Annotated in this window: 56 protein-coding genes and 1 tRNA gene (2 of these 57 running past the window's edge); 22 read left to right on the top strand and 35 right to left on the bottom strand. The window is 46.2% G+C overall.

The annotated features are described in order from the left end of the window. Together pafA and HZF10_RS16475 are read right to left on the bottom strand one after the other, a co-directional pair. Positions 1-1,254 carry the 5' portion of an alkaline phosphatase PafA gene (gene pafA / locus HZF10_RS16480; protein WP_176007330.1) on the bottom strand. It extends 399 nt beyond the left edge of the window, so 1,254 of the gene's 1,653 nt are visible here — the first part of the coding sequence; the start codon lies at positions 1,252-1,254; its stop codon lies off the left edge, out of view. A gap of 202 nt (positions 1,255-1,456) precedes the next feature. Beyond that, positions 1,457-1,885, bottom strand: a complete 429-nt coding sequence (locus HZF10_RS16475) for a DUF4268 domain-containing protein (RefSeq protein WP_176007329.1) — start codon at positions 1,883-1,885, stop codon at positions 1,457-1,459. Positions 1,886-2,119: 234 nt separating this feature from the next. Between HZF10_RS16475 and HZF10_RS16470 the strand changes: the two genes are divergently transcribed. The 4 genes from HZF10_RS16470 (at position 2,120) to HZF10_RS16455 (ending at position 5,998) form a co-directional block, all read left to right on the top strand. After that, a complete protein-coding gene (locus tag HZF10_RS16470; RefSeq protein WP_176007328.1) occupies positions 2,120-2,764 on the top strand; it encodes an NUDIX hydrolase in 645 nt (214 codons plus the stop codon). A 35-nt stretch (positions 2,765-2,799) separates the two neighbouring features. Continuing rightward, positions 2,800-3,603, top strand: coding sequence for a lysophospholipid acyltransferase family protein (locus HZF10_RS16465; RefSeq protein ID WP_176007327.1), 804 nt, complete (start codon positions 2,800-2,802; stop codon positions 3,601-3,603). 86 nt (positions 3,604-3,689) lie between these two features. Then, a complete protein-coding gene (locus HZF10_RS16460; RefSeq protein ID WP_176007326.1) occupies positions 3,690-5,126 on the top strand; it encodes an MBOAT family O-acyltransferase in 1,437 nt (478 codons plus the stop codon). Next, positions 5,126-5,998 carry a hypothetical protein gene (locus HZF10_RS16455; protein ID WP_176007325.1) on the top strand — a complete coding sequence of 291 codons (873 nt, stop codon included), beginning with the start codon at positions 5,126-5,128 and terminating at the stop codon, positions 5,996-5,998. Before HZF10_RS16460 ends, HZF10_RS16455 begins: the two co-directional genes overlap by 1 nt. On the opposite strand, the gene HZF10_RS16450 is transcribed toward HZF10_RS16455, so the two are convergent. Genes HZF10_RS16450 through HZF10_RS16440 form a run of 3 tightly spaced genes read right to left on the bottom strand, consistent with a single transcriptional unit; the run spans position 5,999 to position 7,982 of the window. Continuing rightward, positions 5,999-6,853: a TraB/GumN family protein gene (locus HZF10_RS16450; protein ID WP_176007324.1), complete on the bottom strand. Its 855-nt coding sequence runs from the start codon at positions 6,851-6,853 to the stop codon at positions 5,999-6,001. Continuing rightward, complete coding sequence (locus HZF10_RS16445) at positions 6,850-7,482, bottom strand: DUF8845 family protein (RefSeq protein WP_176007323.1); 633 nt, start codon at positions 7,480-7,482, stop codon at positions 6,850-6,852. Before HZF10_RS16445 ends, HZF10_RS16450 begins: the two co-directional genes overlap by 4 nt. A gap of 5 nt (positions 7,483-7,487) precedes the next feature. Continuing rightward, positions 7,488-7,982: an RNA polymerase sigma factor gene (locus HZF10_RS16440; RefSeq protein ID WP_176007322.1), complete on the bottom strand. Its 495-nt coding sequence runs from the start codon at positions 7,980-7,982 to the stop codon at positions 7,488-7,490. A gap of 374 nt (positions 7,983-8,356) precedes the next feature. Here HZF10_RS16440 and HZF10_RS16435 point away from each other — a divergent pair, with 374 nt between their 5' ends. Further along, positions 8,357-9,661, top strand: coding sequence for an NAD(P)/FAD-dependent oxidoreductase (locus HZF10_RS16435; protein WP_176007321.1), 1,305 nt, complete (start codon positions 8,357-8,359; stop codon positions 9,659-9,661). Between the two features lie 12 nt (positions 9,662-9,673). On the opposite strand, the gene HZF10_RS16430 is transcribed toward HZF10_RS16435, so the two are convergent. The 6 genes from HZF10_RS16430 to HZF10_RS16405 form a co-directional block, all read right to left on the bottom strand. Then, positions 9,674-10,204, bottom strand: a complete 531-nt coding sequence (locus HZF10_RS16430; protein WP_176007320.1) for an SRPBCC family protein — start codon at positions 10,202-10,204, stop codon at positions 9,674-9,676. 133 nt (positions 10,205-10,337) lie between these two features. Continuing rightward, complete coding sequence (locus tag HZF10_RS16425; protein ID WP_176007319.1) at positions 10,338-11,726, bottom strand: T9SS type A sorting domain-containing protein; 1,389 nt, start codon at positions 11,724-11,726, stop codon at positions 10,338-10,340. A gap of 141 nt (positions 11,727-11,867) precedes the next feature. Further along, on the bottom strand, positions 11,868-13,418 hold the full coding sequence (locus HZF10_RS16420; protein ID WP_176007318.1) for a helix-turn-helix domain-containing protein: 1,551 nt from the start codon (positions 13,416-13,418) through the stop codon (positions 11,868-11,870). A gap of 164 nt (positions 13,419-13,582) precedes the next feature. Beyond that, complete coding sequence (gene katG, locus HZF10_RS16415; protein ID WP_176007317.1) at positions 13,583-15,847, bottom strand: catalase/peroxidase HPI; 2,265 nt, start codon at positions 15,845-15,847, stop codon at positions 13,583-13,585. Positions 15,848-15,965: 118 nt separating this feature from the next. Continuing rightward, positions 15,966-17,279: a hypothetical protein gene (locus HZF10_RS16410; RefSeq protein ID WP_176007316.1), complete on the bottom strand. Its 1,314-nt coding sequence runs from the start codon at positions 17,277-17,279 to the stop codon at positions 15,966-15,968. 24 nt (positions 17,280-17,303) lie between these two features. Beyond that, the gene (locus tag HZF10_RS16405; RefSeq protein WP_306454602.1) at positions 17,304-18,332 is read right to left on the bottom strand and encodes a DUF3810 domain-containing protein; all 1,029 of its coding nucleotides are present in this window, start codon (positions 18,330-18,332) and stop codon (positions 17,304-17,306) included. A gap of 155 nt (positions 18,333-18,487) precedes the next feature. Between HZF10_RS16405 and HZF10_RS16400 the strand changes: the two genes are divergently transcribed. Continuing rightward, complete coding sequence (locus HZF10_RS16400) at positions 18,488-19,948, top strand: aminoacyl-histidine dipeptidase (protein ID WP_176007314.1); 1,461 nt, start codon at positions 18,488-18,490, stop codon at positions 19,946-19,948. Between the two features lie 40 nt (positions 19,949-19,988). On the opposite strand, the gene HZF10_RS16395 is transcribed toward HZF10_RS16400, so the two are convergent. From HZF10_RS16395 to HZF10_RS16365, 7 genes are all read right to left on the bottom strand, one after another. After that, the gene (locus HZF10_RS16395) at positions 19,989-20,525 is read right to left on the bottom strand and encodes an ExbD/TolR family protein (RefSeq protein WP_176007313.1); all 537 of its coding nucleotides are present in this window, start codon (positions 20,523-20,525) and stop codon (positions 19,989-19,991) included. Between the two features lie 175 nt (positions 20,526-20,700). Beyond that, a complete protein-coding gene (locus tag HZF10_RS16390) occupies positions 20,701-21,204 on the bottom strand; it encodes a DUF6265 family protein (protein WP_176007312.1) in 504 nt (167 codons plus the stop codon). 60 nt (positions 21,205-21,264) lie between these two features. Beyond that, entirely contained in the window at positions 21,265-22,074 is an 810-nt protein-coding gene (locus HZF10_RS16385; protein ID WP_176007311.1) for a helix-turn-helix transcriptional regulator, read from the bottom strand. A gap of 41 nt (positions 22,075-22,115) precedes the next feature. Further along, complete coding sequence (locus HZF10_RS16380; RefSeq protein WP_176007310.1) at positions 22,116-22,574, bottom strand: sll1863 family stress response protein; 459 nt, start codon at positions 22,572-22,574, stop codon at positions 22,116-22,118. A gap of 66 nt (positions 22,575-22,640) precedes the next feature. Continuing rightward, the gene (gene gloA2 / locus HZF10_RS16375; protein ID WP_176007309.1) at positions 22,641-23,027 is read right to left on the bottom strand and encodes an SMU1112c/YaeR family gloxylase I-like metalloprotein; all 387 of its coding nucleotides are present in this window, start codon (positions 23,025-23,027) and stop codon (positions 22,641-22,643) included. Further along, entirely contained in the window at positions 23,014-23,448 is a 435-nt protein-coding gene (locus tag HZF10_RS16370; protein WP_176007308.1) for a GNAT family N-acetyltransferase, read from the bottom strand. Before HZF10_RS16370 ends, gloA2 begins: the two co-directional genes overlap by 14 nt. Continuing rightward, a complete protein-coding gene (locus tag HZF10_RS16365) occupies positions 23,448-23,939 on the bottom strand; it encodes an SRPBCC family protein (protein WP_176007307.1) in 492 nt (163 codons plus the stop codon). Before HZF10_RS16365 ends, HZF10_RS16370 begins: the two co-directional genes overlap by 1 nt. A 209-nt stretch (positions 23,940-24,148) precedes the next feature. Here HZF10_RS16365 and prfA point away from each other — a divergent pair, with 209 nt between their 5' ends. Beyond that, a complete protein-coding gene (gene prfA / locus HZF10_RS16360) occupies positions 24,149-25,225 on the top strand; it encodes a peptide chain release factor 1 (RefSeq protein ID WP_176007306.1) in 1,077 nt (358 codons plus the stop codon). Between the two features lie 387 nt (positions 25,226-25,612). After that, a complete protein-coding gene (gene pyrF, locus HZF10_RS16355) occupies positions 25,613-26,425 on the top strand; it encodes an orotidine-5'-phosphate decarboxylase (protein WP_176007305.1) in 813 nt (270 codons plus the stop codon). On the opposite strand, the gene HZF10_RS16350 is transcribed toward pyrF, so the two are convergent. After that, on the bottom strand, positions 26,422-27,519 hold the full coding sequence (locus tag HZF10_RS16350; protein WP_176007304.1) for a lipase family protein: 1,098 nt from the start codon (positions 27,517-27,519) through the stop codon (positions 26,422-26,424). The two genes, pyrF and HZF10_RS16350, sit on opposite strands and share 4 nt — an antisense overlap. 81 nt (positions 27,520-27,600) lie before the next feature. Between HZF10_RS16350 and HZF10_RS16345 the strand changes: the two genes are divergently transcribed. Next, complete coding sequence (locus HZF10_RS16345; protein ID WP_176007303.1) at positions 27,601-28,398, top strand: helical backbone metal receptor; 798 nt, start codon at positions 27,601-27,603, stop codon at positions 28,396-28,398. A 6-nt stretch (positions 28,399-28,404) separates the two neighbouring features. On the opposite strand, the gene HZF10_RS16340 is transcribed toward HZF10_RS16345, so the two are convergent. The 3 genes from HZF10_RS16340 to HZF10_RS16330 all read right to left on the bottom strand — a co-directional run bounded on the left by HZF10_RS16340 (position 28,405) and on the right by HZF10_RS16330 (position 31,313). Continuing rightward, positions 28,405-29,391 carry an FAD:protein FMN transferase gene (locus HZF10_RS16340; RefSeq protein WP_176007302.1) on the bottom strand — a complete coding sequence of 329 codons (987 nt, stop codon included), beginning with the start codon at positions 29,389-29,391 and terminating at the stop codon, positions 28,405-28,407. A 245-nt stretch (positions 29,392-29,636) separates the two neighbouring features. Further along, entirely contained in the window at positions 29,637-30,350 is a 714-nt protein-coding gene (locus HZF10_RS16335) for a DUF4197 domain-containing protein (protein WP_176007301.1), read from the bottom strand. A 225-nt stretch (positions 30,351-30,575) separates the two neighbouring features. Continuing rightward, positions 30,576-31,313, bottom strand: a complete 738-nt coding sequence (locus HZF10_RS16330; protein ID WP_176007300.1) for a DUF4197 domain-containing protein — start codon at positions 31,311-31,313, stop codon at positions 30,576-30,578. Between the two features lie 217 nt (positions 31,314-31,530). On the opposite strand from HZF10_RS16330, the gene HZF10_RS16325 reads away from it, so the two are divergent. Together HZF10_RS16325 and HZF10_RS16320 are read left to right on the top strand one after the other, a co-directional pair. Next, complete coding sequence (locus HZF10_RS16325) at positions 31,531-32,646, top strand: serine hydrolase domain-containing protein (protein ID WP_176007299.1); 1,116 nt, start codon at positions 31,531-31,533, stop codon at positions 32,644-32,646. Between the two features lie 75 nt (positions 32,647-32,721). Then, a complete protein-coding gene (locus tag HZF10_RS16320; RefSeq protein WP_176007298.1) occupies positions 32,722-33,516 on the top strand; it encodes a DUF3667 domain-containing protein in 795 nt (264 codons plus the stop codon). 58 nt (positions 33,517-33,574) lie between these two features. On the opposite strand, the gene HZF10_RS16315 is transcribed toward HZF10_RS16320, so the two are convergent. Further along, entirely contained in the window at positions 33,575-35,419 is a 1,845-nt protein-coding gene (locus HZF10_RS16315; RefSeq protein WP_176007297.1) for a UvrD-helicase domain-containing protein, read from the bottom strand. A gap of 308 nt (positions 35,420-35,727) precedes the next feature. On the opposite strand from HZF10_RS16315, the gene HZF10_RS16310 reads away from it, so the two are divergent. Continuing rightward, the gene (locus HZF10_RS16310; protein WP_176007296.1) at positions 35,728-36,411 is read left to right on the top strand and encodes a hypothetical protein; all 684 of its coding nucleotides are present in this window, start codon (positions 35,728-35,730) and stop codon (positions 36,409-36,411) included. Next, on the top strand, positions 36,398-36,805 hold the full coding sequence (locus HZF10_RS16305; protein ID WP_176007295.1) for a hypothetical protein: 408 nt from the start codon (positions 36,398-36,400) through the stop codon (positions 36,803-36,805). The genes HZF10_RS16310 and HZF10_RS16305 overlap by 14 nt, the downstream gene beginning before the upstream one ends. A gap of 193 nt (positions 36,806-36,998) precedes the next feature. On the opposite strand, the gene HZF10_RS16300 is transcribed toward HZF10_RS16305, so the two are convergent. Together HZF10_RS16300 and HZF10_RS16295 are read right to left on the bottom strand one after the other, a co-directional pair. Continuing rightward, a complete protein-coding gene (locus HZF10_RS16300; protein WP_176007294.1) occupies positions 36,999-37,841 on the bottom strand; it encodes an AbiJ-NTD4 domain-containing protein in 843 nt (280 codons plus the stop codon). 100 nt (positions 37,842-37,941) lie between these two features. Beyond that, positions 37,942-38,352, bottom strand: coding sequence for a helix-turn-helix domain-containing protein (locus HZF10_RS16295; protein ID WP_176007293.1), 411 nt, complete (start codon positions 38,350-38,352; stop codon positions 37,942-37,944). A 215-nt stretch (positions 38,353-38,567) separates the two neighbouring features. On the opposite strand from HZF10_RS16295, the gene HZF10_RS16290 reads away from it, so the two are divergent. Then, positions 38,568-39,077, top strand: coding sequence for a hypothetical protein (locus HZF10_RS16290; RefSeq protein ID WP_176007292.1), 510 nt, complete (start codon positions 38,568-38,570; stop codon positions 39,075-39,077). 41 nt (positions 39,078-39,118) lie between these two features. Here HZF10_RS16290 and HZF10_RS16285 read toward each other — a convergent pair whose 3' ends face one another. Beyond that, the gene (locus HZF10_RS16285; protein WP_176007291.1) at positions 39,119-39,511 is read right to left on the bottom strand and encodes a hypothetical protein; all 393 of its coding nucleotides are present in this window, start codon (positions 39,509-39,511) and stop codon (positions 39,119-39,121) included. Positions 39,512-39,532: 21 nt separating this feature from the next. Here HZF10_RS16285 and HZF10_RS16280 point away from each other — a divergent pair, with 21 nt between their 5' ends. Beyond that, positions 39,533-42,958 (top strand): methylmalonyl-CoA mutase family protein, encoded by a 3,426-nt coding sequence (locus HZF10_RS16280; RefSeq protein ID WP_176007290.1) that lies wholly within the window; start codon positions 39,533-39,535, stop codon positions 42,956-42,958. A 146-nt stretch (positions 42,959-43,104) separates the two neighbouring features. Here the strand turns inward: HZF10_RS16280 and HZF10_RS16275 are convergent, their stop codons facing one another. Next, positions 43,105-43,431: a tetratricopeptide repeat protein gene (locus HZF10_RS16275; RefSeq protein WP_176007289.1), complete on the bottom strand. Its 327-nt coding sequence runs from the start codon at positions 43,429-43,431 to the stop codon at positions 43,105-43,107. Between the two features lie 297 nt (positions 43,432-43,728). Here HZF10_RS16275 and HZF10_RS16270 point away from each other — a divergent pair, with 297 nt between their 5' ends. After that, positions 43,729-44,289: a hypothetical protein gene (locus HZF10_RS16270; protein WP_176007288.1), complete on the top strand. Its 561-nt coding sequence runs from the start codon at positions 43,729-43,731 to the stop codon at positions 44,287-44,289. 100 nt (positions 44,290-44,389) lie between these two features. Here HZF10_RS16270 and HZF10_RS16265 read toward each other — a convergent pair. Next, positions 44,390-44,464 (bottom strand) — tRNA-Val (locus tag HZF10_RS16265). Between the two features lie 434 nt (positions 44,465-44,898). Here HZF10_RS16265 and HZF10_RS16260 point away from each other — a divergent pair. The 3 genes from HZF10_RS16260 to HZF10_RS16250 all read left to right on the top strand — a co-directional run bounded on the left by HZF10_RS16260 (position 44,899) and on the right by HZF10_RS16250 (position 48,364). After that, positions 44,899-46,458 (top strand): T9SS type A sorting domain-containing protein, encoded by a 1,560-nt coding sequence (locus tag HZF10_RS16260; RefSeq protein WP_176007287.1) that lies wholly within the window; start codon positions 44,899-44,901, stop codon positions 46,456-46,458. A gap of 118 nt (positions 46,459-46,576) precedes the next feature. Next, positions 46,577-47,899, top strand: coding sequence for a PQQ-dependent sugar dehydrogenase (locus HZF10_RS16255; RefSeq protein WP_217703399.1), 1,323 nt, complete (start codon positions 46,577-46,579; stop codon positions 47,897-47,899). A 15-nt stretch (positions 47,900-47,914) separates the two neighbouring features. After that, on the top strand, positions 47,915-48,364 hold the full coding sequence (locus tag HZF10_RS16250; protein ID WP_176007286.1) for an SRPBCC family protein: 450 nt from the start codon (positions 47,915-47,917) through the stop codon (positions 48,362-48,364). Positions 48,365-48,455: 91 nt separating this feature from the next. On the opposite strand, the gene HZF10_RS16245 is transcribed toward HZF10_RS16250, so the two are convergent. Genes HZF10_RS16245 through HZF10_RS16235 form a run of 3 tightly spaced genes read right to left on the bottom strand, consistent with a single transcriptional unit; the run spans position 48,456 to position 50,548 of the window. Further along, positions 48,456-49,727 carry an MFS transporter gene (locus tag HZF10_RS16245; protein WP_176007285.1) on the bottom strand — a complete coding sequence of 424 codons (1,272 nt, stop codon included), beginning with the start codon at positions 49,725-49,727 and terminating at the stop codon, positions 48,456-48,458. A gap of 3 nt (positions 49,728-49,730) precedes the next feature. Continuing rightward, on the bottom strand, positions 49,731-49,955 hold the full coding sequence (locus HZF10_RS16240) for a hypothetical protein (protein WP_176007284.1): 225 nt from the start codon (positions 49,953-49,955) through the stop codon (positions 49,731-49,733). Positions 49,956-49,957: 2 nt separating this feature from the next. Beyond that, positions 49,958-50,548 (bottom strand): TetR/AcrR family transcriptional regulator, encoded by a 591-nt coding sequence (locus HZF10_RS16235; protein WP_176007283.1) that lies wholly within the window; start codon positions 50,546-50,548, stop codon positions 49,958-49,960. A 171-nt stretch (positions 50,549-50,719) separates the two neighbouring features. Here HZF10_RS16235 and HZF10_RS16230 point away from each other — a divergent pair, with 171 nt between their 5' ends. Then, positions 50,720-51,082 carry a hypothetical protein gene (locus HZF10_RS16230; protein ID WP_176007282.1) on the top strand — a complete coding sequence of 121 codons (363 nt, stop codon included), beginning with the start codon at positions 50,720-50,722 and terminating at the stop codon, positions 51,080-51,082. A gap of 36 nt (positions 51,083-51,118) precedes the next feature. Here HZF10_RS16230 and HZF10_RS16225 read toward each other — a convergent pair whose 3' ends face one another. After that, positions 51,119-51,676: a DUF1543 domain-containing protein gene (locus tag HZF10_RS16225; RefSeq protein ID WP_176007281.1), complete on the bottom strand. Its 558-nt coding sequence runs from the start codon at positions 51,674-51,676 to the stop codon at positions 51,119-51,121. Between the two features lie 209 nt (positions 51,677-51,885). Here HZF10_RS16225 and HZF10_RS16220 point away from each other — a divergent pair, with 209 nt between their 5' ends. Next, on the top strand, positions 51,886-52,419 hold the full coding sequence (locus HZF10_RS16220; protein ID WP_176007280.1) for a hypothetical protein: 534 nt from the start codon (positions 51,886-51,888) through the stop codon (positions 52,417-52,419). Positions 52,420-52,471: 52 nt separating this feature from the next. Here the strand turns inward: HZF10_RS16220 and HZF10_RS16215 are convergent, their stop codons facing one another. The 3 genes from HZF10_RS16215 to HZF10_RS16205 all read right to left on the bottom strand — a co-directional run bounded on the left by HZF10_RS16215 (position 52,472) and on the right by HZF10_RS16205 (position 56,312). Continuing rightward, a complete protein-coding gene (locus tag HZF10_RS16215) occupies positions 52,472-54,838 on the bottom strand; it encodes a glycosyltransferase (RefSeq protein WP_246282642.1) in 2,367 nt (788 codons plus the stop codon). 55 nt (positions 54,839-54,893) lie between these two features. Then, the gene (locus tag HZF10_RS16210) at positions 54,894-55,904 is read right to left on the bottom strand and encodes a glycoside hydrolase family 130 protein (RefSeq protein WP_176007279.1); all 1,011 of its coding nucleotides are present in this window, start codon (positions 55,902-55,904) and stop codon (positions 54,894-54,896) included. Positions 55,905-56,042: 138 nt separating this feature from the next. After that, complete coding sequence (locus HZF10_RS16205; RefSeq protein WP_176007278.1) at positions 56,043-56,312, bottom strand: hypothetical protein; 270 nt, start codon at positions 56,310-56,312, stop codon at positions 56,043-56,045. A gap of 442 nt (positions 56,313-56,754) precedes the next feature. Here HZF10_RS16205 and HZF10_RS16200 point away from each other — a divergent pair, with 442 nt between their 5' ends. Next, positions 56,755-57,448: the 5' portion of a glutamine synthetase III family protein gene (locus HZF10_RS16200; protein WP_176007277.1), read on the top strand. Its footprint extends 1,496 nt past the window's final position; 694 of the gene's 2,190 nt are visible here — the first part of the coding sequence; it begins with the start codon at positions 56,755-56,757; its stop codon lies beyond the right edge, outside the window.

Raw genomic sequence — 57,448 nt, 5'->3', positions numbered from 1 at the left:
CGACGCTTCAACTTTGTTTTGTTCCAACGTTTTGTAATTCAGGTAAATCTGCTGGCTGCCGTAATCCTCGATCCAATCGGCTTTTCCGAAAGATTCGCTTATGCAGTCGTTAAGTTTTTTCTGGAAATCCTTCTCGGGTAAAAACCCGCCGGGAATCCCGTTGTCTGTCAAATAATCGGGAGTTTGGGCCGCACCATGGTCGGCACTTAGGAAAATCAACACGTTTTCCATACCGAAATTCTTGTCGATGTAGTTGAAAAGACGTTCCAGGTCGCGATCCAGACGAACATAAGTATCTTGAAGTTCAATCGCGTTGATGCCGAATTGATGTCCGACATAATCGGTAGACGAGAAGCTCAACGCGAGGAAATCGGTGTATTTTCCTTTGCCCAAATTCTCTTTTTGGATGGCTTCGAGCGCAAAATCCAACGTAAATGTATTACCGAACGGCGTTTTACGCAGCAATTCATACCCCTCATTCTTACGGATTTCGGCCAAATCATGCGGGAATTTCCCCGTCGTTTCTCCTTTGAAATTGTTGCGGTAGTTGTCTCCGTCGGCCAATCCGAGCGTGTATTTCTCTATAGGGAAAACCGTTTCCCAAGGCTTCGACAGATACGAATCGGCGAGTTTTTTCGCATTGAAATCCTTGACCCATTGCGGTAAATCGGTCGTATAGAATGAACTCGTGACCCAATTTCCGGTCGTGTTGTCATACCAATACGCGGCCGACGGCATGTGTCCTGCAGGCAAAACCGAGCCTCTGTCCTTAAGGCAAACCCCGATGACTTTCGATTGCTTGTTGTTCGAAAGGCGCAATTCGTCGGTGACTGTTGTCGAAAGTAAGCTCGCAGGCGACATTTTGCCCGTCGAGGCTTCCGTCCCGATCGGTTTTACATTGGGATCGCTGACTACATAACGGCCTTTTCCCCAACCTCGATCGTACCAATCGTTCGAAATGATACCGTTGAAAGCAGGCACGCTTCCCGTATAAATCGCGGCATGACCCGGTCCGGTATACGTCGGGACGTAATTGTAATTCGTGTTGCGGCAATCGAAACCTTGCTTCAAAAAGCGCTTGAAACCGCCTTCGCCATAATATTCGGCAAAACGGTATACATAATCGGCACGCATTTGGTCGACGACGATTCCGATCACGAGTTTCGGTCTTTTGATGTCCGATTTGGTATTTTTTTGGGCGTTGAGCGAAAAAGCGAAGAACAGCAAACAAAAAAGCGACAAGGCTCGATTCATGACACAGGTTTTGGTTGGGTAAAGTTACGGCTTCTGTTGCGGAAATTATGTTAATGTGGGCGTGCCGGCGGCTTGGGAGAATTGTTTTTTGGTAAAGTAACCGTTAAGCCGCCGTCGGGCTTTCGGTAGTCGCTTTTGCTCCATTGCATTGCGCAAAGAGCTTCGACAGATACCTCAATCCCTCACGCAATCCGCTTTCCGATCAAATGTCTTTTATAAAGTCCTCGAACTCATAAAAGAAATACTCGAGCGCGCTCATTTGTTCGTTGAAGAAATCGAAAATATCGTCCCAGGTCGCGCGGTTGTTTACGCTAATGCCGCTTTTTTCGACCCATATTTTGCTGATCGTCTTGTTTTCGAGATACACATCCTTTTCGAAAATCGCATCGGGCAAATGTTCTTCGAGAAGGATCGTCTTTAGCGAAAGCAATTTGTCGAAATAGGCATAACGCTTTTCGTCGTCGCGGTTTTCTATCGAGATCATGACTTCGGCTTTTTTGTTGTCGACGTTGAACTTGAGTGAGAAATCCTTGATTTTGGTATCGTAAAGTAGCCACTTGCGCGGATATTTTTCGGCGAAAGCGATCCAGAATTCGCGTTTGATGCGTTGTGCTTCTTCTTTGCTGAACATAGTGCTTGGGTTGTCGGGCAAAGATAGGGTTTTAGGTGTTTGCCACGAATTCCACGAATTTCGCCAATCCAAATAGTGTCATTTGCGACTAAAACTATGCTGTCTGGATGTTGTGCCACGAATGCCACGAACTTCATAAATTCTGAATTAGTGTCATTCGTGTCATTCGTGGCTAACCCAATTTCCGCAGCTTCTCCAAAATCTTCCTATCTTAGACCGCCTCTTACCTCGTATATGGATTTTCAAGATTTCCTCAAATTACTACCCGAAATACAGAAGGCCGAACTCTTGGGCGAAACGGCACACGCCAAAATGTCGCCACCCGAAAGAGCGCGCCTCATGCAAAATTTCGACTGGAACAATCCCAACGCAAGAACCGCAGCCGTGACGTTGTTGCTTTATCCGCGGAACGACAAAACGTATTTCGTATTGATCCTTCGAAACGCTTACAAAGGCGTCCATTCTTCGCAAGTCGCTTTTCCGGGCGGAAAAAAGGAAAAAGAAGACAAGTCGTATCAGGAAACGGCGTTGCGCGAAACCTGTGAAGAAGTAGGGATTTCGAAAGACAAAGTAACCGTCGTAAGGGAATTGTCGAAAATTTATATTCCTCCGAGCAATTTCATCGTATTCCCGTTTCTGGCGTATTGCAGCGAACCTCCGATTTTCAAGCCAGATCCGCGCGAAGTGGCCGGAATAATCGAGGTGGAATTGGACCTTTTCCTCGACGATGCAACGGTAACCGGAATGGTTATGGAGACGTCTTATGCGAACCGCACCAATGTGCCTGGTTTCCAAATAGGCGAACATATCGTTTGGGGTGCTACGGCCATGATTCTCAGTGAGTTCAAGGAAGTGATAAAGGCGGTTGTCAAGACTTGAGTTTTTCGTAAGTTTGCAGCTTACTTTTTAGGCTAATGGGCTTATTCAAACGCAACCCTTTCGGGCATATACTGTTCTTGAAACGCTGGATGATCCTGATTTTCGGGCTGCTCACCCATAGGCGCTATCACGGATTCAACGCCTTGCAGATAGACGGTTCAGAAATCATCCCGACCTTGCCCGAGCGCAACGTGCTTTTCATTTCGAACCATCAAACGTATTTCGCCGATGTAGTGGCCATGTTCCATGTATTCAACGCAAGTCTTAAAGGTCGTCAGGATACGATAAAAAACGTGGGATATTTGTGGAGTCCTAAGCTCAATATTTATTACGTCGCCGCAAAAGAAACGATTTCCGAAGGACTGTTGCCCAGAATACTCGCTTACGCCGGAGCGATTCCCGTATCGAGGACGTGGCGCGAAAAAGGCAAGGAAGTCAAACGCGAATTCAATCCTGCCGATACCGAAAATATCAAGATCGCGCTCGAAGACGGTTGGGTCATCACGTTCCCGCAAGGCACGACGCGTTCGTTCAAACCCGTGCGGAAAGGAACGGCGCACATCATCAAAATGTACAAGCCCATAGTCGTACCGATTGTCATCGACGGGTTCCGACGTTCGTTCGACCGCAAAGGCTTGCGCATGAAAAAGAAAGGCATTCTGCAATCGTTCATCATAAAACCACCTCTCGACATCGATTACGAGAACGAGACGATAGAGCAGATCGTCGAAAAAATCGAATGGGCGATAGAACAGCATCCTTCGCTGCTCAAGGTGATTCCGGCCGAAGAACGCGCCGCCGAGGAAGAGTTGAACAAAAAACGCGAATGGCGTTATTAGAGCTCAAGTGCTTAAGTTTGATGTCAGGCGAAAATTCCACCATCGGTTTTTATTTCCGATATTGCGGCCTTTAAGCCAAATCCTGCATGCTTTTCAACTCGTTGGCGTTTCTCGTTTTCCTGCCGGTCGTTTTTGGCGTGTATTGGCTTTTGGCTCGAAAAGGACTCAAAATCCAGAATGTTTTCCTGCTTTCGGCCAGTTACTTCTTCTACGCCTGTTGGGATTGGCGCTTTCTTTTCTTACTGCTTTTTTCGACTGGACTCGATTATTTTACGGGGCTCAAAATGGCCGAATCGCATAACCTGAGAACGAAAAAGTTTTGGTTTTGGCTTAGCGTCGGCATCAATCTCGGATTTCTGGGCGTGTTCAAATACTACGATTTTTTCGCGACCTCGTTTGCCGAATTCCTGTCCAATTTCGGGTTTGAAGCCCATTTTTGGACTTTGAAGGTCATTTTGCCCGTCGGTATCTCGTTTTATACGTTTCACGGGCTTTCGTATGTGATCGACATTTATAAAGATCGCATCGAACCCGAACGCAATCCTGTCGATTACGCGCTTTTCGTGAGTTACTTTCCGTTGCTCGTGGCCGGTCCGATAGAACGCGCCACGCATTTGCTTCCGCAAATCAAGAAGCCTCGTATTTTCAAATCCGAAAAGGCGATAGACGGTTTGCACCAAATCATTTGGGGACTTTTCAAGAAAATCGTGATTGCCGACAGTTGCGCCACTTACGCCGATTATATTTTCGACCATTCCGATTCGTCGAATTCATTGACATTAGCACTTGGAGCCGTGTATTTCGCTTTCCAGATTTACGGCGATTTCAGCGGCTATTCCGATATCGCTTTGGGCACGTCGAAACTCTTCGGCATCGATTTGCTGCGCAATTTCAATTATCCGTATTTCTCACGCGACATTGCGGAATTTTGGAGGCGATGGCACATTTCGCTTTCGAGTTGGTTCCGCGATTATTTATATGTGCCTCTTGGCGGCAGCCGTGGCGGTATGTGGATGAAAATCCGCAATACGTTCATCATTTTCCTCGTGAGCGGATTTTGGCATGGCGCGAATTGGACGTTCGTGTTTTGGGGATTTCTCAACGCTTTGTATTTCCTGCCGCTGCTCGTGTCGAACCGCAACCGCAATCATTTGGAAATCGTGGCCAAAGACCGCAACTTTCCTACGGTTTCAGAGTTTTTGAGGATGATGCTGACGTTCGTTTTGGCCGTAATCGCATGGATTTTCTTCCGATCCGAAAGCGTTTCCCAAGCCTTTTCGTATCTCAAGCGGCTGGCATCTTTCGATTTCAATGGCGGCATGCAATACCTCGGGATTGACCGTTATTCGCCCGAACTGTTGCCGTTATTGCTGTTCTTCATTTGGTTCGAATGGCATTCGCGATTGGGCGAGCATCCGTTTTTTGGCAAATCCCGATATTTGAAACTAGTCGTAATAGTGATCGGATTGTTGCTTTGGGGCGTGTATTCCAAAGCCAGCGATTTCATTTATTTCCAATTCTGATGAAGGGCTTTCTCAAATATGTATCGCTTATACTATTGACGGTCGTTACCTTGGCCTATTTGGCCGATTGGCTGTACACGGCTACTTTCGAAAAGGCTCCAGCTCGCAACAAATTCCAGTATATCCTTGCGATGCAACCGCACGAAATCGACAATGTTTTCCTCGGATCGTCAAGGACGGCGAACCATATCGTATCTTCAGAATTCAGTAGGATTACCGGTGAAAGTGCCGTCAACCTTGGCATTGAAGGTGCGGTTTTCGAGGACAATCTTTTGGAATTGAAACTTTTGCTCGACAGAAAAGTCCGTATCAAAACGGTTTACCTTCAGGTCGATTACCTTTTTGAAAAACAAGGCGTTTCGAACATCGCCAATTCGGCTGCATTGCCTTTTATCAGGAACGGAGTGGTGAAATCACATCTCCAGTCAAAACTTCCTGATTTCAAAGCCGCTTATTATTTGCCTTTCTACCGTTATCTTTCGGCCGATTATGCAATCGGGTTTCGCGAGTTTTTCTTTTCGGCAGTTGGGAAAAAGAACAGGATCGATTTTTCCGACGGATTCGAAGCCAAGCCCGGAAACGAAAAATTAAGTCCGCTCGAATTACCCAAAACCATTTCCGATTCGAATGCGACGTTGCTTGAATTCGAAAAAATCTGCAAGGCTCGCGATATCAAACTCGTGCTGTTTTGTGCGCCTTTGTGCAGCCAAACCCAAAATCTGGATTATGTGAAGAAACTCAAGTCGAAATTGCCCGGATTACGCGATTATTCTGCCGCATTGCCCGATTCTTTGTTTTTCAACTGCGGACATCTCAACGAAAAAGGTGCTTACGAGTTCACTGAAAAGTTAGCACTCGATTCTGAAAACTGATCACTTTACAGCTTCGACCTTGAAGCCTTGTTTGCGCAATAATTTTATCACGCCGTTGTCGCCTGCCAAGTGAGCCGCTCCGACACCAAAGAATGTCGGCTTTTCTTTTGCGATTTTCTCGATTTTAGGAATCCAGTTCTTGTTGCGCTTGGTGAGCAGCTCGTTTTCGTATTTTGAAGTCGTCACGTTTTCCGATTCGCGCGCGGCTTTGAGCATGCCTTCAATGTCTTTGGCCTTGTAGAGATCGGCGAGCATTTTGGTTTCTTTCTTGTCGTTTTCCAGATCTGATTTGGCCGACTTCACGAGTTCGGCCATTTGCTCTTTATACGGCACGGCATCGAGCGTGGCCATTTGTTCCTGCACCGTTTCCAGTCCGAACACTTCTTCTTTTTGGGCGGCCGACAGCTTCATCAGGTTTTCTTCCACCGATTGGATCGGGCAATCGAGCAGTTTGGTCAGGAACATCATCGAGACAAAAATCGGCTTGACCGGATTCATCATCTCGAGCGGCATGCCCAGGTTTTTCTGAAGGTAATCGCTTACGATCTTCACGTCTTCGGGTTTGGCGAGTTCGGTCATCTTTTGGCCGCCCGTCATTACCATCGCGCTCATCATCGCCGATTGGATCGAAGGGTCGTCCATATCGAGTTCCAGATACAATTGTTGAGTCTGTTCCATGGCTTTGACGGCCGACGGTTCGAGCGTCGCATCGCATGTCAAATGGATCGTTCCGTATAAATAGGACGGTTGCGTCAATCCGTTGCCCGAAATTTTCCAGAGCAGCGATTTTTCGAGCGCTTGTGCGTTTAGGGATGCAAAAGCCAGCAATGAGGCAAACAACAGGTACTTTTTCATAAGTCGATTTTTTTGAGCTCTTTATAATTGGCCAATAGTTTGCGCAGGAAAATACCGTACACCAATCGGTAAAAAAGCCACGCGAGGAACGCGATCACAGCCACGATAACCACAAGAAACCCGATGAGCAACGCCATAAGCCTGCCGTCTTCCTGTACTTTTTGTCGCAATTGGTCCACGTCGGGATTGCAGATGAACGCGATGATGAATCCGACGATGAAACTCAGTACGATCATCGACAAATTGTACCAAACGTAATAATTCACGGTTTTTCTCGTGCGGATGATGTCGTCCATGAGTTTTTTGGTCGAAGCCGTCGTAGAGATCGCCACATAATTTCGGTAGAACAAATAAATGAACACCAAAATCACGCTGTAATTGAAATAATTGAACCACTGGAAATAGTCGGCATACTCGGCATGACCCATCTTGTCGAGGTATTCGTCGGTATTCGGAAGCATGCCCATGGCCGTCCACAACAAAACTTCGAGAATGCTGATGATCAGAATCCACTTGACTATGCTCGACGACTTTTTGTGGAGCATCGCGTAGATCTCCTTCTCGCTAATCTGGTTGAACGCATTCTCGTTGCGCTTCCAGTCTTTTTTCAGCAAATCCAGTTCGTCCATGATAACTACGGATTTAGTATTTTTTTCAACTTCGTTTTGATACGGTTCATCTTCACCCTCGCATTCACTTCACTTATGCCCAGCGTCTCCGATATTTCGGCGTAATCCTTGTCTTCGAGATACATGAAAACCAATGCCTTCTCGATGTCGTTCAATTGGTACACCGCCTGATACATGAGCTTGATCTGTTCTTCCTCTTCATAATTGTAATCTTCCTGACGGATGAAATGGCGCGAGCTGTCGTATTCAGTCGTCGCGACCGAACGCGTGCTCTTGCGGTACAAAGTGATGGCGGTATTGAGCGCTACGCGGTAAGCCCAGGTAGAGAATTTGGCGTCACCCCTGAATTTTGGGTACGCCTTCCACAACTGTATGGTGATTTCCTGGAACAAATCCTTGTGCGCATCCTCACCCGACGTATACAAACGGCAGATCTTATGGATGATGTTCTGGTTCTCGCGCAACTGGCGGACGAAATCCTGTTCTAGGGCGTCACTCATGTGAGCGTTAGTGGTTGGTTGGTGAAATTTGTTACAAGATAGGGAAAAGTGGCTGAGATTTTTATGCCGCCTGCAAGCACCGCGCTTTCCGCTGCAATCTTTCACCCGAAAATGCTGTTTTGCAACAGTTTGAGGCGAGCTTCCTGCGGTCGCTGCCTCAAACCGGCAAAACAAACATTTTCGGGCAAAAGGATTTTCGCTGCAATCGCTGGCGGAAATCCGTAGCACATTTGCCGCATCGTTCAATAGAATCTCTGGCAAACACTGGATTTTCAACATCTTAACAAATCGTCAAAACCACCCGAAACATCATTTGAAAAACGTAACTTTAAGTCTAACGAAAACAAAAATTCGGGCACTCAGGCACTTTAAAGATGAACATCCCAAAAACCAATCTTCCCCGCATCGTCATCATCGGCGCCGGTTTCGCCGGAATCCATCTCGCGCGCAAGTTGCGAAACAAGAATTGTCAGGTCGTGCTCATCGACAAGCACAACTTCCACAATTTCCAGCCTTTGATGTACCAGGTCGCGACGGGCGGGCTCGAGGCAGGTTCGATCGCGTATCCGGTAAGGAAAATCATACACGATTACAAGGATTTCTATTTTCGCTTGGCGCGCGTGAGCGAAATCGATACGAAAAGCGGATGCGTGATTTCCGACATCGGTTCGTTGCATTACGATTATCTCGTGATCGCCACGGGTTCGAAGACCAATTTCTTCGGCAACAAGGAAATCGAGCGCAATTCGATGCAGATGAAGACGATTTCCCAATCGCTCAACATCCGCAGCCTCATCCTCGAGAATTTCGAGCAGGCGGTTTTGAGCAAAGACGAACGCGAACGCGCTTTTCTGATGAATTTTTCGCTAGTCGGCGGCGGTCCTACCGGAGTTGAACTCGCTGGCGCTCTCGCCGAAATGAAAAAAGCCATCCTGCAAAAGGATTATCCCGACCTCGACATTTCTAAAATGCAGATCAACCTGATACAATCGGGCGACAGGATCTTGAATACGATGACCGAAAAATCGTCGGCCCACGCCGAGAAATTCCTGTCGCGATTGGGCGTGAACATTCTCAAGAACGTACGTGTGACGGGTTACGACGGGCGTACGATCTCTACCAATACAGACCTTTCGATAGAATCTGCAACCGTCATCTGGACCGCGGGCGTGATGGGCGCGATGATAAACGGATTCCCGGAATCGGCAACAGATGTCAAGGCCAAACGGTTCAGGGTAAATGAATTCGGTCAGGTTTTAGGATTCCAAAATATTTTTGCCGTGGGCGACATCGCACAGATGGAAACTCCCGAATATCCGTTCGGGCATCCGCAAATGGCACAACCCGCAATCCAACAAGGCAAGCACATTGGCGAAAATATCGTGCGTCTCGTGCAGGGAAGAATCATGAAGCCGTTCGATTATTTCGACAAGGGCTCAATGGCCACGATTGGGCGCAACAAAGCCGTCGTCGACTTGCCCAAAGTGCATTTTTACGGGTTTTTCGCGTGGTTCGTGTGGATGTTCGTGCATTTGTTCTCGCTTATCGGGTTCCGCAACAAAGCCATGGTTTTCCTCAATTGGGTATATAACTACGTGAGGTTCGATCGAGAAGGTAGGTTGATCGTGAGGCCGTATAAGAAAAAGAGTTTTGTGGCTTTTACGAGCGACGAGGTTTAGGACAACTCGGGTTCAGCTTTCCAAAATCCTTTTGAGGTTGTCCAGACTCGTATCCATATCTTTTGCAAGCATTTTCTCGACAAGCGGAACCATGATGTTCATTGGGTATTTCATGCGGCTTTTATTGCCCCAAGTCACTTTGGTGCGGTTGTCCGATATGGGTTCGGCAGTCATATCCACATAGGCGACGGCTACAAAAGGTCCGGTAAATCGGATTTCGGTTTCAATGGTCTTGTCGTTTGTGATCGCCTTGATTTCCTGTTCGCCTTCGCTCGATTTCTTGTCGCTTTTCCATGCGTAGATGAAGCCCGGCGTGCCGTCCGTACCTGTAAAATTTCGTGTCATCTCAGGATCGGCCATCACCCATTTGTTGAAGGCGTCCTGGTTTTTGAGGTGCCTGATGAAGTCAAAGACTTTCGGTTGGGGTGCATCGATGACGACTTCACGTCTCACGTCATATTCCTTTCTGACGAACAATGCCAAGAACAGCAATAAGCCGATCAGGCCGGTGAGAACAAATAAAATGATGAGTACGGTATTCATTTCAGGTTAGGGTTTTATATGCGAATCCGTACGAAGGTAGTGAATTGGAACTTCAAGACTATGCGTACGATTACAATAAAAAAAGACCGCCGAAGCGATCCTTTTCAAACATTGCAGTTGTGTTGAGCGGTTATTATTTCTTGATGATTTTCAAATTGGAAACCGAACCGTCGGAAAGATTCACAACGGCCACGTACATGCCTTGTGACAAACCTTCGAGATTGATATTTTCGGACGGGTTCGCATACTCGCGTATCTTTCGTCCTTCAAGATCGTAAAGCGTCATTTTTTCTATGGGCAAAGCAGCGGTAAGATGCAAAACGTCGGTTACGGGATTCGGATAATATCCGACGGCAGATTGGTCGGGAGAATCCGTTCCAAGATTTTGTTCGCAATATCCGCTCACGCTAAAAATCTGGTTGACGCCTTGATTGGCATCCCAAGTCGAACCTCCGTCGTAAGAGGTGTAGGAATTTCCGCCTAAACCGCCGCCAGAAGTCAATTCCCATGTGAGGAATTCGGCAGCATTAGGGGTCGGGATCACTTCGATGAAATACGTACCCGCACCAAGTGTTACAGGCTCGTTTTCGAAAGAGAAATCGATGACGATAGATGCCACGTCGAAAGGCGAGCCCGGGAAAGGCCAATAACCATTGTAACGTTCGTATGCCGGCCCTTTGTTCGTGAACGATTGCACGATTTGCCCTGGTGCGCCGCCTTCAGAAGTCCTGATGTTGATCGTGGCGTTGGTAAGACCTCCGCCGAGCAACAACGTCGACATGTTGAAATGCGTCAGGTGGAACGTCGTGTTTTCGGCTACGGTAAAATCGTCTGCGACCGAAACGACTCCACCCGCAACAATAAATGGTACGCCGTTTTCGTGAAGCAACGAAAAGTTGCCCTGTGAACAATCGTCTCCGTAATCGGGATGTTCTTCTCCCGAAGGCGCGCACGTTCCTATAACCTGGAATACTTTGTTGTAATATCCGGCGCCGCCCCAAGGTTCGTCCTCGAATTTTACGTAGTCGAAATTACCAAATGTCTGTTCCTGTGCCGTGACTTCCCACCATGCACCGTTTTCGTCTGTAGGATTGGCCGACATTTCCAAAAAGTAAGTACCTTTTTCAAAAATCACCGCTTCGGGCAAATCGAGCGTGATCGTGTACACGCTGAAACTTTCGCCTTCAACATTATAAACGAGGACTTCCGAAGTCGGTGTCAAATTGTCGAACGTCTCGATGATGTCGCCCGGAAAACCTTCGTCCCCATGGCGAAAAGCGACGTTTACGTATCCGAAAGCCGCCGGTCCTTTCATTACATTTACGGTGATTTGGTTCGCGGTATACGTCGTGCCGAAAGGAACTGTGAAGTCCGCTGCGCCTCTGTATTCGAAAGCGCCTCCCGTAGAAATGTTTTCGCCTATGCCGGTCTGGTCTGAAACCGTTCCGAAAGAACAGGCATCCTGGCTAAAGGAGGAAAAACTGCCGATCAAGGCCAAAGCCAAAAATAATTTTCTTTTCATGTTGTGTCGTTTTTTGGAAAACGCTAAAAGTAGACGAAAAGAAAAAGCCGCAAGCTTCAATCTCTTTCGAAATTCGATATTTCAAAAGATAATCTCATTCAAAAAACAGATAAAGTATTGGAAATGAATAGGTGCTTCTAATCAATTTTTTCGCGCTTGGGAAATGAATGCCGAAGGCGCAATACCCGTCACTTTCTTGAAAATGGTAGAAAAAGCGCTATGCGATACGAAACCGCAGTCTTCGGCCAGATAACTGATCTTGTAATTGAGGTATTCCGGATTGCCGTGTAGTTTTTCGCAAATGTACCGGATGCGCAGCTCGTTTACGTAACCGTTGAAATTGTTGTGCTTGTTGTTTTTGATCACCGCCGACAGATAGGCCGGATTCGTCTTGAGCTGCGTCGCAAGGTTCGGAAGCGTCAAGTCGGCGTTTCTGTATTGTTGTTCCGATTCGAATTTCTGCAAACCTTCCAAAATAGCTTGTTCAACGGCAGGAGATATCGTATAGCGCGGTTCTTCCTCTGGCGTGTCGAGATCTTTCTCGTCGGCTTGCGCAAACGCCGCGACCTGATTTTCTAATTTTTCGATGATCGATTGGTAGATGCGCTTTTCCTTTTTCTTCCTCAAGTTGACCACTATCAACACGATGATGCTCAAAATGACGACGATTCCAACGGAATATACCAACCACCTGATTTTGTCGTCAGAACGTTTGATATGCGATTTCAGATCGTCGTGCTCGGCATCAATGACCGTGTTGATCGCTTTGAGATCCTGCGAAGTCACGGCATTCTTCAACGCGATGTACTTTTCGTTGTAAAGCGAGTAATTGCGGTCGTCGCCTATGCTTTTGTAGTTCGAGGCAAGGTTCAGGTAAATTTCGGTCTTGAGCGAATTGATGGCAAATGCACTGTCTTTTATCACGGCCTGTAAGGTGTCGATGGCACGCGAATACTGTTTCTTCTGCGAATAGACTTCGGCCAGCGTCGAATAGATGTAATATTTGAGGTCGGGATTCTGTATGTCTTTTATCGCTAAGGCACGGTTCAGGTAAATTTCGGCAGAATCCGATTTCGTGAGGTAATAGTATGAATTCCCGATGTTGTACAACGAACGTCGGAAGTGATACAGGTTCAACTGTTTTTTGTCGGACATGCTGTTGAACTCGCGCAACGATTGCGTGTAACTCGCATTGGCCTTGGCGTACTCCTTGTCGTTGAAATCGAGGTTGCCGAGTTCGAGATAAGCGAGCGCCTTGAGCTTGTGTTTATACGAATCTTCAGGCAGGCGTTCGATTTGTTTACGCGCCAAATCCAAGTAATTGCGCGCTTTTTCCGTCAAATTCAGATACGAATATTGATTCGCGATCGAGCCATAAGCTTGCGCCAAAAGTCCCGGATTGTCCGATTCTTCGGCCGCATCTTTGGCCTTGAAAAGATAAAAGACCGATTTATCAATGTCGTTGCGCGAAAAGTACACTTCCGAAACAAAAGAATAGACCTCGAATTTTTGCTTGTCCGATTTACTATTGCGCGCGATTCGGTTACCCAATTCGACGATCTGGCGCAAATCTTTCCTTTCTTTCGAAACCAACACGTCTTGCAGGCTGTCCAATTCCTTTTGGGAATAAGATTGCCCGAAAAGCGGTGCGCACATCAAGGCCAAGGCCAGTGTAGAAAAGAAATGTTGCAATTTTAGGTTCATCGAAAAAAGCGAAACGAATTAAGGCTTAAAGTTGGTCAAAATTTAAGTTCCGTAAAACATTTACCAACGTTAATTCGGACGGAATCGCATATCGGACTTTGGGAAACAAAAAAAGGCACTACAAGAGCGCCTTTTATTTTGAGGAAATCCTATCATTTTTTGATGTCGAACCGATCGAGTTCCATGACTTTGCTCCATGTTTTGGCAAAATCCTGAACGAACTTGGTTTTGGCGTCGGCACTCGCATAAATTTCGGCTATGGCGCGCAATTCCGAGTTCGAGCCGAAAACAAGGTCGGCGCGCGTGGCAGTCCATTTGGCCGATCCCGTGGTGCGGTCGCGTCCTTCATAAAGTTCGCGGTCCTGGGAAGCGGCTTTCCATTCGGTACGCATGTCGAGCAGGTTCACGAAGAAATCATTGGTAAGCTGGCCCGGCGTCGAGGTGAATACGCCGTGCTTCGATCCGTCGAAGTTCGTGTCTAATACGCGCATTCCGCCGACCAATACCGTCAATTCCGGAGCTGAAAGCGTGAGGAGTTGCGCTTTGTCGATAAGGAATTCTTCGGTAGATACAGACGATTTCGATTTGCGGTAATTGCGGAAACCGTCGGCCACAGGCTCGAGAAAAGCGAAAGATTCGACGTCGGTCTGTTCTTGCGAAGCATCCGTACGACCTGGCCTGAACGTTACCGATACGCTTTGTCCGGCATCTTTTGCGGCTTTTTCTACCGCGGCGCAACCACCTAAAACGATAAGGTCGGCCAACGATATTTTCTTGCCGTTTTGAGCCGAATTGAATTCCTGCGCAATGCGTTCCAATACCGACAATACCTTTTGAAGTTGGGCTGGATTGTTCGCCTGCCAGTTCTTTTGAGGCTCAAGCCTTAAGCGTGCGCCGTTCGCGCCTCCGCGTTTGTCCGACCCACGGAAAGTCGAGGCCGATGCCCAAGCGGTGGAGACGAGCTCGGATATACTTAATCCCGATACTACTATTTTTGATTTCAGATCTGAAATATCGTTTTGATTCACCAGTTCGTGATCGACAGCCGGTATCGGATCTTGCCAAAGCAGTCGTTCTTTAGGTACGTCGGGCCCGAGGTAGCGCTCGATCGGCCCCATATCGCGATGCGTCAGTTTGAACCACGCGCGTGCGAAAGCATCGGCGAATTGGTCTGGATTTTCGAGGAAACGGCGCGAAATTTTCTCATAAGCCGGATCGAATCTTAGCGAAAGGTCGGTCGTGAGCATGGCCGGTTTGTGTTTTTTGGAACTGTCGTACGCATCGGGAATGATCGAATCGGCGTCTTTGGCGACCCATTGGTGTGCGCCTGCGGGGCTTTTGGTCAACTCCCATTCGAACCCGAACAGGTTTTCGAAGAAATTGTTGCTCCATTGCGTCGGTGTTTTCGTCCAGATCACTTCGAGTCCGCTCGTAATCGTGTCCGGGCCTTTTCCAGATTGGAAATTATTTTGCCATCCGAAACCTTGTAAGCCAATGTCGGCGGCTTCTGGTTCTTTGCCTACGTGATCGGACGAAGCGGCTCCGTGTGTTTTTCCGAAACTGTGTCCGCCGGCGATCAACGCTACGGTTTCCTCGTCGTCCATCGCCATTCGTCCGAAGGTTTCGCGAATGTCGTGCGCGGCTCTTATCGGATCCGGATTTCCGTCCGGACCTTCGGGATTCACGTAAATAAGTCCCATGTGGGCGGCGGCGAGCGGTTTTTCAAGACCGTGCGAATGGATCGCTCCGTCGGCATCCTCGTCCGAAGAAACGATTCCGCGACCGCTGACACCTTCTACACCTTGACGGTATCGGTCTTCATTACCGAGCCAAGTCGTTTCCGAACCCCAAAAAACCGATTCGTCGGCTTCCCAAAGGTCTTCGCGTCCGCCGGCGAAACCAAACGTTCTGAAACCCATCGATTCGAGCGCGATATTTCCGGTAAGGATCATGAGGTCGGCCCACGAAATCTTGTTGCCGTATTTCTGTTTGATCGGCCAAAGCAACCGGCGCGCTTTGTCGAGGCTCACGTTGTCGGGCCAGCTGTTTAGTGGAGCGAAACGTTGCAGTCCGGCTCCAGCGCCTCCGCGTCCGTCACCGACTCGATACGTGCCCGCGCTGTGCCACGCCATACGTATGAAAAGCCCTCCGTAATGCCCGAAATCGGCCGGCCACCAATCTTGGGAGTCGGTCATGAGTGCGTGCAGGTCTTTTTTAACCGCTTCAAGGTCAAGGCTGTTGAACGCTTCGGCATAGTTGAAATCCTTGTCCATAGGGTTTGACAAGGACGAATTTTGGCGAAGGATGTTCAGTTTTAGTTGGTTCGGCCACCAATCGGTGTTCCGAGTGCCGCCTCCGCCAACGTTTTGCTGGTTGTGGAACGGGCATTTGCTGATGTCGTTTGATCCGTTTTCCATTGTAGTTTTAGATTTGAAATTTGATTTGCCGTTAGATTTTCATAAATGTAAGTGATTGCAAAACAATATCCCAATCGATTGATTCTATGCTGGAATAGCCAAAAGTCGACAAATGATATCAGGCGAGTTCTTCCGAAATCAATTCGTACGTTTCACCTCGGTTATCGGTTATCCAAACCTGCATCGTATCGAAACCGTCGCGTTTGGCAGTGTCGAATTCGGTAAGCGAACCATCCGCAAGTTCTATCATCCCGTCTTCATCGACGAGATCGCCGAACTCGTCATCGTAGTCGATTCCGTTGTAAGTAGAGATGACGATTTCGAAAACCTCGTTTCCTGTTGCGTCTTTGTAGAAACGGTCCAAAGGTCGGTCGTGGAGTTGTTCGTGGGTAAAAGTGTCGCAGAACAACGCGTTGTAACCGAATCTACAGCCGTCGAACAACGTGATTTCCTGTCCCGAGGTTTCACAGACGGCGACCACGAAAGCGGGAGCGAAGTCGGTAGAGACGATCAGGTTCGGGTATTCCTGATGCTGTTTCCCATAATATTTGATGCGGAATTTCATACCGCCTATGGTCGATTTGAGTTTCTTACGCCACTCGTGCGGTTCGAGATTTACAGGATTTAGAATGTCTTCCGTAACGCCTTCGAAGAATGTCGGGCCTTCCAATGGATTTTGCTGCTCCATGCCGATCGTATGCGCATAACCGATCTCGTCGAGATCTTTCGCCAATTCGTCCCAATCTTTAATCACCGGATTCATTGCCAGCACGAATTCTTGGTTTACCGACTTGTGGTCGTAAACGTGTTTTACCATTTCGAGAGTCAATCGTGATGGCTCGATTTCGTAATATTCGAGCGCCCATTCACGATAAGTCGACGGGTTGTCGTCGAGTATATAAAGGAAATCCTGGCTTCCGTCTCGGTATTCGCTGTCGGGGAATTCGATTTCGCCTATTTTCCATCGGTCGTCGCTGAATTTACGCCAGACGCAGAACGTCGTCCCTTTGGATTTTATGGGTTCTTCGGTAATGAATTCGCGAAATTCTTCGGGAACCGAATCGATTATGCCTTTCCAGACGTCTTGTTCGAGAAACGCTTTTTTCTTTTTGCCGAAAAGGCTGCTGAGTTTTTCGGTGAAAGTCGTGGGTTTCACTTCGCGCTCGTACCATTCGCTCATTTCGCTTTCGACGGCGAACCCGTTGATGATCGCGCCATGGGAGTTGAACAATATGAAGAAATCGTCGCCTTGGCCGTTTTGCATCTGGAAGACTTCTTCACCGGCTTTTTTGTCCCACGCATTGTTGTACGAATAGTAGCGCTGTGCCCATTCGCGGCACAAAATGGCGTCAAGCGTGGCCAAAGCACGGCAGAGGTCGTTGAGTTCGCCGATTTTGGGAAGCGCATCCAATTTTTTTGTAGAAATATCCATATGATGGTCAGGATGTTTTGAATATTATAAAGGTCGCGATCTGTAAAAATTCACCATCAGGTCGACAAACCGGCTGTAACTTTCTAAACCTTCTTCCTGTTTGTTCGCCTTTAGGAAATTGTCGTAGAAAAATTTGAATCCCGATTCTACGAATGATTCGTAGCTTTCCCAGAACACTTTGCTTTCCCTGAAGTTTTTTCGGATTCCGGGGTTGATCGATTTCAGTAAATCCAAAGCGGTTTTTTCGTTTCTCGCTTCGATGCTTCGCAGGCAATACTTCAACGCGAGCGTATATCCCGAATACCTCAAATAAGCATCATCGCTGCCGATTGCAGCCAAAAAACCTACGAAATTCGCCTCACTTTCACTAGCATACCCAATTTGGTGCGCCATTTCGTGCGATGAGGTTGCCGGAAACGAATACATCGGGACCAAATCGTTCACCTGCGCTTCGTTCGTAAACGGATTCAGGTAACCCGAAAAACCCATATAGCTCAGCGGTAAACTGATCAGCGATTTTTTGACGCCCGGTTTTCCCGGAGAAAAGAACGCATACGAATGCGCCAATTTTTCGTAAGCCGAATGGTTGAGTACGAATATTTCTTCCTGGTTGTGCGGATTTACGACTTTAGCGTTCGCATCTCTAGTGATTTCGAGATGTAAAGCATTGGTTTTGGAGATAAGTTTTTGGGTGAAGGCGAGCAGGTCGGTGTCGGAATATTCGGTGCCGAAACCCATTTTTTCGGGCAATTTCACACGATGGTAGTTCATCGCCCACAACAGGTTGAACAGGAAATAGAATACAGATACGAATCCGACGAGTTTGAGAAGATTGTCTTTCCATTGGATTTTCCAGGTTTTGCGGCGTTTCCACAACCATCGGATCAGAAAAAGGATTACGACACCATATAGTATATCGCCGAATGAGAACGGAATCCATCCGAAAAGCCATCTTTCTGCCGATGAAATCCAGACATACAAGCCGTTGCTGTAGTACTTTTCTACAAATTCGGGGAAAATCGAAAGGATTTGAATTACAATAATTTGTGCCAAAAGAAATACCGGCAACCTATATTTTTTGTGCATAAGGCGACAATCACTTTCCTGTAAAGATAACAACTTGTAACTTTACGCAGTGCTGAAGTGCTTGGCGCCAAAGTGCTAAAGTTTCATTGCGCAGATAAACTTCGAATCAACAAATCAGTAAAATGTCAGAAATCAGAAACCTCGAGCCCAAACCGCTCTGGAACAAATTCGCCGACCTGAACGCCGTGCCCCGTCCTTCGAAAAAGGAAGCGCGCGTGATCGAATTCATGAAGAACTTCGGCAACTCGCTCGGACTTGAAACTTTCGAGGACGAAATCCGCAACGTGATCATCCGCAAACCCGCGACTCCGGGAATGGAAAACCGCAAATCAATCGTAATGCAAGGCCACCTCGACATGGTGCACCAAAAGAACAACGATACGGTGTTCGATTTCGACACACAAGGCATCGACATGTACGTAGACGGCGATTGGGTCAAGGCCAAAGGCACGACACTCGGAGCGGACAACGGTCTTGGCGTGGCTACGATCATGGCAATTCTCGAATCCAAAGACATTGCACATCCGGCGATCGAAGCGCTTTTTACAGTCGATGAAGAAACCGGCATGACGGGCGCATTGAACTTAAAAGGCGGCATTCTTCAAGGCGAAATCCTGCTCAATCTCGATACCGAAGAAGACGACGAAATCGACATCGGTTGCGCAGGCGGAGTCGACGTGACGGCCAAAGGTTCGTACGAAAGGGAATATGCGCCTTTGCATACATCTGGATATAAAATTACCGTAAAAGGTTTGAACGGCGGGCATTCGGGCATGCAGATCCACGAAGGATTGGGCAATGCGAACAAAATCATGAACCGTTTGTTGTTCGAGACTTTCGAAGAATTCGATTTGCGCGTTTCTTCTGTCGACGGCGGAAGTTTGCGCAATGCGATCCCGCGTGAAAGTGTCGCGGTCGTCGCGCTTCCGCAGGCCAAAGTCGACGAGTTTTTGGGAGATATGGAAAAGACGGTTTCCGATATCAAGGCAGAATTCGCGACTACCGAGAAAAATCTGCAGATCGTGATCGAAAAGACTGATACGCCAGATAAGGTAATGTCTGTCGACGCCCAACAAAAACTGATTTTGGCGCTTTATACGGCTCATAATGGCGTATATCGCATGAGTGCCGATATGAAAGATTTGGTCGAAACTTCCAACAACATTGCGCGCGTTTTGGTGAAAGACGGTGAAATCATGATCGGATGTTTGACGCGATCATCTGTGGAATCATCGAAATTCGACCTCGCAAATGCGTTGAAAGCTGCATTTTCATTGGCCGGATACGAAGTGACTTTTACAGGAAGTTATCCGGGTTGGACACCTAACGTGAGTTCGGAAATCCTCAAAGTACTCGTCGACGTCTATAAAAAACAGAACGGTGACGAACCGAAAGTCGTCGCTTGCCATGCCGGATTGGAGTGCGGAATTTTGGGCACGAACTATCCGGGAATGGACATGATCTCTTTCGGCCCGACGATACACGGCGCGCACAGCCCGGACGAACGTGCGAGCATTTCCTCGGCACAGAAATATTGGAAATTCGTGTTGGAAATCCTGCAGAACATTCCCGAGAGGAATTGATGAAAAAAGAAAACCACCCGTAAAAAGGTGGTTTTTTGTTTTAGGATTTTTCGGGTTTGAGCAGCGTCTTTTCTTCTTTGGTCAGATCGGTGATCGCATACGTCTGTACGCCCGAAATCGCCATTTCGTCGAGTACGTCCACCAAACTGCGGTAATTCGATTTCGTGTCCGGTTTGATCAATACGATAAGACCTCTTTCAGGTCTACCGATTGACGCCGAATAGGCAAGCGCTTTTTTCTTGTTTGCCAAAATTTCTTGCCTGAAACCCGATGTTCCCGCTTTCAACTCTTTCGTTTTGGCGTTCGCGGCCATTCCCATAAAGCTTTTCAATTGTCCGTTTTCGCCAATGAGTACGGTCATGGTGCGGTTTTCGTCTACGGCAGATGATTCGCCGTTTGCGGGCATAGTCAAATCCATCGCCTGAGGTTTGGTGAGCGAAGTGGTCAGCATGAAAAACGTGATGAGCAGGAAAGCCAGATCGACCATTGCCGTAAGATCGACTCTCGAACTCAATTTTTTGCTGCGGATTTTGCGTTTGGCGCCTTCGTTCGCGGCACCTGTGTTCAATTCTGCCATGGTGTTCGTTTTTAAGGTTAGGGAAATAGACTTGCCGTCGAAATTTTAGACGGCAAGTTCTTATATTGATTAACGAAAACGAACGCGTGCTTATTGCCAAATTTGGTCGGAATCTTCTTTATAAAAACCGATTGGAATTTGGAATTTGGAATTTGGAATTTGGAATTTTTTCGACTTACTTCACCTTCTTCATCGGAAATTCCTCTTTGTTCTCGACCCCGAGTTTCTTGCCCGAAATCCAAGCTTTCATAGAATCGCCATAATTCTCATACGTGATTTTGGTCGGATAATCGTGCTTCGGATTTTCAAAAACGAGTTGTTTATCCGAAACCGAAGTCAACGCAAACTCTACAGGTTTCTCGTCGTTTTGACTTTTTGTCGTCACGATATAAATCAGGTTGCCGTCGCGATGCGACAAACGCACGGTTTCGGCAAAAGCGGTATCTTTTCCGGTAATGAAAAAGCTCGTCGCGGCATACGAAGAGTCTGATTCGGGTGTCCAGGTTTCGGTAAGCGTGCCTTCTTCGGAAACGTCCTGCCATTTTCCGAGCAGCCATTTCGCGTCGTCGAGATTCGAAGCCACGGACGTTTTGGCTTCAGAAGCGGGTTCGGTTTCCTTCTTTTTGTCGGAACATCCTAAGATGGCCAAAGTCATAAGGGTAAGCGTAATTTTTTTCATGTCGATGTGTTTTTGCAAATATGGTTTTTGGCGCGATTCGAAAATTGTAAAAATCCGACTTTATCCGAGGTTGAAGAATTTGACCATTTCGAGATTTTCAGAAAAATATTGCTTTGGATTCAATCCCGTCAAATCCTTGAAATCACGGATAAAATGTGCCTGGTCGTAAAATCCGCCATCGTAAGCCACATTCGAAAACGTACTGAAATCTTTCTGTTCGATGAGGCTAAGCGCCTGGTTGAAACGGACAATTCTTGAAAAAACTTTTTGCGACAAACCGACGGCTTTTAAAAAACGCCTTTCCAAATGTCTCGGGCTCACGTGGAATTTCTCGCCCAACGTTTCGATCGAAATGTTTCCGCCGGCATCTGAAATCGTTTGGACGCAATCGGCTACGGTCTTGTCGTACTTTTCAAGATCGAGTTTTGAAACCAGGAATTCCTCTACGATCGCGATGCGTTGGGAATTATCGGTACAATCGGCGATTTTTTGTTCGAGAGATGCTCCGTCTGGCCAAGCTTCGGAAACGGAAAGGATTTTCGACGTTATCGTGTCCACATCAAAATCGACGAAAGGATGCAGGCCCGCCGCGAGAAAGCGAACGCTCAACATTCCGACTTTGCCCGTCGCTTCCAATTCGATGAAATTCCTGATCTGTCCGTGGATGAAATTGCGCGGTTGCAGGATCTGCGTCCCGTTTTCGTCAAATTTGGTGAACAGGTCGCCATAATGGAAAAGCAGCTCGATGCAACCGTCGGGGAAAACGCGTTCACGCGAATGAGGTGCATCGTCACTCGAGCTTTCGAGTGTCCAAAGGTATTTTACAAAAGGCGACAACCTTTCCGAAGGCTGATATTGTTGGTAATTCATATCCGGAAAGGTCGTGCTTTTTTACAGAATCCAAAAAGGCATCAATCGTAATTGTGCTCTTTTTTATAGTTGTCGATGTCGGTCTTGATGTCGTTCGCGCTTTTGTCGACGCGCGCCTTGAACGCATCCCATTTTTCATCGACCTTGTCGCCGAATTTGTCGAGATCCGATTTAAGCTCGTTGTTCCTGGCTTCGAGCTTGTCGATTTTGGCGTTGAGTTTGGCTTTGTTCTCGGCCGTTTCAGAATTGGCTTTGACGCGGAATTCGGCAATGCGCTTCTCGTTGTCGGCGATCAGTTTTTTGGTGCCGGCCTTGAGTACGGCATAATCGGAAGTGTCGGCAGCTTTGGCGTTTTCATATTCGGCCGTGGCTTCGGCTTGTTCCTGTGTGGCTTCGACCACTTCGTCCTCTGCTTCTTTGGTGTCCGATTTGCAACTGCTCACGCCGATGGCCAAAAGTGACGCGGCGGCAAGCGATACGATTTGATTCGTTGATTTCATGTCCTTCAGATTTATTTCGAATAAAATTACGGTTTTGGCCGTACCGAATCTTACAGATTAACCATATCATTTTTCATAGAATTCGATCGGAAGTCCGTCGGGATCGGAAATGAACGTAAAGCGTTTTCCGGTGAAGTCGTCGATTCTTATTGGTTCGGAAGCTATGTTTTTCGAGGAAAGATCGCGAACGGTTTCATCGAGATTGTCGGTTTCGAACGCGAGATGGCGCAAACCGGCCGCTTCGGGATAACTCGGTCGTTTCGGCGGATTCGGAAATGAGAACAATTCGAGGACGTATACTCCGTTCAGGGCGAGATCCAATTTATACGAATCGCGTTCCTTGCGGTAAGTTTCCCTTACGGCTTCCAAACCCAAAATGTCGCAATAAAACTTCTTTGATATGCCGTAATCGGAACAGATAAGCGCAATATGATGTACTTTATTCAATGTCATTTTTCCAGGTGAATTTTTTATGGGTATGCGCAAAACCTTCGCGTTCGTAGAAACGGTGCGCGTCTTCGCGTTTAAAGCCCGACGTGACTTCGAGTTGCGGGATTTGGCGCTGTTTCGCGATGCGTTTGATTTCGTCGACCAACAGCTTTCCCACACCAAGACTTCGGGCTTCTTTCGAAACGTACATTTCCTGGATTTCGCCAATCGGCGCGCCGTGATGCAAAAGGTTTTGGATGTGAAGGCTCAGGAATCCGATAGGTTTTCCGCCTGAAAAGGCCAACAAATAGACAATATCGGGATTGGAAAGGTTTTGGGTAAAAATCTTCCTTTGGATTTGTGCATCCATAATCTCATCCTCAAGCTCGTTGATGAACGCATAAACTGCTTCGAAGTCGTCGGGAATCGCGAATCGGATTTCCATCAGCCGTTCACGTAAGGTGGAAAACGGTCGTCTTTTCCTCTCAAATCGAGTCCGCCTTCGTAAACTGATTTGAGGTTGACGAGGTAGAAACTCCAGCCGTCGTGACAGCCAAGCCGGTAATTCTTTTTCGAGGCGTCGTCTTCGGGAATATTGCTTTGGGTGAGTTCAACGACGGTGTGGTCGAATTTTTCGCTGAATTTGACTTCGACCAAACAATCTCCGGCGAACGAGAAACTGAAAAGGTCGCTTGCGTCGGCTTGCTTGATTTTGCCGTTCTCGACTTCCGAATACAGCCACCACCGCCATTCGTAATCGTTTGCTGCCGAAGCGGATCCGTTTTTGCCGATCGCGTTCCCGTTGTCGGAATAGGTACAGCTTTTCAAAAACCACTTTTCGATTTCGGATGGCTTTGCCCATGCGTCGTAAAGCGTTTGTTTGTCTGCCTTTATAGCGATACGGATCGTGAATTTGGTCCAGTCGAAGTTTTGCATGAGGTTGAAATTTGGAATTTTTTGCTACAGACCTCAAAGGTTTTCAAAACCTTTGAGGTCTAAAAATAACGATTTCCATCCAAACCTGTTTCCAGTTTTTCCACACATTTTCCTAAATCTTCAATTAACAAAACAACTAGAATTCCAGCCGCCGAACAATCAACATTTTTCACTAAATTTGCGCCCTAATTTCAGCATACAGCAACCCAATGTTAGACCGTTTACAGTTTGTAAAACAGCGCTTTGACGAGATTTCGGACTTGATCATCCAACCCGATGTCATCGCCGACCAAAAGCGTTACGTCCAATTGAACAAAGAATACAAGGACCTCAAGGCTCTCGTCGAAAAGCGCGAAGAGTACATGAACGTGCTTGGCAACATATCCGAAGCCAAAGAAATCATTGCTGACGGCGGCGACGCCGAGATGACCGAAATGGCCAAAATGCAACTTGAAGAAGCGAATGAACGCCTTCCGCAACTCGAAGAAGACATCAAGTTCATGCTGATCCCGAAAGATCCCGAAGACGCGAAAAACGTCATGGTCGAGATCCGCGCCGGAACCGGTGGGGACGAAGCCTCGATTTTCGCCGGAGATTTGTACCGCATGTATACCAAATACTGCGAGAACAAAGGCTGGAGAACATCTGTCGTCGACCTTAACGAAGGTACTTCAGGCGGATTTAAAGAGATCATTTTTGAAGTCAGCGGAGAAGATGTTTACGGAACCTTGAAGTTCGAAGCCGGCGTACACCGCGTGCAACGCGTTCCGCAAACCGAGACGCAAGGCCGTATCCACACATCGGCAGCGACCGTGATGGTATTGCCCGAAGCCGAGGAATTCGACGTGCAGATCGACATGAACGACGTGCGTATCGATTTGTTCTGTTCATCGGGACCGGGCGGGCAATCGGTAAACACGACCAAATCGGCGGTTCGTATGACGCACATCCCGACAGGTCTCGTCGCACAGTGCCAGGACGAGAAATCCCAACATAAGAACAAGGACAAGGCTTTGGCCGTATTGCGTTCGCGCCTTTACGAAATGGAACTGGCCAAAAAGCAGGAAGAAGACGCGGCGAAACGTTCGTCACAGGTTTCTTCTGGAGACCGTTCGGCCAAGATCCGCACGTACAATTATCCGCAAGGGCGCGTGACCGATCACCGCATCGGATTGACTCTTTACGATCTCGACAACGTGATGAACGGAGCGATCCAGAAAGTGATCGATGAGCTTCAACTCGTGAACAATACAGAGAAATTGAAGGAAGCGAGTGAGGTGATTTAAGATAAAAGAAACAAGAAGCAAGAGTCAAAGCTGTGAAGTTTTGGCTCTTTTTTTTGGGCGTGCCGGCGGCAAGATAGTTTCTGGAAAAGTCAAGTCCGGTTTTGCCGCCGTCGGGCTAGTGGCACTCGCTTTTTTGCCACGCCTTCAAGTGTAAGAACAGCTTTTTATTTAGCAAAAAGAGCTCAGACAAAGCCACGTATCCCTCACGCGGACGTAAATCGATTACGACGTTAGGATTAACAAAAAGTATAGGAAAACTGTAAGGAGAGGATTTTTGTAAAAGGTATTTTTGCTTAGGGTGGGCGCGAAAGCGCGGCCTTCATTATCCCAAATTATTAATCCTTGCGCAATGATATTTGTAAACTATCTTTGCACAAACTCACAACTTTGACAACACGACAACTACTCTCCGAAATCAACAAAAAGAAATCATTCCTGTGCGTCGGCCTCGATCCCGATCTCGACAAACTTCCGAAGCACTTATTGAATGCCGAAGACCCGATTTTCGAGTTCAACAAAGCCATTATAGACGCAACCCAGGACTTGGCGGTCGCTTACAAACCCAACATCGCGTTCTACGAAGCTTACGGTATCAAAGGAATGCAGTCTTTGCGCAAGACGATCGAATACCTCAACGCGAATTTTCCCGAGCAATTCACGATCGCAGACGCCAAACGCGGTGACATCGGCAACACGTCTACGATGTATGCCAAAGCGTTCTTCGACGATCTCGAATTCGACTCGATTACGGTCGCGCCTTATATGGGAAAGGATTCCGTCGAGCCGTTCCTGGCTTTCGAAAACAAGCACACGATCTTGCTCGCGTTGACTTCGAATCCCGGAGCATTCGATTTCCAGACCAAAACCGTTGACGGGAAAGAGTTGTACAAACAAGTTTTGGAAACTTCAAAAACCTGGAAAAATTCGCAAAATCTCATGTATGTCGTCGGTGCGACAAAAGCCGAATATTTGGCCGAAATCCGTCAAATCATCCCGGACAGTTTTCTTCTTGTTCCCGGAGTGGGCGCACAAGGCGGAAGCCTCGCCGAAGTCTGCAAATACGGCATGACCGAAAACGTTGGCTTGCTCGTGAATTCCGCTAGAGCGATCATTTACGCTTCGTCGGGAGAGGATTTCGCCGAAAAGGGCAGGGAAGAAGCGCTCAGGATGCAGCATGAAATGGCCGAATTTCTCGGTTAATTCAATTTGAGTCTTTCGGTTAGATATGTATAGGGCAAAATTCCGTGGTGTACGAATAAAGTAGAATCGTTGTCGGGAAATTTCTTGTAGTATTCGTCGTCGGGCTTGAGAATGATGAAATTTCCGCAGCGCACGTAATTTGTCGATTCGTAGAATTTTTTTGGAGCTTCGAACCCTTTCGGGAGTTTCGACGCGACCATTTTCGACGCAATCGTTCCCAAGAAAAGCTTGTATTTTTTGAGTGCCTTGCGATTGTGTTTCGTAAGCTGTTTGTGCAGGTAACTCATCACGATATTGTTCGGAAAAGGCGCTTCCTCGATCATTTTTGGCGCAAGCTTGAACGGATTCGTCTTGTTGAAATCCTTCAAAGTCTGTACGGTAAACGGCACTTCGGGTACCCAATCTGCGGCATTGACTACCGATGTCGACCATCCGAATTGAGTCGACTCTTCATAATCGTAAGCGAAATATAAATTTCCGGGTTTCGGAGCCGCGCTGCAATACGTCTTGAACTTGATGTCTTTGGGCAACACGCCCGTGCGTTGGTAATAACGCAATTGTGCGGTCACGAAATAGGCGATTCCCGCGCCCTGGCTGTGTCCGAAAATGATGAAATTGTTGCGCTTTTTCGAATAGCGATCCTTGACTTTTTCTAAAATGTCGGGAATCAGGTAACAGGCCGCGACCGCCCATCCTACGTGTACCGCGGCTTCGGGATGATCGGCGAAATGATAGTCGACGGTAAGCGAGTCGTTGAGTTTCATGGATCCTACCGCGGGAATCATGGCCGCGTAGAAATTCGCCATCCAACTGATCGCCTCCTTTGTCGAACCGCGAATCGAGATGACCGTTTGCGTAGGCGTCTCGTACATTTCCCAACTGTTCTGGAATCCGATTTCCTCAGACCGGTATTTACGTCCTATTTTTTTGTAGATGCGGCTTTCGGGAATCTTGTCGTAAACGGTGCTGTCGCCCCATCGTGCGTAAGCCCTCAGAAGTTGAAGGTATTCGAATTGGTCAAAACCCGGTTTGAGTTCCTGGCTTTCGGCCTTGAAGGCGAGCAAAACCAAGAACAGCAGTAGCAATTTTTTCATGAATCCGCTAAAATGAGTCGATTAAAAGTAGCCGATTTGACTACCTTCGCGTTATAGAATTTCAGGACAATATTATTCTTTATGGAGATTCAATTACGCGACCAATTGGGAAACCGGCATAGCTTTCCGCAATCGCCGAAACGCATCGTTTCGCTTGTTCCTTCGCAGACCGAATTGCTTTACGATTTGGGCCTTGAGGAAAAAATCGTGGGCATCACCAAGTTTTGCGTCCATCCGTTGCATTTTAAAGCTACGAAAAAAATCGTAGGCGGCACGAAAAAGGTGAATGTCGATAAGATCGCCGAACTCAAACCCGACATCATCATCGCCAATAAAGAGGAGAATACCCAAGAAATCGTCGAATCACTCTGGGAAATCGCAGCAGTCTGGGTGACCGATATCGTTACGATAGACGACAACCTTAAGATGATCCAGGATTTCGGACACCTTTTCAATTGCCGTACCGAAGCCCAAAAATGGATCGACAAGACCAATTTCGGTTTGTACGATTTCAAAGCGTTCATGAAAGACCGGCCGTCGTTCCGCGTCGCGTATTTCATTTGGAAAAACCCGCATATGGTCGCCGGTGGCGGTACGTTCATCAACGAAATGCTGCAGCTCAACAATTTCGTGAACATTTATGCCGAACGAGAGCGTTATCCCGAAATCATCATCCAGAAAATGCGCATTCAGGGCGATCCCGAAATTGTGTTGTTGTCGTCCGAACCGTATCCGTTCAAAGATGAGGACGCGTTCGAATTGGGACGATTCACGCATCACGCCAAAACGATTTTCGTCGACGGGGAAATGTTTTCGTGGTACGGAAGCCGTTTGGTGAAAGCTTTCGCGTACTTCAAGCAGTTACAGGAAAGGCTTTAGGGCCAATCAGGGCTTGTAAAGTTTGAGTTCGATGTTTTTTGAGGAAGAGATGTCGCCTTCGTCTGTCACGACGATGCATTGCAGGTTCGGGAATTGCTCGATGAGGTGGAGCCCGACGTCTTTGCCGAGAACCATAATCGCGGTCGAAAATCCGTTGCACATCTCGGCGTTCGGCCCAAAAACCGTCACGCTAGACAAACCTGTCGCCGGATAACCCGTTTTAGGATTGATGATGTGCGCATAACGCTTGCCGTTTATCATCGCGTATTTTTCGTAATTGCCCGATGTCACGACCGCGGTTTGTTTCAAAGGCACGACGGCGAAAACCTGATTCTTGTCCATCGGATTCGTGATACCGACTGTCCATTGTTCGCCATCGGGTTGTGTGCCCCAGGTGTTCATGTCGCCCGAAGCATTGATGATTCCCGCGGGAACGCCTTTTTTCATAAGGAATTCTTTGGTCTTATCGGCGGCGTAACCTTTCCCTATCGACCCGAAACCGATTTTCATTCCTATGAGTTTCAGGAAAATTGTCGAATTTTTCTTGTCGATCACAATGTTTTTATACCCGATTTTTTTGACCGATTCGGCCACTGTTTCCGCCGATGGCAATTCGGTCATACTGCCGTCGAACTTCCAGATCTTGTCGGCTGCGGCAAAACTGATATCAAATGCGCCGTCAGAAATTTTCGAGAAATACAGCGCGCGTTCGGTCAAGTTCAACAGTTCGGCACTTACTTTTACGGGTTTGATTCCGGCGTTCCGGTTGACTTCGGAGACTTCGGTGTTCGGCATCCATTCCGAAATCACGTTTTCGATGCGCGAGATTTCGGCAACAGCCGTGTCGATATAGGCTTCGGCTTTGGTTTCGTTTTCGTGTACGATCGTAATGTCAAAACGGCTGCCCATGAGCTTGAGCGTGCGTTGGCGCAACACTTGGGCGTGCGAAATAGACAAAAAAAGTAAAGTAAGGACGAAAAAGAAGTATTTCATAGATAGTTAAAAGGCATTTCGGGCAGCAAATGTAGCCATAAAAAAATGCCGATCAGCATCTCGCAAACCGGCACATTTCATTATAACTAACCCTAACCAAATGTGAGAAAACCATTAATCTCATCGCAAATATCCGACATTATTTTGGCGGGTGATGTTAAGGCAATGTTATTTCTTTTGTCTGATTTTTAAAATGTTAGCGTTTGTTTTCGGCACGGATGACAAACAAGAAACGAATCGGATTTTTATTTCTGATCCTGCAACGCAAAAACGCGCTGCAACAAATTAGATGTACGCGCCGCGAGATTGTTTCGGATGTCTTTTTCTTCGACCGCGATCATCTTGTAAACGCCTTCGAGCGCCTTGTCGGTCACGTAATCGTTAAGGTCGGGATTGACCTTCTGCACGAGTGGAATCGCGTTGTATTTGTTGATGATGTTCGCCCAAATCTGGTCGGCGCCCACTTTCCCTAAAGACGATTTCACGACCGGATTGAACTTCGCGTACAACGGTTGCGTGGTTTTCGATTGCAGATAGGCCGTGGCCGAATTGTCTGCACCCAAAAGGATGTTTTTCGCGTCGGTGAACGTCATTTGTTTTACGGCATCGACGAAAATCGGGGTCGATTCCTTGACGGCGTTTTCGGCTGCGCGATTCAAGCTTTTGATGCCGTCGTCCACCAAACTTCCGAGACCGATGTTACGCATGGCTTTTTCGACTTTCTGCAATTCTGCAGGCAACAGGATTTTTACGGCTTGGTTTTTATAGAAACCGTCGGTAGCGGTGAGTTTCGAGACTTCTTTGGAGATTCCGTTGTTGAGCGCTTCCTTGAGTCCGGCCGAAATATCGGCGTTGGTCAATACACCGTTCGTAGATTGCGGCAATTGGCTCGCGACTTGCTGTAATTCGGCGCAACCGCTAAGAAGCAAAATGGAAAATGCGGCAATGATTTTTCTCATGATTTGGGTTTTTGGTAAAATTAGAAAAACCGTGAAGTTTGGTTTTACACTTTAGCTTTTAAAAATTAACCATTAAGGGAGTTAAGGAAGTTTAGCTGTGGTGAAATTAGAAAAGACCCGTAAGGTGTATTTACACTTGGGCTTTTAAAATTAAACAAATAAGAGAGTTAAGAAAGTTAAGATGTACGTGTCTTAACTTCCTTAATTCCCTGAATGTTTCAAAAATTATTTTTTCTTCTTATCCTGAAGCGCGAAGACGTCTTTCAATAAATTGGAAGTACGCGCATTGAGGTTGTTCCGGATGTCTTTTTCCTCTACGGCGATCATTTTGTAGACGCCTTCCAAAGCTTTGTTGGTCACATAATCGTTGATGTCCGGGTTGACTTTGGAAACCAGCGGAAGCGAATTGTATTTCTTGATGATCGTCGCCCAAACCTGATCGGCTCCGACTTTCCCGATCGAATTCTTCACGACCGGATTGAACTTGTCGTACAACGGTTTGTTCGTGGTTTTTTGCAGATAAGACGTCGCCGCATTGTCGCTTCCCATGAGGATGTTTTTGGCGTCGGTGAACGTCATTTGCTTCACGGCATCGACAAAAATCGGTGTCGATTCTTTTACGGCGTCTTCGGCGGCGCGATTGAGCGATTTGATGCCTTCGTCTGCCAGACTTCCCAATCCGATCGAGCGCAGCGCCTTGTCTACTTTCTTGAGTTCTTCTGGGAACAGGATTTTTACCGACGGATTCTTGTAAAACCCGTCCAAAGCGGTCAATTTCGTAACCTGTTTGTCGATGCCTTTGTCGAGTGCTTCTTTCAGTGCGGAGGCGATGTCGAGGTTGCCGATCGAAGAACCCGATCCCGATTTGCCGCCAACGACGTCTTTGGCCTGGTTGATCAGTCCGCCGAGTTGGGCGTTCGAAAACTGTGGCAATAGCAGTAGCAGGGCGAGTAGTTTTTTCATGTTTTGTAGATTTTTGCGGAAGTTACCAATTATGGTGCCGTTTTGGGTGTTAGGAAAATATTAAAAATAGACTTGGAAGCAATGCGAAGGTTTAAATGTGCAATCCGTTTCCAGAACTTCTTATCTTCACGGCACAGAGAAAGTACGATCGTACGGAAGCTATTTGGTCGCAAATAATCGATTTGAATTTATGTCGGAACAAATACTATAAAAGATAATGAGGAATAAAAAATGGAACAACGTCGCGCTGGCAATTGTCATGGCGATGGTTTTATCATCGTGTAAAGTCGGGCGTTTCGTCTATTATAATTTCGCCGACATCAAAGATTATAAAAAGTTCCCGTCGCGTGCCGTGGTGAGCAACGATACCAAATTCAAATTCCATCGCACCGACAAAGGAAAATATCCACAGTCGTTAAAAACGGACAAAGAGCGTGTCTCTTTAGAACAACTTCTCGAGGATAACAACACGGTGGCCTTCCTGATCATAAAAAACGATACGATACAATATGAAAAGTATTTCAACGGATACGATCAGGAAAGCGTTATCCCTTCGTTTTCGATGGCCAAATCGATCACGTCGATTTTGATCGGATGTGCGATAGACGACGGCCTTATAAAATCTGTCGATGAACCGGTGACGAATTACATCCCGGAACTCGCCAGGAACGGCTTCGAAAAAGTTTCGATAAAGCATTTGCTGCAAATGACTTCCGCGCTCGACTTCAGTGAAAGTTACATCAATCCGTTCGGGGAAGCCGCATCCTTTTATTACGGCAGGAATTTGAAGCGTGAAATGTTTAAATTGGAACTCAAAGGCGAACCGGGTAAAAAATTCGAATACGTCAGCGGGAACACACAACTTTTGGGCTTGGTGCTCGAGCGTGCCTTGAAAAACAAAACCGTCACGCAATATTTTCAGGAAAAACTATGGACGCCGCTCCAAATGGAATACGACGGTTCGTGGAGCATCGACAAAAAGAACGAAGGGACAGAAAAAACGTTTTGTTGCATCAACGCACGAGCTAGGGATTTTGCCAAAATCGGACGGCTTTACCTCAATAAGGGAAATTGGAACGGAAAACAGCTCGTATCCGAAAAATGGGTACGGGAATCCACGAAAATCGATACGACAGAAGGTGGCGTAGATTATTACAAATACCAATGGTGGTTGCCGTCCACAACGGGCGATTTCATGGCAGAAGGAATATTGGGGCAATATATTTATGTGGATCCGTCCAAAAACATCGTGATCGTGCGTATGGGTAAAAACAACGGACACGTCAACTGGTCCGACTTTTTCATGTTGTTGGCGAAATATCCCGAGAAATAAGAATGAACGAACTTTTGTTTACATTCGTTTAGGCCGCAATCGGGCACGAATTCCAAACCTTATAACGTAAAAGAAATGACATCGAAAAATTGCCTGAACTGCGAAAAGGAATTGACAGATGAATATTGCTCGGGTTGCGGGCAAAAGGCTGATACGCACCGCATTTCGTTCAAGAATTTCATTTTTCACGACGTGCTGCACGGCACGTTCCATTTCGAAAGAGGCATGTTGTTTACCGCGAAACAGGCTTTGACGCGTCCGGGACAAGCGGCTCTCGATTACATTTCGGGAAAGAGGAAGCGGTATTACAACGTGTTTTTGCTGGTTCTGGTGACTTTCGGTTTGATCGTCTTCCTTCGCCATTATTTCGAAGGACTGTACGTCAGCCTTGGCGGGAAGCCCGACGTGTACAACGACGATTCGGCCAGCGCGAAGATAAACGAGGTAATTGCCCAAAAGAGCAAACTCATCATTTTCCTTTTCGTTCCGCTGAGCGCGTTGAACAGTTTTATCTTGTTCCGACGCAAGAAACTCAACCTAAGCGAACATTTCATAATTGCCGGGATGATATTGCTCGGGATGCTGCTGCTGTCGGTATTCGGCAACACTGTTTTCTATCTTACGTTGATCGTTAAAAGCGACTTTTTCAACAGCATGATCAGTATTGTGACGCCCGCCTTGATCTTTTTGTACATGATATACGGGTATTTCAATGCTTTCGGCAGTGATTATTCCCGACTCGGCATCACGTATAGGATTGCATTGTTCTTTGTTTTTTGCTGTCTGGAAGTGTACCTGCTGTTGGTTCTTGTGATCGGTTACTACACCGATTGGAAGTTCGGGACGGTGACTTTAAGGCCGTTCGGGTGAGATCGGATTACTATTACTGAAAGTGGGCAAGGTGATTAGCGGCGGTTATAAGCCGTTTTTACTGCCATACTTTTGATAACCCACTTCCAAATTCATTATATTTCTTATTAGAATTTATTACGATAAGATTTTGTCTAGTACGAGTCATTGCCGTGTAAACAATTTTATCAACAGCTTCATCACCTCCGAAATATTTTTCAGGAATGAATAAAATAACATTCAATACCTCCCAACCTTTAAAACTATGAATAGTGGAAATTTTTAATCGACTGTCTCCCATCCAGAAAGCTTTTTTATGTTTGTGATACTTTTTTTCCGATTGATTTTCAAATACATGATTTACTTTCATGTTTTTTATTACTTCAAAGTGCTTTACACATTCATACCCATAGTTTTTATCAGGCAATAAAATTACAGTGTCTGAACCATGTTTTGACGTGGCATTTTGCTTAATAATTTCAAATGCCTCATCAATTTTTGCAAGCCACTGCATCTCGTCAATATTCCACCAAATTGAATGCTCCTGATATTGATTAAAAAGATCAGGTCTTTCTATGTTCTCAACTCTGACATCTTGATTTAAATTGTATTTTTCACTGAATTCTCTAGTCATGGCGGCTATTCTTTCTGGTAGTCGAACAATGGTTTTTAATTCTGTCCATTCACCAAATTTTTCAACTCCTGCACGCCGTTTATCTAACCAATCCATTTCCCGACTGTAGATGTTTTGTTTTTTATCGCAAACAACTACAACTTCATCTCTTTCAGTTAAAAATTTGCACAGCATATTGTACCACTCTACATAATAATCTTGACCTTCATCGATTAGAATCGCATCATACTTCACAAAGTCTCCTTTCCCGATTACTTCTATAACTTTATTTGGAACTATGTCCCTAAAAATTATTTCTGTGCCTGCTGTTTCGTTTGGCCACTTTTCTCCAAATTCATTTAGAACATCTTTACAGAACCCATGGAAATGCCCAAATGTAAACTGTTTCCAACTGAATGCATAGGGACTCCTTTGAACCATATCTCTTATATAATGCCATAAGGTAATATTAAAAGAAAGAATCAAAACACGGTAACCTTGCGAAGCAAGGTTGCCCGCCCTGTGCGCTAGTACTTGAGTTTTCCCACTACCAGCAACGCCTCTAACGCGATGATGTCCAGGTTCGGGTTCGGCAAATTTTTTTTGATAAGTATTAAGATTTAATTTTATTCCTTGTTCTATAGAATGAAATGGCGGATTTAGCCAAAACAATATTTCTTTATTACAATCTTTTACCCAATAGTAACTTTGTCTCAAATAACTATCAGGAACAATTTGTTTAATATTTGAAGCCAAAAGCGAGTTTCGACCAAAAACTGGAAAACTTGTATAGTTTATATATTCCTGTTTAAATAATTCTTGGGCTTTTTCAGTAGTTGAATTATGAAAATATACTGAAGTCTTGACAAGACCGTAACGATTCTTGTCTTTATCGATTTCTTCTCCTAATTGAGGGATTAATTGGCCTAGTAATTTTTCTTTATAGTATTCAACTTGTTTTATAGGAGATTTTATAGGATATGTGCCTTTACTATCGCTGACTGTAAAATTCCATTTGTTCGATTTCTCATCTCTCTCAAAGGAATAATAATTAAGATTCCAATCTTTCACTTCAATAATTTGGACTCCAACTTTCGGATTGAATATTATGATGTCTGGTCTGCTTCCATTTAGAAAAGGTTGCACGAAAATCAACCAACCATTATAATTTGCTAAATCATTGCCGGATTGAAAATCTTGGTCTCTCTCTAAATTTTGATTTAAATAGTTGAGGAGATATAATTCTCCATCGGTTAGCGGTTGCTTGAATTCTTTGATTTGTTCCCAAGTTGGAAATATTCTATTATTCATTTACCGATAATGTTTTTTAAAATGGCTTATAACGTTAGGTCGCTAACCGATCGTGGCAGCCTTGCGGAGACGGATCTCTCCGCCGCTACAAAAGGTAGCAAAACTTATGATTTTTCCTAGCTTGGCGAAGCAGGAAAAATCTAAGTTTTGTGGCAAATGAAAAAAGATCGTCCGGTTAGTCCTTATGCTGCCATGGCGGTTAGCAGACGTTTATATTCTTTAATTCACTAACTTTGGGCAAACGGGTTTATTTTAAATTGAGAAGAATACATAGATTCACTATTGCTGACACGAATAAAATTAGAAAAATGGGTTATACCATCCTTTCCGATAATATTCAACCTTTGGAAACGTTTTTAAATAGGACATTTCCGAACCTAAATATATTGAAAATTCTCCAAGCTGTTGAACGCAATTTCACAAAAACAACTAAAGAAGAAATTATAAGGAATATTAAATTTAATTCGGTTGATAAAACTTTAGTTATCGATTATAATAATAACCCATTAGATATTGAATCCGCTTTAGTATTTGTTCGACAATTTTTTAAAATGAAAAGATCTATTGAAATAGAACATACATATTGCATTCTTCCACTTTCTCATCAGGGAAAAGGTTATGTTAAGCCTGTGTTTCGTGAAAGTTTAGAACAATATATAAATTGCGGCGCTAGAAAAGTTAAAGTACATGCGGGTCTTAGTGGAGGCGGTTATGTATGGGCTAAATATGGTTTCCGAGCGGTAAGTAAAGATGAAGTAAACATAATACTGAGAAATGCTCAAAAAAGATTGAAATCGAAAGATTTTCTTGTGGTAGAGAAAATCTACAATGGTTATTATAAAAAGTATCCAAATGGAGAATCGTTTCCAATAAACTTATGGGCTGCTCTTGATTTCATGAAGCCTATCTTGTTGGGAAGTGACTGGAATGGAGTACTAGACTTAAAAAATAAATTGCACTTAGAGAAATTCAAAGAATATGTATACAGATAAGTTTAAATTTAAAGGTGACCACTTTTCTGTGGGTGAAGAACTTTTTTCTGAAGTTAATGAAAAAGAAGAAAAATTTTTAGCGATTGAAGAATCTGTAAAAGAAGGTTATTTTACTTTGCATGAAGCGCTCGAAAATTATAATGTAGATGAGATTGATTATTTGCCCTTTGCAATATCAAGAGCTAGAGCTCAATTTCGAAAATATAATTCTCAAGTACAAGCTTTCAAAGTAATTACAACTGTAATTTCTGTTTTTGATTTTTCGATTGAAAATATCTTTGATTCAGAAAGTAAAATTGCAATGACCCAAATTAAAAAAATTGCGCAAAATTCGGCAAAAAGTAAAACTCACGAAGTACCAAGTAGAATTGTGGGAAAGTCTAGTACTCGTTAAATGGATGCTAACGTTGGCCGCCAAACGAGTGGCGGACTTTCGGAGAAGGTATTCTCCGCCGACTTTAAAAGTAGCAAAACTTTTGAATTTTTCTAACTTGGAAAGTTTGAAAATTCATTGTTTTGCGCATTCGAGAAAGACATTTCCGGTGAACGAAATCCCGCCATTACGGTTGGCAGCGGTTACCTGTGGTTCATCTATTTTTTGAGGTTAAATAATTAATAAACGCTGAACAACAGACTAATATAAATTTTGCATCTTCAAATGTTATTTGTTTGTGATCTTCCAATAAAGCATGCCTAATTCCACTTGCGTCACTTGTATATCCATACAGTGCGGAGAATGCTGTTTTTAATGCCCCATGGAGCTCTATTTTTTTCTCGATTTCGATTAAGGCTTTTCCTAAAGTTGCGTTAGCGTCCTGAGTAATTATTTTGCAATAAGATTCGACAGCTGAAATCGATTCTTTGATTGAATTCCGATAGTCAGGTTTTTTTCTATCTGCCAAAAGATTCAATGCTGTAGTCAAATGTAATTTTACTGAATTTGCGGATACATCATTAATCGCATTTTCAATCTCTCCAATCTCTGTTGCAGAAGTAATCTCCGTAATCTTTGAATTAATGATCCGATATCCCGAAACTTCGATTTCTAGAGCAGTATTGCAAAGTGCTGTAAAATTGTTATGAATATAATTTTGGTCTAAAAAGGCAACGTATTCAATGAAGTCAAAAATTTCATACCATTCTGCTCTAAAATACCATTCTCTAAAGAATCTCAAAAAACCTGACCAAAATACTCTTCCGTCATCGTATTGGGAAATTGTGTCAATTGTATTATGAAAAAATTCTTTCCATATAATCTTGCAATATTCTCCTCTATGTGATTCTTCATATCGTGATGAATAATCTGATAAATTCTCAAAAAAGTTTTCGAGTATTATATTCCATAATCGATTTTTCAAATCTAAATCAATTGACTCGATTTGTAGAACATCTTTTACTTTGGTTTTTCCAATTCGTTGTGAAAATCTCATTATTTCTTTTTTTTGAATCACAGGTAACGTGTTTATATCCGAAAAAAATCCTCTATCAACTCAAAGGACTAATACCGAAACATTCCCCAACAACAAAAACCTACTTACCCAACAACCTCTCCAAATATCCCACCTTCTCCTTCTCAGCCTCCAACAACCGCTCGTAAAGTTTTTTGTTTTCCTCGACTACCTCCATCAACTTATCTAACGGATTGAAAGAACAATGGTTGGCATGGCCTGCGACGCCATTGTTTGAGCTGTTGTCGTTGAATGTATTGAAGAATGTGAACACGGCCTCCTCGCTGAAATTTTTAAGCGCCTCCAAACTAACGCCCAGCGCCTCCGCGACGTCCTTCAGGCGCACTTCGTCTATGTCTTCGCTGTTCTCCATGGTCGAGACGGTCTGCTGGCTCACGCCCAGGGCCTGGGCCAATGCTTCCTGTTTCATGCCGCGCAGTTCGCGGATGCGTGATATCTTACGGCCGATGTTGGATTTCGAAGGTGTTTCCATGGTGTAGCGTGTTTGTCGGGTAAATATAAAGAATTTGGCGAATCAAGACGGGAGTAAAAAACCGGCGCGGCTGTCGTTTACGGAATTCGGGTAGCCAATCGACGAAAAAATACGCCCGCTTCGGGTGAATCCGAAATTTGTAGCAAAAAATTGAAAACCAAAAAAATGCTACAAATCCGTAGCATTTTTTTATCTTGGATGAAATTTGCTACCACATGCGACACAAAAATCCCTTACGGTCGCTGCTCGGCCTGACCCAAAACGAACTGGCCGAACTGCTGCAGGTGGGCCGTCCGCTTTTATCCTTGCATGAACTCGGTCGGCGCGGGCTGCCGCTTCAGGCCCAACGGCTGCTGGCCGATATGCTCGCGCACGTGCAGGCCGCGTCGGCCGACAGGCGGTCACCTTTGCAGGACCGGGAGCTTTACCAAGAATCGGTCAGACGCCAACTCAGGGAAAACGAATACCAACGTCTGAAAGCCGCCAGGGAAATCACGGCAACGGAACAGCGGATCGACAAAGAGTCGCGCAGGGCCAGGCTATCCGAATTCCTTGCCGAGCGAGACCGGCAGGAAGGCAAAGCCAAAACATCGCCGCGGCCACGCTTCGCCCCCAAACGCCCCGCCAACGACACCCAAACCGACCTGATCCGGCTGCAGCTCAGGCAGGAACTGTTGGAACTCGAAAAAAACTTCCTCGAATCCAAGCTCGACACTACCAAATAACACAGTCACTAAAAGGTTGCTCCCGTACTGCGATCCACACACTATCCGTCAACGACATGTGCCAAACGTCGTTCGCAGGATTTTCGGCGGCGCAGCAAGCCGAAAATAAAATAAACACTTCCAAATTCCGGCGCCATGAGCGCACAGGCGGGCACCTGTCCTGTTGCGGTTTCCAAGAAATGAAATACTGTTTGAGCCGCAGGCGAGTTTATTTCATTTCGGGAAACGCGACAGTGACAGGTCGCCGAGCGGTCGCGCTTCGGCATTTTTGCTTCTTTTGTTGCCAGACAAAAGAAGGCCGCGCCGGCAGGCGAATCATTGCCGCTTGACGAAGTCAAGCAAAAAACAACCCACTTCCGGCATGCCACGTTAAAACCCAAAAAACCACTTGCGTTCCAGAAAAGATAATTGGCATTTTCGTAAATTGCGCCCACTATTTTCCCATCATATTTAAAATGGAGCAAGCAAAACCATACATTCCTGTAAATAAAGTAAGAATCGTTACTGCCGCGTCACTTTTCGACGGGCACGACGCCGCCATCAACATCATGAGGCGAATCATCCAGTCTACGGGTGTCGAAGTGATCCATTTGGGCCACGACCGAAGCGTAGAAGAAGTCGTCAACACGGCGATCCAGGAAGATGCGAACGCAATCGCGATGACGTCTTACCAAGGCGGCCATAACGAATACTTTAAGTACATGTTCGACTTGCTCAACGAAAAAGGAGCGGGCCATATCAAGATTTTCGGCGGAGGCGGAGGCGTAATTTTGCCATCCGAAATTTCAGAACTGCACGAATACGGCATCGAGCGCATCTATTCTCCCGATGACGGACGCGCGATGGGCTTGCAGGGTATGATCAACGATTTGGTCAAACGCGCCGATTTCCCTGTGGGCGATTCGCTCAACGGAGAGATCAATCATTTAGAAGAAAAAAATGCGCCTTCGATCGCACGCGTGATCTCCTCTGCAGAGAATTTCCCTGATGTCGCCGCCAATGCGATGTCCGAAATCCGCAAGAAAAACGAAACGTCTACTGTTCCGGTTCTCGGGATCACGGGAACGGGCGGTGCCGGAAAATCGTCTTTGGTAGATGAGTTGGTTCGTCGTTTTCTGATCGATTTCCCGGAAAAGACGATTGGATTGATTTCGGTCGATCCGTCGAAAAGAAAAACGGGCGGAGCGCTTTTGGGCGACAGGATCCGCATGAACGCGATCAACAATCCGAGAGTTTATATGCGTTCGTTGGCGACGCGTCAATCGAATCTGGCTTTGTCGAAATATGTGGCCGATGCGATCGACGTATTGAAAGCCGCGAACTATGACCTGATCATTCTCGAAACTTCCGGAATCGGTCAATCGGATACCGAAATCATGGACCATTCCGATGTTTCGCTGTATGTGATGACGCCGGAATTCGGTGCCGCGACGCAGTTGGAAAAGATCGACATGCTCGATTTCGCCGATTTGGTCGCCATCAATAAATTCGATAAAAGAGGTGCACTCGACGCACTTCGGGACGTCAAAAAACAATTCCAGCGCAACCACAATTTATGGGACGCCGATTTGGATACTTTGCCGGTTTTCGGAACGATTGCAAGCCAATTCAACGATCCCGGAATGAATACGCTTTACAAGGCGATCATGGACAAAGTGCACGAAAAGACGAATTCAGGGCTCGAATCCTCGTTCAGGATTTCTAAGGAAATGAGCGAGAAAATTTTCGTGATTCCACCCGGAAGGACGCGTTATCTGAGTGAAATTGCCGAGAACAACCGCAAGTACGACGCATCGGCAAACGCCCAGCAAAAAGTCGCTCAGACGCTGTTCGGAATTTACAAAACGATTACGTCGGTTTCCGGACATGAAGTCGCTTTGACCAAATTCGGTCTTGACTCTGATGCAATAAAAAATAATAATGACAATAAAGAATTTCTGAGATTGCTAATCTCGGAATTCGACCGCGTCAAAATGAACCTCGACGCCTACAATTGGGAAATCATCCTCAATTGGCAGGAAAAAGTCACGAAATACAAAAATCCGGTCTATTCGTTCAAGGTCCGCGATAAAGAGATAAAAATCCAGACGCATACCGAATCGCTGTCGCACACGCAGATTCCAAAAGTCGCTTTGCCAAAATATGAGGCTTGGGGCGATATTTTGCGTTGGTGTTTGCAGGAAAATGTGCCGGGCGAGTTTCCGTTCACCTCGGGACTTTATCCGTTTAAAAGAGAAGGCGAAGATCCGTCGCGAATGTTTGCCGGAGAAGGCGGACCGGAGAGAACGAACAAGCGTTTCCACTACGTTTCTAAAGGCATGCCGGCGAAACGACTTTCAACGGCTTTCGATTCGGTGACACTTTACGGAAACGATCCGCACGTGCGACCTGATATTTACGGTAAAATCGGGAATGCCGGTGTTTCCATTTGTTGTTTGGACGACGCGAAAAAGTTGTATTCGGGCTTCGATTTGAGCCATCCGCTGACGTCGGTTTCGATGACGATCAACGGTCCGGCGCCGATGTTGCTTGCGTTTTTCATGAACGCGGCGATCGACCAGAATTGCGAGAAATATATCCGTGAGCACAATCTTCAGGATTCCGTCGAAAATAAAATCAACGAAATCTACAAACTTCGTGGCACGGAACGTCCGAAATACCAAGGTGATCTTCCCGAAGGAAACGACGGACTCGGCTTGATGTTGCTAGGTGTTACGGGCGATGAGGTGCTTCCGAAAGACGTGTACGACGAAATCAAAAAAGTTACTTTGACGCAAGTGCGCGGTACGGTCCAAGCCGATATTTTGAAAGAAGACCAGGCGCAGAACACGTGTATTTTCTCTACGGAATTCGCGCTTCGAATGATGGGCGACGTCCAAGAATATTTCATCACGAAAAACGTGCGCAACTTTTATTCGGTCTCGATTTCGGGCTATCATATTGCCGAAGCCGGAGCGAATCCGATCACGCAGCTTGCATTTACGCTAGCGAACGGTTTCACTTACGTGGAATATTACCTGAGCCGTGGCATGAACATCAACGATTTCGGCCCGAATCTTTCGTTCTTTTTCTCGAACGGGATCGATCCGGAATATGCCGTTATCGGACGCGTAGCAAGGAGAATCTGGGCAAAGGCGCTCAAGAACAAATACAGCGCGAACGAGCGTGCACAGATGTTGAAATACCACATCCAAACCTCGGGAAGATCGTTGCATGCTCAGGAAATCGACTTCAACGACATTCGCACGACTTTGCAGGCTTTGTACGCGATTTACGACAACTGTAACTCGCTGCACACGAACGCCTACGACGAGGCGATCACGACTCCGACCGAAGAATCGGTTAGACGTGCGATGGCGATCCAGCTTATCATCAATAAAGAGCTTGGCCTTGCCAAAAACGAAAATCCGATCCAAGGTTCGTTCATCATCGAGGAATTGACCGATTTGGTGGAAGAAGCCGTACTTGCCGAATTTGACCGCATCACCGAAAGAGGAGGCGTTTTAGGCGCGATGGAAACCATGTACCAACGTTCGAAAATCCAGGAGGAATCGTTGTATTACGAGACGTTGAAGCATACTGGCGAATTCCCGATCATCGGCGTGAATACGTTCCTGAGCTCGAAAGGTTCGCCGACCGTCGTTCCGGCCGAAGTCATCCGTGCAACCGAAGAGGAAAAACAATACCAGATCAAGATGCTCGACAATCTGCACAAGGCGAATGCGGGCAAGGAAGAGCAATTGCTCGATGCGGTGCAGGAAGCGGCCATCCAGAACCAGAACATTTTCGAGCAGCTCATGGAAACGGCGAAGGTTTGCTCGTTGGGTCAGATTACGTCGGCTTTATTTGAGGTTGGCGGGCAGTATAGACGCAATATGTAAATCCGATAAGCCATAATTATAAAAGCCTCCCGATTATGGAGGCTTTTTTATTGATTGTCAGGGTGATTAATTCCGTAATCCTTTATGATGGTCCAAAAGATCTTATGTAGAAATCAGTATATCTGTTTTATAAATCGTTCGGTTAATTACAGTTCGGTACAAAAATTCTTTACGCCTTGCCAGTCGGTCTTATATCCTAACATTTTGGCCTTCACGAAATCTTCACAATCGAGTTGTTTCATATGAAGATGGATCACACCTCTGTAAAAATAGGCGGCGGCAAGATCCGGACATTTCAGTACGATGGCCGTGTTGATATCCGATAGTGCTTTGGGAAGGTCTTCCAGGGCCAGATATAACATTCCTCGGGTGCGGTAGAGTTCACCATTATCGGGTGCGGCGTTTATTTTGGTCGATGTATCCTCGATCGACTTGATCAGGAATTCTTTAGAAACGGGCGTCTGTATCTTCACATCGCCTGTAGTTTTCGTTTTAAGGCTGTCTGCTTGGGCATTGCTTATTCCGTGTAAGCAGAAATAAAAAAGACCAATACGGCTTTCATGACATATTTATTAATGCTCCCAACAATGAGTAAGGATCGGATTTAAAAAAAAGAGAATTGTAAGCTGATGCCGAAAGTTATTTGGCATCGAGTAGCTTTTGGAGTCACGAATTTAATCAATAATTGCTACCGGCATTACTGTCCCGACAGGCAATTATTCGGTATCTTACACCACTAAGGAAATCATAGTTAATTGCCCACTTTTATAATGAAGAAGACGCTTCTCGCTTTAAGTTTGATTTTCCTGTTGGAGGCTTGCCAACCAACGATGAATATCATCAACGGTTCTAATAAGACACTCATTTTTAAGGACAAGCAGGAATATTTCGAGAAGAATTTTTCGAATTCCGGGATAGATTCGTCCAAGGTGGTTTTTTTGGGTGAGGTCAAATACAATGAGCTTGCGTTCGAAATCCAAAGGAATAAACTCAGCACGTATTACGGAATTTTCGAGAACGGTGCGAATTTTATCAGTTCGGCGCAAATGCACATTCCAAGCTGCCAGGGACAAATCGTCACCTTATTCAATAAAATCGGAAACGACGATGTCGATGTAGAGAAAATCGCCACGGTAAACGAAAAAATCCATACCGAATTAAAACTGGATGCCGACAAGAAAACGATCGTATTCATTTATTCGTATAAACTTGGCCGACTTCAGGATTCGAAGATTGAAAGTGTTATCGCGAACCTAAAGCAAAATAAAACTTTCGATTACAGATTGATTTCGCTCGACAATTACGACATTACCCATCTAGACTTAAATTGAAGACGCAATCTCTTATAGGAAGGCCGCCTGTTTGGCGGCTTTTTTTGTCGTTTAAAACAAAAAATCCCTTAATCGTACAATCAAGGGATTTTTTCAAAAGTGGTCGATACTGGGTTCGAACCAGTGACCCCCACGTTGTCGACGTGGTGCTCTGAACCAGCTGAGCTAATCGACCAGAGAGAGTGCAAAGTTAACAGGAGAATCGGGATTTGCAAGCGTATTGCGCAAAAAAATATAGACGATTGCAAATCCGGCTGAACATGAGGAAGATGCATAGTTTCTCTGTCATTTTACCCACATCGTATAGGCTATCGGCTTTTGGTCAAGTAAATTTATGAGTATACGGAATGCTTTATCGTCTCGATTTAGCTGCATTTTTCTGCGGAAACAGTTGTTAAAAAATCGGTTTCAACTGGAAATCAATGGTTTTCGTCGAATAAATGTGGCATCCGAAGCTGTTTTCACTACATTCAATATACGGAATGCCACTACCCGTAAGCCGTTTTCGGTAAAAAACTCAAAACAGTCCCTCTCAACGATCTAATGACGGTAACCCTTTTTGGGCAGGCAATTTTACGGACTAAATCGAAACACCAAAACAAAACGCTTATGAACAAAACTACTTTCTGGATCGCCATTTTGGCGAGTGGCGCGCTGTCGGCGCAAATCACTTACGAGGCTTCGGATTTCAATGAAGCCGGAGATCAATACACGGTTACTAAGGCCTCGAACTTTATCGGGGTGAATTTTGGCGCGACGGGAGCGAACCATAATTGGAACTATGGCTCCCTGACCGCCGATTCACAAACCGAATTCGCATGGCAGAACCCGAACAATGCCGGTTACAAACTCAGTTGGTGCCTGTCGCACTTCTACCTGTTTACGTGCAATTCGCAGTTCAACAACAATTTCACGCACGCTTCGTTGCTGTCGGAAGGTTTTGAGCTTGAAGATTACGGCGTGAGCAATATCGTAGAACACGCACGCGCAAACAGCTCGGGTTTCGCGAATCGCATGAGAGGTTTTACGGCTACGGTTCAAGGTATTCCACTTCCGGTGACGGTCGATTATGACGACCCTGACGAGATTTACGTGTTTCCGATGAACTACAACGACAACACGGTCAATACAGGACATATGTCGTTCGATCTGGCCAGCGTCGGTATGGATTTCCAGTACGAGCTCGAGACCACACGCACGAATACCGTTCAAGGTTGGGGTTCGCTGACCACGCCAATGGGAACTTTTCCCGAAGTGCTCAAACTCAAATCCAAACTCGAAAAAACCGAAACCATGACGTTCATGGGCATTGCGATCCCGATTCCGACGACGACGGTTTCCTACCAATGGTTTGCGAAAGACTACGGCATTCCGGTGTTGCAGGCCGACGGTTTCGAAGTGTTCAACCTGTTCATCCCGACATCGGTTTCCTATCTCGATGAACCGATGTGTCTTACGCCAACGGCCATGTTCGCGTATCTTCCGACGGCCGATTATAATCCGGAAACCCAATCGGCAACGGTTACGTTCAGCAACCTGAGCGCCAATTGCGATTCGGTTTTGTGGGATTTCGGAGGCGGAAACACGTCGACCGACCTGAATCCCGCATTCGATTACGATTGCCCGGGCGATTATTCGGTCACGCTTACCGCGAGCAATTCGGTTTGCAGCCCGATCCAGACGGCGACTTTTACGCTTCCGGTAACGATTACCGATTCGCAAAACGCGTTGACGACCGAAGTCACGTTCGAATCCAATACGTTGACGGCGGTTCGCGATTTGGCGGGAACGACCTATCAATGGGTAGATTGCGACAATGCCAATACGCCTGTAGACGGAGCGACTTCCCAAAGTTTCACCCCGGTTTCCGACGGGAATTACGCGTGCATCATGATAACCAACGGATGCGAAGGCATGTCGGCCTGTACGTCGGTGACTTTGCTTGGCGTGAACCACAATGAGCGTTCCGAGGTGCGGTTGTATCCGAATCCGACGAGCGGAAAACTACAATTGAGTGTTGCGTTGGATATCCAAAAAGTGACGATTTACAACACTTTGGGCATGGCGGTTGGCGATAAACTCGATCTGAGTGATCAGGCATCTGGCGTTTATTTCGTCGAAATCACGGCAACCGAAGGCAAATTCATCCGAAAAATAGTAAAACAATAGTTCTTCTTGATTTTTGACAGCAGGCCTTCGAAAGAGGGCCTTTTTTCGTGTAACAAAGTCGCGGTAAAGTATAATTTTCGAGGCACGCCCGAGTCGTAATTTTAGGAAAACACGACTTATGACAACCAAAAATCTACTTATTCTGTTGTGCGCTACATTTCCGATGTTCGCCTGCGCACAAAAAAAAGAGGAAAAAACCAAAGCCAAGTCCACGACTTCCATCAACGACAACAAATTGCCCAAACCTTTCGCGAGCGAATCCGTAACGAATTATTCGAATGTCATCGGCTGGAAAGAAAACGAAACGCCAAAAGCGCCTGCCGGATTCACCGTTTCCAAATATGCGGGCGGTTTCGAGAATTGCCGTTGGATGTACGTGCTTCCGAATGGCGATGTGGTCGTGGCCGAAAGCAATTCGAACTACAGTTTCCCGAAGCAGCTAGGAGCGAAAATCATAGGAGCCGGCAAATCGAACAACGTTTCGAACAGTGCCGACCGCATCATTTTGTTGCGCGATGCCGACAAGGACGGAAAACCCGAAATCCGCGAAACCTTTCTCGACAAAGAAAACGGACTCAACCAACCTTTAGGGATGCTCTTGATTGGCGATTGGTTTTACGTGGCCAATACGAATGCCGTGCTGCGTTTTCCGTATAAATCGGGTCAGACGAAGATTACCGAAAAAGGACACAAACTCGTCGATTTGCCCGAGGGAAAAGTGAACCGCCATTGGACGCGGAACATCATCGCCAATGCAGACAACAGCAAAATCTTCATAGCCGTAGGTTCGGCCAGCAACATCGCCGAGGAAGGACTCAATGAAGAAATTCTGCGTGCCGATATACTCGAAATGAATCCCGACGGCTCCGGACTCAGGGTTTTCGCGTCCGGTTTGAGAAATCCCGTCGGAATGGATTGGGCGCCCGGAACCCAAACGCTATGGACGACGGTCAACGAGCGCGACGAACTCGGCAACGACCTTGTGCCCGATTACCTGACCTCGGTTAAGGAAAACGGCTTTTACGGATGGCCGTATTCGTATTGGGGACAGAACATCGATCCTCGCATAAAGGACACGAAACCCGAACTTGTCAAGAAAACGATCGTTCCCGAAGTCGATTTGGGTTCGCACACGGCTTCGTTGGGATTGGCATTCTCAAAAGGCAAAAACTTTCCCGCCAAGTATCAAAACGGTGCTTTCATCGCACAGCACGGCTCGTGGAACCGCGATCCTTTGTCGGGTTATAAGGTAGTTTTCGTACCTTTCAGTAACGGGAAGCCTTCGGGCAAGATGCAGGATTTCCTTACCGGATTCATCGTCGATCCCCAAAAAGATAAAGTGCGCGGGCGTCCGGTAGGATTGGCGTTCCTTCAAGACGGTTCGCTTTTGGTGACCGATGACAAAACGGGTACGATCTGGAGAGTTTCGTCCCACAAATAAACAACACGACAAAAAATGGAAAGAAAGACATTTACGACTATGATCGACGCGCCACGCGAAAAAGTGTGGGATACGCTTTGGGGAGACGAAACGTACAAAAAATGGACGTCGGCATTCGCTCCGGGATCACGCGTAGAAACCGATTGGCGACAAGGCAGCCGCACGTTGTTCCTCGACGTGAACGGAGACGGTATGATTTCTGAAATCGCCGAGAAGCGCGAACCCGAATTCATGTCGTTCCGCCACCTTGGCGAAATCATCAACGGAAAGGAAGATACCGAAAGTGATAAGGTCAAAGCTTGGGCCGGCGCTACCGAAGACTATACGCTGACCGAGGAAAACGGCGGGACGAAAGTTTCGGTTTCTATGGATATAGACGGTGAATATTCGGATTTTTTCGAGAAGACCTGGCCGCGCGCTTTGGAACACTTGAAGAATATTTCGGAAGGAAACGACATTGAATAAAGCGCTTCCCTGTCGCTGCGAAACCAAAAGTTTTTAAACCATTAAGGAAGTTAAGAGAGTTAACGTTGACTCTCCTAACTTCTTTAATTTTTTAAGCCAAATCCGTGATCGGTTCTATCGGCATCTGGGTTTGGGCTTTTTTGTGTTCGGCGATACGGTTCACACGCGCCATCAGGAAAATCGAAAGCAACGAAATGCATGCGATCACGTAACCCAAAATATTGTAATTCTCAAGCGGACTCGTTTTGGTGTGCTGATAGACGATCTGTCCGGCGGCCACGGCTGCGATTCCGCCAGCGATCTGTTGCATCGATGAGGTGATGGCCATATACGCGCCGCGGTCGGCCATATCGGGAATTGCCGTGTTGATTGCCTGCGAAGGTACGATGCGGCTCATCACACCCGCAAACAGTATCATGTTGTAAGCGATGACTTGCCACAAAGGTGTAATACCAAGGTTGGTATATATCATGATCATCGTAATCGAAATGACAGATCCGATACCGAAAAGCGTCATTTTGTTGATCTTATCACTTAGTTTCCCCACGATAGGCATAATGATCAAAACGGCCAATCCGGTGCTCAAAAATACGATCGGCAATTGTTCTTGCGTAATGCCGAGGTTGTTGATCAGGTACGCGCTCCCGAAAGGCTGCAGCATGAATCCGCCTACGGAAAGCAACGCGACGGTGCTGAAACTAATGCGATAATTGCGGTTCTTTACGGTATGCCACAAATGCAGCAGCGCACTTTTGTCCGATTGCAATGCGAGATGGGCGTCCACTGGCCGCAACTTCGAAATGATCGCGAACAATATCAACGAAGCGATGATCACGACCATGATGAAAGCCGAATGCCATCCCCAAAGGTTCGCGAAATAAATCCCGATCGGAATCCCGATGATCTGGCTCACGGCAAACGACATCTGGATAAAGCCCATCACGCGTCCGCGTTGGTTGAGTGCGAAAAGGTCGGTGACGATGGCCAGCGAGATCGATCCGATAACGCCTCCGAAAAATCCGGTGACGATCCTCGCGACGAGCAGCATCCAGAAATTCTGCGAAAGCGCACAGAACAGCGTGCCGACGATAAATCCGATGTAAAAGAAAACGAGCAGTTTCTTGCGGTCGTACTTATCGGCGAAACCCGCGGCAAGCAAGCCCGAAGCGCCCGCACTGAACGCATATCCCGATACGACAAGCCCGAAGTTGGACGTGCTCATGTCGAGCGTTTTCATCAAGATGTCGCCCAAAGGTGAAATGACCATAAAGTCGAGGATGATCGTAAATTGCAAAAGCGCGAGTATGGCGACCACGAATTTCTGGTAGCCCGTGAATTTTGGTGTTTCTGTAGTGTTTTTCATGATTTACTGAAGTTCGGCGCATTCGTAGCCGAACGATTTGATGATGTTGATGATTGTGGTCGGCCTGAGTTTTTCCGAAACGACGCGCAATACGCAATCGACGTCTTCGCAGTCGACGTTCCAATCGGAAATTTCATCCAAAGCGTCGAGCAATTTGTGCACTTCGCAATTCGGACAGACCAAACCCAGATTGGTCTTGAAAACGTGTATATGGTCTAGTGTTTCCATAATTACGGGGTTAAAGCTTTAATGGTGAGTTCGAGCGCCTGGTCAATCATGGGTTGGGTAATCGAGAACGGTTGTCCGGCCATGGCTTTTCCTTCCTGGTGAAAGCGCAGCATCGAATAAAGCGGGCCGTATGCGATGCACCAGAAAATAGCCGGATTAAGCGGAATGAGTTCGCCTTTTTCTACGGCATTCTGGAAAAATTGGGTCATCTGTTCCTTGAATATGCCAAGCCTGCCGCGCATCACGTGCTCGCCGTAAGGAGAACTTCTCAATATTTCGAAAAAAGCGACCTCGCGCGGATATTCGAACGCGAACGCGACACGGTTTTCCCATTGTTTGCGCAATCCTTCGGGGAATGACATGTCGGGCGAAAAATCCTTGAGCGACATGGTGAAGAACATTTCGCCTACGTCGTTCGCGATTTTCGAGATCAAATCTTCCTTGTCCTTGTAGTAGATGTAAAGCGTGGCCACCGAAATTCCACAGGCTTTCGCGAGCTTGTTCATACTGAAACCTTCGAAGCCTTCGGACACGAAAAGGTCGATGGCTTTGTCGATGACGAGCTTTTCCTTGTTTTCATCTCTTACACGCATGCTTGTTTTTTGGCAAAGATAGAAAATAAATGAATGAACGTTCATTTTTATTTTATTTTTTTTGGGTTGTGATTGGTGATTGGTGAAATGTGAGATGTAAAATGTGAGATGTGATGCGGTTAAACCTTTTGGACGAGAAGCATTCCAAGTTCAAAACGTAAAGACTTTATTATGAGAAATGTATTGACCGTGCTGCTTTTCATCTGTGCGTCCGTTGGGTTTGCGCAAGGGAAATCGGCCGAAGAAAAAGCCACGGCGCTTACCGCCAAAATGCAGACCGAAATCGGTTTTAGCGACCAGACAAAAGAGAAAGTTCAGGCCATCAACCTCGATTTTACGAGCAAAGCCTCGCAATTGCGCGCATCCGAAAGCGACAAGACCGAAAAATTCAAAGCTTTGAAACAACTCGACCAGGACAGGGCCGATGCCTTGAAGGAAATCTTCACCGAAAAGGAATATGCCGCTTTCGAGAAATTCCGCGAAAACAACAAACAGCAAATGCGACAACGCATCAAGGAAAACCGCGACAATTAAAAAGAAACGCCTCTCGAACCGGGAGGCGTTTTTGTATCAGGATTTGAGCAGTTTGTCTATTTTGACGTAACCGATGTGAAGTTCGTCATCGGGAATCCCGTCAATTTTGGTAAACCGAATTGAATACCGTTGCTTGGTTTCTGCCGAAAGGATATCGGCGACGTTGTAAATATCGTCCACATCGATGCCATACTTGTCGTCAATGTGCGATTCGGCTCCTTTGAATCCGAAATGCTCGTAAAAAGCCGTCGATTTGGCGACTTTGGATGCGACCGCCAGACTATCGGCAACCGAAAGTACTTTGTAATGGTATTCCTCGAATTCTCCGGGTATATATCCGCCAAGATTGATGAAGAACAAATGGTTCGAGGATTCTTCGGATTCGCCTTTGTCGGTCACTTCTACCGAATAGCCATCAACCGCAGTGACTTCGCGCCACGCATCGATATGGATTTGCGCCTCCGGCCAGAACGCTTTCATTTCGGGAACGAGGTCTTTTAACGAATCGGCAATCCCGAAAAAAATGTCGTGCTGTTCGGTCAAACGTCCGGGCGGCGTCGCGCCGAGCATGACCATATGGAGTTTTTTGTTCATGCGGCAAAGATAGTTTTTTTGGATACGCTTCGCTTTAGGAGTGATTTCCGTTAGATTGATCGTTTGGTGGTTTATCGGTCTGGAAGTCTAAAGCCGCAGGCGTGTCCAAAGCACAGCGTGTCTAAAAAATTACCATTCCTCTAACGTTTTATTTTTTGGTACGGTTTATGAATGGCGTATTTTTAGAAAACAATCTAAATCTATAAATCATGAAAAAGTTACTTTATCTATTTGCTATTGTCGGAATAACTGCACTTACCGGATGTGAAGGCGATCCGGGACCTCAAGGGCCTCCGGGACAAGATGGTGAAGAAGCCTATGTATATGAAACGCCACCTGTAGACTTTACCGCATCGGGAGATTTCGGAGTATTTTATGACTTTCCGATTACATTTTTGGAATCCGATCATGTGCTGGTTTATCGCTTGAGTGGTGTCTTGCCCGACGGAACGGATGTTTGGAAGCCGCTTCCGGAATCCTATTACTTTGACGATGGAACCCTAGATTTTATGTATAGTTTCGACCATACAAGATATGATGTCAATATTGTTATGGACGGTTTCGACCTTGGCGGCATCAATGCTAATTTTAGGCTTGACCAAGTTTTTAGAATCGTCGTGATTCCTGGGCAATTCGCCAAATCATCGGCCAAAGTCGATCTTAACGATTACAAAGCCGTCATCAAAGCGTACAGCATAGACGAAAGTAAAATCGTGACTTTGCAACCAAAAGTGAAATCGTGATAATTAAAATTAGGTGTAAAAAGAAAGAGAGCTTACGGGCTCTTTTTTTTATTTAGTTCATGGTGAGTTTGTCTTTATACGAACGCGATTTCCTGCGGTGGTACAACTCATTCTCATTTCCGAAATACTTGTCGATCATCATGCGCGCCATCAGATAGCTCACGGTAGATTCGGCACCTTGGTTGAGGTTCACGTTGTGTTCTTCCAAACCGTCGAAACAACCGCCCGTGCAAGGGTTGTAGATGATTTGCTGCAAGTGGTTGTTGCCCAAGAACCAATTGAAGGCCATTTCCATCTTCACCAGATATTTGCGGTCCTTGAAAATGTCGTGGAATTTGCGCAGCGTGATCACGGTATACGCCACGTCTATAGGCTGCTCACCGTATTCCTCGCACACTTCGCCCTTGAAATGCCAGCTTCGGTTCGAAATCACTTTGATGCCTTCTTCACAGAACGTCTTGTCTAAAAGAAAGTCGAAGGATTTCTTCGCGATGTCTTTGTAAACCTCGTTTCCCGTAATCGAAAAAGCGCACAGCAACGATTCCGGAAGCACGCTGTTCGCATACGTGAGATAACCTTCGAACCAAGCCCAGTCGGATGAAGCCGAATGCCTGTACAATTGCACCAACCGATTCGCTAGCAATCCGACGATTCCTGCCGTGTCCTCACTCTTGACGCGTCTGTTGTAATAATACAACCCTTTGATCATAAACGCCATCGAGCGCGGTGAATGCGTCTTGTGGGCGCAAAGTATGGCGCGTTCGAAAATTTCGGTCGCTTTCGAGATGAATTCTTTCGGAAGGATATTCGACAACGAAATCACATAACCCAAAGCCCAAAGCGCACGTCCCGTGGAATCTTCTAGGTTTTCGTTATGGTTTTGGTCGGTGAAGTTCATGTTGAAATCGACATAGTTCATGAACAGCTCGTCGGCGCGTTCGCAATACGCTATGAAATTCAGGTAAATGCCGATGTATCTCAAATCGGCCGTATCGCGGCGGAACTTGTAATGTTGGCACAACGCGATAAGCGCGCGTGCGTTGTCGTCTATCGTATAACCCGAATTGATGTCGGGCTGATTGAGTTTCGAAAACTGCAGCATACCGAAATCGGTCGTCATTTTCTTGATGTGGTCAAGGTTCACTTTCGGGTTGCGGTAATGTAGTTCGAGATCGTCTTTAGCAATTTTCTGAAGGAAGCGCGCATGCTTCACGGCCGAATTTTCCCAAGCCGTGCCCGTAATCTTATGCAATCCGTTCGAAATGATTGTCTGGCGCAATTCGACGTCGAAAATCAATCGGTTCACGGCTTCGGCCAACTGTTGCGAATTCCCGAAATCGAATACGAGTCCGGCATTGTCCGAAAGGAATTCCTTGGCGTGCGGAATCGGCGTGGAAACGACCGGACATCCACAACTGAGCGCATACGAAAACGTTCCGCTTACGGCCTGATTCGGGTCTTTCGAAGTGAACAGGTAAATATCGGTCAATTGCAGATATTCAAGTAATGTGTCGAGAGGCAAGTATTCATTTACGAATCGGACATTGTTCTCAAGATTCAGGTCGGCAATTTTTTGTTGAAGTATCTCTCGATACTGTTCGCCTTCATTCAAAACCACGGTCGGGTGCGTTTTTCCGATGATTAAAAACAACACATCAGGCGTCGTCTTGACGATCGTAGGCAATGCATCCAATGTGGTTTCTATCGATTTTCCAGAACTCAATAATCCGAACGTAGACAAAACGGTGCGCTCACCAATGTCGTATTTCTTTTTGAGAACCGATTTGTCAAGATGCGGTACCAAGTGCGTTCCGTGCGGGATCACGGTGATTTTGTCGCGTGAAACGGTGTAATCGCGCGTCAGGATTTCGGCAGCGTCGTCGGTCATGACGATGATGCCGTCGACCGTATCCAGAATATGTTGGACGTTGGCTTTGAACGCTTCATCGGGGCGCGGCAAAACCGTGTGGAAAACCAGGACGACCGGTTTTTTCACGTCGGTCAGAAATTGGTTGAATGCCGGGATGTTATCCGTGAACAATCCAAATTCATGTTGGATTAAAGTGACCTTGATGTTGTGGTCGGCATTGATTCGCGAAACAAGGTGCTGATACGACTTTTCATCGGACGTGTTGAGAATGAATTTTACGCGAGGATCTTCGTAGGAATGTTGTTCCTTATCGGTTTCGAGCGCGCACACCTTGACATCGAACGAATACACGAACTGCTTTTCCATCGCTTTGATCAAATCTTCCGAATAGGTCGCGATGCCGCATTGCCTTGGCGGGAATGTCGTCAGGAAAAGGATTTCGGGCAGTACGTCGTCCTTTCGCGTCTTTTTGCTTTCGAGAAAAAAATCCTGTGGCAGATAGAACGGGAATTTCATGTTCCCTTTGTTGAGCATATTCGCAGTTTCCATTTTTAGTTGAGTTGTTGGTTTGTAGTTGTCGTTTGTTCAGTCGTTCATTTATATTCTATTGGATTCGGTATTTTTTGAGTTCTAAAAGCAATTCTTCAAGTTTGACCGAAGCGCAGGCGATGCGTTCGTCGGCCGCTCCGTAATACATATATAAAGTGTCGTCTACAACGGCCGTTCCGGTCGGGAACGTGACGTAATCGACATAGCCTTTGAGTTCCCATTCCTTATCGGGATAGAAAAGCGCATGTGGCAAACGCGCGATTTCCTTTGTAGGATCGTCGAGGTCGAGCAACGCGGCACAGGCTACATACATATAACCTTCTACGGTATCGTGCACGCCGTGGTAAATCAACAGCCAGCCATCGGCGGTTTCTATAGGAGGCGCGCCGTTGCCGATATAGCTTAGTTCATGGGCGTATTTCGGATCCAGTACGATGTTCTTCTTGAGCTCCGACAGATATTTTTCCCAGAATTTTTCGCCGATTTCGTCTAAAGAATCGACCTGAACCATTTGCATTCCGGGACGGATGCGATGCAGGAACGTCAATTTTCCGTTTAGCCGACGCGGAAAAAATACCACGTTTTTGTCCCAAACATATTGATCGTCGCCCGAAACGGGCTGAAAATATTTGATGTTCAATCCTTCGCGCTGAGAAGCCAAACCGCTTCGCAAGAAACCCGCGCGATATTTCGGGACGATGATGCCGTGTTTGTGAAATTTCTTCATATCGGATGAGGTCGCGACACATCCGAAAGCATGCTTGCCGTCGTAACCGCAATACGACAAATAATAGGTGTCGTCGATTTTTACGATGCGCGGATCTTCGACGCCGTGTTTTTCATAATCGAATTCGGGTACGACGCAAGGTTTGTCCATGCGATAATCAACTTCCAACGGATTGGCGAACGTGCAATAGCCTAAAGTCGATCGGTTACCCAAAGCGACGGCGCGGTAAAACATGTGGATTTTTCCGTTTTCGACAATCACGGCAGGATTGAGCACGCCTTCGATCTCAAAGGCGAGATCGCGTTTTTCAAGTACCAATCCATGTTTGACGACATTCATATTTTTCCCACATTTTGAGGTTTTCAAATTTCCTTCAAAAACGGCCAATCCCATTACACGATTCGCGAGGTTTCGTTGCAACATTATGTGTGAAGGAAATCGCTAAAAAACAAAAAACGACCCCGAAAGGTCGTCTTCTTATAAATTGGCTCCGGCCTTGTTTGCCCATTGGGTAGCCCGTTCTTTCGCTCGATTGGCGAATTCCTCTCCGTCCTCGACGATCTGGGCGTATTCTTTTTTGGCTTTGCGCTCAAGGCTGCTGAGCTTGCTTTTGAATTTATCGGCATAATCACCGGCCGTATCTTTCATTTTGGCTTTTTTGGAACGGTTGCGGTACGCTATGATGCCTGCCGCGGTCAAGGCGGCGACCCCGATCGCTACGCCCGCTATGATGGCTTTTTTGTTCATGATATATGAATTTAGGTTGTGTTATCTTCTAAAAGTACCTATTAAAAAATAGGAGTAAAAGGATGTTGTGAGAGCTTTAAGTTAATTAACGTTAAGAGACGGATGAAAGACTTATAGATAATAGACTTATAGATAATAGACGGATAGATGAAAGACTAAAAGATGAAAGACTAAAAGATGAAAGACGTCCGATTGACGAAAATCTATAATAATCCAATTGACGGAAAATCCAACTACGTCCACAAATGCTGAAACCGAGTCTGGAGTGTGTCTATTATCTATCCGTCTATCATCCATTGTCAAAAAAATAGGGGTAAAACATCAAATGTTGATAAATTTTCAAAATCACCCCTCTTAAAATAGGGTATTGTGTTTTTTAGAATCAAAAATCATCTATATTTGCACCAAATTAATTAGGGTTTAATACTTTAAAACATAACTTATGTCAACTTTCCGTTTTCAATCTTTGAAGGAAACAGCGAACAGAAAAGCTGTTGAGGTAAAAGAGCTGGACAAAAAATCGATCATTTTTGGCAGCAATGTGTTCAACGACAAGGCGATGCGTCAATTCCTTACGCCGGAAGCCTACAAAGCCGTACAAAGCGCCGTGCAGCACGGAACAAAAATTGACCGCAAACTCGCCGATTACATCGCGATGGGGATGAAAGAGTGGGCGCTTGCCAAAGGTGTTACGCACTACACACACTGGTTCCAACCGCTTACGGGCGCGACTGCAGAAAAACACGATGCGTTCTTCGAAACTTCTTTCGACGGATCTGATCCGGTAGAGAAATTTGGCGGAAGCCAACTCGTACAACAAGAACCAGATGCGTCTTCTTTCCCGAACGGAGGAATCCGCAATACGTTCGAAGCCCGTGGTTATACGGCTTGGGACCCAACTTCACCAGCTTTCATCTTCGGAACTACACTGTGTATCCCAACCGTATTCGTTTCGTACACAGGTGAAGCCCTGGATAACAAAGCGCCGCTTTTGCGTGCGTTGAGCGCAATCGACGATGCGGCTACCGAAGTGGCCAAATACTTCGACAAAAATGTAAAGAAAGTAACCCCGACTTTGGGTTGGGAGCAGGAATATTTCCTTATCGATGCGGCTTTGGCGGCTTCACGCCCGGACA

The organism is Flavobacterium agri (assembly GCF_013401995.1).
Lineage (GTDB): Bacteria > Bacteroidota > Bacteroidia > Flavobacteriales > Flavobacteriaceae > Flavobacterium > Flavobacterium agri.
The sequence above is the reverse complement of the archived record's forward strand: the minus strand, read 5'-3'. Positions and strand labels throughout refer to the sequence as shown.

Coding starts and splice junctions, on each gene's coding strand:
- HZF10_RS16380 (WP_176007310.1), bottom strand. CDS start 22,574: ATGAAATCAACGAATCAAATCGTATCGCTTGCCGCCGCGTCACTTTTG.
- HZF10_RS16430 (WP_176007320.1), bottom strand. CDS start 10,204: ATGAATACCGTACTCATCATTTTATTTGTTCTCACCGGCCTGATCGGC.
- HZF10_RS16385 (WP_176007311.1), bottom strand. CDS start 22,074: ATGAATTACCAACAATATCAGCCTTCGGAAAGGTTGTCGCCTTTTGTA.
- HZF10_RS16215 (WP_246282642.1), bottom strand. CDS start 54,838: ATGGAAACTGCGAATATGCTCAACAAAGGGAACATGAAATTCCCGTTC.
- HZF10_RS16400 (WP_176007314.1), top strand. CDS start 18,488: ATGTCAGAAATCAGAAACCTCGAGCCCAAACCGCTCTGGAACAAATTC.
- HZF10_RS16465 (WP_176007327.1), top strand. CDS start 2,800: ATGGGCTTATTCAAACGCAACCCTTTCGGGCATATACTGTTCTTGAAA.
- HZF10_RS16370 (WP_176007308.1), bottom strand. CDS start 23,448: ATGGAAATCCGATTCGCGATTCCCGACGACTTCGAAGCAGTTTATGCG.
- HZF10_RS16245 (WP_176007285.1), bottom strand. CDS start 49,727: ATGAAAAACACTACAGAAACACCAAAATTCACGGGCTACCAGAAATTC.
- HZF10_RS16410 (WP_176007316.1), bottom strand. CDS start 17,279: ATGGATATTTCTACAAAAAAATTGGATGCGCTTCCCAAAATCGGCGAA.
- HZF10_RS16230 (WP_176007282.1), top strand. CDS start 50,720: ATGAGAAATGTATTGACCGTGCTGCTTTTCATCTGTGCGTCCGTTGGG.
- HZF10_RS16435 (WP_176007321.1), top strand. CDS start 8,357: ATGAACATCCCAAAAACCAATCTTCCCCGCATCGTCATCATCGGCGCC.
- HZF10_RS16475 (WP_176007329.1), bottom strand. CDS start 1,885: ATGTTCAGCAAAGAAGAAGCACAACGCATCAAACGCGAATTCTGGATC.
- prfA (WP_176007306.1), top strand. CDS start 24,149: ATGTTAGACCGTTTACAGTTTGTAAAACAGCGCTTTGACGAGATTTCG.
- HZF10_RS16255 (WP_217703399.1), top strand. CDS start 46,577: ATGACAACCAAAAATCTACTTATTCTGTTGTGCGCTACATTTCCGATG.
- HZF10_RS16460 (WP_176007326.1), top strand. CDS start 3,690: ATGCTTTTCAACTCGTTGGCGTTTCTCGTTTTCCTGCCGGTCGTTTTT.
- HZF10_RS16450 (WP_176007324.1), bottom strand. CDS start 6,853: ATGAAAAAGTACCTGTTGTTTGCCTCATTGCTGGCTTTTGCATCCCTA.
- gloA2 (WP_176007309.1), bottom strand. CDS start 23,027: ATGACATTGAATAAAGTACATCATATTGCGCTTATCTGTTCCGATTAC.
- HZF10_RS16340 (WP_176007302.1), bottom strand. CDS start 29,391: ATGAAATACTTCTTTTTCGTCCTTACTTTACTTTTTTTGTCTATTTCG.
- HZF10_RS16235 (WP_176007283.1), bottom strand. CDS start 50,548: ATGCGTGTAAGAGATGAAAACAAGGAAAAGCTCGTCATCGACAAAGCC.
- HZF10_RS16455 (WP_176007325.1), top strand. CDS start 5,126: ATGAAGGGCTTTCTCAAATATGTATCGCTTATACTATTGACGGTCGTT.
- HZF10_RS16425 (WP_176007319.1), bottom strand. CDS start 11,726: ATGAAAAGAAAATTATTTTTGGCTTTGGCCTTGATCGGCAGTTTTTCC.
- HZF10_RS16470 (WP_176007328.1), top strand. CDS start 2,120: ATGGATTTTCAAGATTTCCTCAAATTACTACCCGAAATACAGAAGGCC.
- HZF10_RS16335 (WP_176007301.1), bottom strand. CDS start 30,350: ATGAGAAAAATCATTGCCGCATTTTCCATTTTGCTTCTTAGCGGTTGC.
- HZF10_RS16260 (WP_176007287.1), top strand. CDS start 44,899: ATGAACAAAACTACTTTCTGGATCGCCATTTTGGCGAGTGGCGCGCTG.
- HZF10_RS16205 (WP_176007278.1), bottom strand. CDS start 56,312: ATGAACAAAAAAGCCATCATAGCGGGCGTAGCGATCGGGGTCGCCGCC.
- HZF10_RS16305 (WP_176007295.1), top strand. CDS start 36,398: ATGTATACAGATAAGTTTAAATTTAAAGGTGACCACTTTTCTGTGGGT.
- HZF10_RS16330 (WP_176007300.1), bottom strand. CDS start 31,313: ATGAAAAAACTACTCGCCCTGCTACTGCTATTGCCACAGTTTTCGAAC.
- HZF10_RS16295 (WP_176007293.1), bottom strand. CDS start 38,352: ATGGAAACACCTTCGAAATCCAACATCGGCCGTAAGATATCACGCATC.
- HZF10_RS16395 (WP_176007313.1), bottom strand. CDS start 20,525: ATGGCAGAATTGAACACAGGTGCCGCGAACGAAGGCGCCAAACGCAAA.
- HZF10_RS16225 (WP_176007281.1), bottom strand. CDS start 51,676: ATGAACAAAAAACTCCATATGGTCATGCTCGGCGCGACGCCGCCCGGA.
- HZF10_RS16280 (WP_176007290.1), top strand. CDS start 39,533: ATGGAGCAAGCAAAACCATACATTCCTGTAAATAAAGTAAGAATCGTT.
- HZF10_RS16210 (WP_176007279.1), bottom strand. CDS start 55,904: ATGAATGTCGTCAAACATGGATTGGTACTTGAAAAACGCGATCTCGCC.
- HZF10_RS16445 (WP_176007323.1), bottom strand. CDS start 7,482: ATGGACGAACTGGATTTGCTGAAAAAAGACTGGAAGCGCAACGAGAAT.
- HZF10_RS16250 (WP_176007286.1), top strand. CDS start 47,915: ATGGAAAGAAAGACATTTACGACTATGATCGACGCGCCACGCGAAAAA.
- HZF10_RS16315 (WP_176007297.1), bottom strand. CDS start 35,419: ATGAATAATAGAATATTTCCAACTTGGGAACAAATCAAAGAATTCAAG.
- HZF10_RS16390 (WP_176007312.1), bottom strand. CDS start 21,204: ATGAAAAAAATTACGCTTACCCTTATGACTTTGGCCATCTTAGGATGT.
- HZF10_RS16300 (WP_176007294.1), bottom strand. CDS start 37,841: ATGAGATTTTCACAACGAATTGGAAAAACCAAAGTAAAAGATGTTCTA.
- HZF10_RS16220 (WP_176007280.1), top strand. CDS start 51,886: ATGAAAAAGTTACTTTATCTATTTGCTATTGTCGGAATAACTGCACTT.
- HZF10_RS16270 (WP_176007288.1), top strand. CDS start 43,729: ATGAAGAAGACGCTTCTCGCTTTAAGTTTGATTTTCCTGTTGGAGGCT.
- HZF10_RS16345 (WP_176007303.1), top strand. CDS start 27,601: ATGGAGATTCAATTACGCGACCAATTGGGAAACCGGCATAGCTTTCCG.
- HZF10_RS16290 (WP_176007292.1), top strand. CDS start 38,568: ATGCGACACAAAAATCCCTTACGGTCGCTGCTCGGCCTGACCCAAAAC.
- HZF10_RS16240 (WP_176007284.1), bottom strand. CDS start 49,955: ATGGAAACACTAGACCATATACACGTTTTCAAGACCAATCTGGGTTTG.
- HZF10_RS16365 (WP_176007307.1), bottom strand. CDS start 23,939: ATGCAAAACTTCGACTGGACCAAATTCACGATCCGTATCGCTATAAAG.
- HZF10_RS16440 (WP_176007322.1), bottom strand. CDS start 7,982: ATGAGTGACGCCCTAGAACAGGATTTCGTCCGCCAGTTGCGCGAGAAC.
- HZF10_RS16310 (WP_176007296.1), top strand. CDS start 35,728: ATGGGTTATACCATCCTTTCCGATAATATTCAACCTTTGGAAACGTTT.
- HZF10_RS16350 (WP_176007304.1), bottom strand. CDS start 27,519: ATGAAAAAATTGCTACTGCTGTTCTTGGTTTTGCTCGCCTTCAAGGCC.
- katG (WP_176007317.1), bottom strand. CDS start 15,847: ATGGAAAACGGATCAAACGACATCAGCAAATGCCCGTTCCACAACCAG.
- HZF10_RS16320 (WP_176007298.1), top strand. CDS start 32,722: ATGACATCGAAAAATTGCCTGAACTGCGAAAAGGAATTGACAGATGAA.
- HZF10_RS16325 (WP_176007299.1), top strand. CDS start 31,531: ATGAGGAATAAAAAATGGAACAACGTCGCGCTGGCAATTGTCATGGCG.